The organism is Microcoleus sp. B3-D2, from assembly GCF_036705345.1.
Lineage (GTDB): Bacteria > Cyanobacteriota > Cyanobacteriia > Cyanobacteriales > Microcoleaceae > Microcoleus.
Genome location: NZ_JAUBUG010000051.1, coordinates 1 through 41,007, shown reverse-complemented (window position 1 = coordinate 41,007; position 41,007 = coordinate 1). Strand labels below are relative to the sequence as shown.

The 41,007-nt window shown below is 46.3% G+C and carries 40 protein-coding genes, 1 tRNA gene and 1 pseudogene; 21 read left to right on the top strand and 21 right to left on the bottom strand.

Annotated features, from left to right (window positions below; genetic code table 11):
• A pseudogene (locus QUB14_RS19365) lies at positions 1 to 386 on the bottom strand (hypothetical protein); the annotation flags it as partial.
• A gap of 864 nt (positions 387 to 1,250) precedes the next feature.
• Here QUB14_RS19365 and QUB14_RS19360 point away from each other — a divergent pair.
• Both QUB14_RS19360 and QUB14_RS19355 read left to right on the top strand, forming a co-directional pair.
• Entirely contained in the window at positions 1,251 to 1,475 is a 225-nt protein-coding gene (locus tag QUB14_RS19360; RefSeq protein ID WP_333217972.1) for a hypothetical protein, read from the top strand.
• A gap of 64 nt (positions 1,476 to 1,539) precedes the next feature.
• On the top strand, positions 1,540 to 1,782 hold the full coding sequence (locus tag QUB14_RS19355; RefSeq protein ID WP_190662935.1) for a ChaB family protein: 243 nt from the start codon (positions 1,540 to 1,542) through the stop codon (positions 1,780 to 1,782).
• 223 nt (positions 1,783 to 2,005) lie between these two features.
• On the opposite strand, the gene QUB14_RS19350 is transcribed toward QUB14_RS19355, so the two are convergent.
• A complete protein-coding gene (locus QUB14_RS19350) occupies positions 2,006 to 2,638 on the bottom strand; it encodes a hypothetical protein (protein WP_333217973.1) in 633 nt (210 codons plus the stop codon).
• 251 nt (positions 2,639 to 2,889) lie between these two features.
• On the opposite strand from QUB14_RS19350, the gene QUB14_RS19345 reads away from it, so the two are divergent.
• Positions 2,890 to 3,609, top strand: coding sequence for an SAM-dependent methyltransferase (locus QUB14_RS19345; protein WP_333217974.1), 720 nt, complete (start codon positions 2,890 to 2,892; stop codon positions 3,607 to 3,609).
• Positions 3,610 to 3,790: 181 nt separating this feature from the next.
• Here the strand turns inward: QUB14_RS19345 and QUB14_RS19340 are convergent, their stop codons facing one another.
• The 3 genes from QUB14_RS19340 to QUB14_RS19330 all read right to left on the bottom strand — a co-directional run bounded on the left by QUB14_RS19340 (position 3,791) and on the right by QUB14_RS19330 (position 8,209).
• On the bottom strand, positions 3,791 to 4,891 hold the full coding sequence (locus QUB14_RS19340; protein ID WP_333217975.1) for an iron-containing redox enzyme family protein: 1,101 nt from the start codon (positions 4,889 to 4,891) through the stop codon (positions 3,791 to 3,793).
• 505 nt (positions 4,892 to 5,396) lie between these two features.
• Positions 5,397 to 5,960 (bottom strand): hypothetical protein, encoded by a 564-nt coding sequence (locus QUB14_RS19335; protein WP_333297282.1) that lies wholly within the window; start codon positions 5,958 to 5,960, stop codon positions 5,397 to 5,399.
• 434 nt (positions 5,961 to 6,394) lie between these two features.
• Positions 6,395 to 8,209 carry an AAA-like domain-containing protein gene (locus QUB14_RS19330; RefSeq protein ID WP_333217980.1) on the bottom strand — a complete coding sequence of 605 codons (1,815 nt, stop codon included), beginning with the start codon at positions 8,207 to 8,209 and terminating at the stop codon, positions 6,395 to 6,397.
• A 175-nt stretch (positions 8,210 to 8,384) separates the two neighbouring features.
• On the opposite strand from QUB14_RS19330, the gene QUB14_RS19325 reads away from it, so the two are divergent.
• The 3 genes from QUB14_RS19325 (at position 8,385) to QUB14_RS19315 (ending at position 10,260) form a co-directional block, all read left to right on the top strand.
• Positions 8,385 to 8,930 (top strand): NfeD family protein, encoded by a 546-nt coding sequence (locus tag QUB14_RS19325; RefSeq protein ID WP_333217981.1) that lies wholly within the window; start codon positions 8,385 to 8,387, stop codon positions 8,928 to 8,930.
• A gap of 134 nt (positions 8,931 to 9,064) precedes the next feature.
• Positions 9,065 to 9,625, top strand: a complete 561-nt coding sequence (locus QUB14_RS19320) for an SPFH domain-containing protein (protein ID WP_333217982.1) — start codon at positions 9,065 to 9,067, stop codon at positions 9,623 to 9,625.
• A 116-nt stretch (positions 9,626 to 9,741) separates the two neighbouring features.
• Positions 9,742 to 10,260, top strand: a complete 519-nt coding sequence (locus QUB14_RS19315) for a type IV pilin-like G/H family protein (protein ID WP_333217983.1) — start codon at positions 9,742 to 9,744, stop codon at positions 10,258 to 10,260.
• 1 nt (position 10,261) lies between these two features.
• On the opposite strand, the gene QUB14_RS19310 is transcribed toward QUB14_RS19315, so the two are convergent.
• Positions 10,262 to 10,456, bottom strand: coding sequence for a hypothetical protein (locus QUB14_RS19310; protein WP_333217984.1), 195 nt, complete (start codon positions 10,454 to 10,456; stop codon positions 10,262 to 10,264).
• Between the two features lie 111 nt (positions 10,457 to 10,567).
• Here QUB14_RS19310 and QUB14_RS19305 point away from each other — a divergent pair, with 111 nt between their 5' ends.
• The 5 genes from QUB14_RS19305 to QUB14_RS19285 all read left to right on the top strand — a co-directional run bounded on the left by QUB14_RS19305 (position 10,568) and on the right by QUB14_RS19285 (position 16,805).
• On the top strand, positions 10,568 to 11,092 hold the full coding sequence (locus tag QUB14_RS19305) for a type IV pilin-like G/H family protein (protein WP_333217986.1): 525 nt from the start codon (positions 10,568 to 10,570) through the stop codon (positions 11,090 to 11,092).
• A gap of 106 nt (positions 11,093 to 11,198) precedes the next feature.
• The gene (locus tag QUB14_RS19300) at positions 11,199 to 11,714 is read left to right on the top strand and encodes a type IV pilin-like G/H family protein (protein WP_333217988.1); all 516 of its coding nucleotides are present in this window, start codon (positions 11,199 to 11,201) and stop codon (positions 11,712 to 11,714) included.
• Between the two features lie 19 nt (positions 11,715 to 11,733).
• Entirely contained in the window at positions 11,734 to 14,547 is a 2,814-nt protein-coding gene (locus tag QUB14_RS19295; RefSeq protein WP_333217989.1) for an LpqB family beta-propeller domain-containing protein, read from the top strand.
• Between the two features lie 266 nt (positions 14,548 to 14,813).
• Positions 14,814 to 15,872 carry a potassium channel protein gene (locus QUB14_RS19290; protein WP_333217990.1) on the top strand — a complete coding sequence of 353 codons (1,059 nt, stop codon included), beginning with the start codon at positions 14,814 to 14,816 and terminating at the stop codon, positions 15,870 to 15,872.
• Between the two features lie 585 nt (positions 15,873 to 16,457).
• Positions 16,458 to 16,805 (top strand): hypothetical protein, encoded by a 348-nt coding sequence (locus tag QUB14_RS19285; protein WP_333217991.1) that lies wholly within the window; start codon positions 16,458 to 16,460, stop codon positions 16,803 to 16,805.
• A gap of 150 nt (positions 16,806 to 16,955) precedes the next feature.
• On the opposite strand, the gene QUB14_RS19280 is transcribed toward QUB14_RS19285, so the two are convergent.
• Entirely contained in the window at positions 16,956 to 17,513 is a 558-nt protein-coding gene (locus QUB14_RS19280) for a single-stranded DNA-binding protein (RefSeq protein WP_190662952.1), read from the bottom strand.
• Positions 17,514 to 17,522: 9 nt separating this feature from the next.
• Here QUB14_RS19280 and QUB14_RS19275 point away from each other — a divergent pair, with 9 nt between their 5' ends.
• Positions 17,523 to 17,678, top strand: coding sequence for a hypothetical protein (locus QUB14_RS19275; RefSeq protein ID WP_190736389.1), 156 nt, complete (start codon positions 17,523 to 17,525; stop codon positions 17,676 to 17,678).
• A 42-nt stretch (positions 17,679 to 17,720) separates the two neighbouring features.
• On the opposite strand, the gene QUB14_RS19270 is transcribed toward QUB14_RS19275, so the two are convergent.
• Positions 17,721 to 20,267, bottom strand: coding sequence for a mannose-1-phosphate guanyltransferase (locus QUB14_RS19270; RefSeq protein WP_333217993.1), 2,547 nt, complete (start codon positions 20,265 to 20,267; stop codon positions 17,721 to 17,723).
• 570 nt (positions 20,268 to 20,837) lie between these two features.
• Between QUB14_RS19270 and QUB14_RS19265 the strand changes: the two genes are divergently transcribed.
• Together QUB14_RS19265 and QUB14_RS19260 are read left to right on the top strand one after the other, a co-directional pair.
• Entirely contained in the window at positions 20,838 to 21,035 is a 198-nt protein-coding gene (locus tag QUB14_RS19265; protein WP_333143062.1) for a hypothetical protein, read from the top strand.
• 7 nt (positions 21,036 to 21,042) lie between these two features.
• Positions 21,043 to 21,780, top strand: coding sequence for a class I SAM-dependent methyltransferase (locus tag QUB14_RS19260; protein WP_333217995.1), 738 nt, complete (start codon positions 21,043 to 21,045; stop codon positions 21,778 to 21,780).
• A 382-nt stretch (positions 21,781 to 22,162) separates the two neighbouring features.
• Here the strand turns inward: QUB14_RS19260 and QUB14_RS19255 are convergent, their stop codons facing one another.
• Positions 22,163 to 23,929 carry a hypothetical protein gene (locus QUB14_RS19255; protein ID WP_333217996.1) on the bottom strand — a complete coding sequence of 589 codons (1,767 nt, stop codon included), beginning with the start codon at positions 23,927 to 23,929 and terminating at the stop codon, positions 22,163 to 22,165.
• Between the two features lie 632 nt (positions 23,930 to 24,561).
• Positions 24,562 to 25,041 (bottom strand): NUDIX domain-containing protein, encoded by a 480-nt coding sequence (locus QUB14_RS19250; protein ID WP_190662957.1) that lies wholly within the window; start codon positions 25,039 to 25,041, stop codon positions 24,562 to 24,564.
• Between the two features lie 152 nt (positions 25,042 to 25,193).
• On the opposite strand from QUB14_RS19250, the gene QUB14_RS19245 reads away from it, so the two are divergent.
• From QUB14_RS19245 to QUB14_RS19235, 3 genes are all read left to right on the top strand, one after another.
• The gene (locus tag QUB14_RS19245; RefSeq protein WP_333217998.1) at positions 25,194 to 25,895 is read left to right on the top strand and encodes an alpha/beta fold hydrolase; all 702 of its coding nucleotides are present in this window, start codon (positions 25,194 to 25,196) and stop codon (positions 25,893 to 25,895) included.
• Positions 25,896 to 26,066: 171 nt separating this feature from the next.
• A complete protein-coding gene (locus tag QUB14_RS19240) occupies positions 26,067 to 26,369 on the top strand; it encodes a hypothetical protein (RefSeq protein WP_333218000.1) in 303 nt (100 codons plus the stop codon).
• A 19-nt stretch (positions 26,370 to 26,388) separates the two neighbouring features.
• Positions 26,389 to 26,598, top strand: coding sequence for a type II toxin-antitoxin system Phd/YefM family antitoxin (locus QUB14_RS19235; protein WP_333218002.1), 210 nt, complete (start codon positions 26,389 to 26,391; stop codon positions 26,596 to 26,598).
• Between the two features lie 59 nt (positions 26,599 to 26,657).
• Here the strand turns inward: QUB14_RS19235 and QUB14_RS19230 are convergent, their stop codons facing one another.
• From QUB14_RS19230 to QUB14_RS19215, 4 genes are all read right to left on the bottom strand, one after another.
• On the bottom strand, positions 26,658 to 26,918 hold the full coding sequence (locus QUB14_RS19230) for a hypothetical protein (RefSeq protein WP_333218003.1): 261 nt from the start codon (positions 26,916 to 26,918) through the stop codon (positions 26,658 to 26,660).
• Positions 26,919 to 26,931: 13 nt separating this feature from the next.
• The gene (locus tag QUB14_RS19225) at positions 26,932 to 27,261 is read right to left on the bottom strand and encodes a flavoredoxin (protein WP_333218004.1); all 330 of its coding nucleotides are present in this window, start codon (positions 27,259 to 27,261) and stop codon (positions 26,932 to 26,934) included.
• A gap of 231 nt (positions 27,262 to 27,492) precedes the next feature.
• Positions 27,493 to 27,831, bottom strand: a complete 339-nt coding sequence (locus QUB14_RS19220) for a hypothetical protein (protein WP_333218005.1) — start codon at positions 27,829 to 27,831, stop codon at positions 27,493 to 27,495.
• A gap of 2 nt (positions 27,832 to 27,833) precedes the next feature.
• Positions 27,834 to 28,820, bottom strand: a complete 987-nt coding sequence (locus tag QUB14_RS19215; RefSeq protein WP_333218007.1) for a hypothetical protein — start codon at positions 28,818 to 28,820, stop codon at positions 27,834 to 27,836.
• 244 nt (positions 28,821 to 29,064) lie between these two features.
• Here QUB14_RS19215 and QUB14_RS19210 point away from each other — a divergent pair, with 244 nt between their 5' ends.
• The 3 genes from QUB14_RS19210 (at position 29,065) to QUB14_RS19200 (ending at position 31,105) form a co-directional block, all read left to right on the top strand.
• A complete protein-coding gene (locus tag QUB14_RS19210; RefSeq protein WP_333218009.1) occupies positions 29,065 to 30,417 on the top strand; it encodes an NB-ARC domain-containing protein in 1,353 nt (450 codons plus the stop codon).
• A 124-nt stretch (positions 30,418 to 30,541) separates the two neighbouring features.
• Entirely contained in the window at positions 30,542 to 30,883 is a 342-nt protein-coding gene (locus QUB14_RS19205) for a DUF433 domain-containing protein (protein ID WP_333218011.1), read from the top strand.
• A gap of 3 nt (positions 30,884 to 30,886) precedes the next feature.
• Positions 30,887 to 31,105, top strand: a complete 219-nt coding sequence (locus QUB14_RS19200; protein ID WP_333218012.1) for a DUF5615 family PIN-like protein — start codon at positions 30,887 to 30,889, stop codon at positions 31,103 to 31,105.
• A 1-nt stretch (position 31,106) separates the two neighbouring features.
• On the opposite strand, the gene QUB14_RS19195 is transcribed toward QUB14_RS19200, so the two are convergent.
• From QUB14_RS19195 to QUB14_RS19170, 6 genes are all read right to left on the bottom strand, one after another.
• Positions 31,107 to 31,745, bottom strand: coding sequence for a type I restriction enzyme HsdR N-terminal domain-containing protein (locus QUB14_RS19195; RefSeq protein WP_333218014.1), 639 nt, complete (start codon positions 31,743 to 31,745; stop codon positions 31,107 to 31,109).
• Positions 31,746 to 31,951: 206 nt separating this feature from the next.
• On the bottom strand, positions 31,952 to 33,031 hold the full coding sequence (gene fba, locus QUB14_RS19190; protein ID WP_006633469.1) for a class II fructose-bisphosphate aldolase: 1,080 nt from the start codon (positions 33,029 to 33,031) through the stop codon (positions 31,952 to 31,954).
• Positions 33,032 to 33,224: 193 nt separating this feature from the next.
• Positions 33,225 to 33,296, bottom strand: a tRNA-Lys gene (locus QUB14_RS19185).
• Between the two features lie 67 nt (positions 33,297 to 33,363).
• Positions 33,364 to 34,233, bottom strand: coding sequence for an aldose epimerase family protein (locus tag QUB14_RS19180; RefSeq protein WP_445251849.1), 870 nt, complete (start codon positions 34,231 to 34,233; stop codon positions 33,364 to 33,366).
• Between the two features lie 137 nt (positions 34,234 to 34,370).
• Complete coding sequence (locus QUB14_RS19175) at positions 34,371 to 36,446, bottom strand: CapA family protein (protein WP_333218017.1); 2,076 nt, start codon at positions 36,444 to 36,446, stop codon at positions 34,371 to 34,373.
• 12 nt (positions 36,447 to 36,458) lie between these two features.
• Positions 36,459 to 36,614, bottom strand: coding sequence for a hypothetical protein (locus QUB14_RS19170; protein WP_190663334.1), 156 nt, complete (start codon positions 36,612 to 36,614; stop codon positions 36,459 to 36,461).
• Between the two features lie 601 nt (positions 36,615 to 37,215).
• Between QUB14_RS19170 and QUB14_RS19165 the strand changes: the two genes are divergently transcribed.
• Positions 37,216 to 37,527 carry a DUF6679 family protein gene (locus QUB14_RS19165; protein ID WP_015177146.1) on the top strand — a complete coding sequence of 104 codons (312 nt, stop codon included), beginning with the start codon at positions 37,216 to 37,218 and terminating at the stop codon, positions 37,525 to 37,527.
• Between the two features lie 322 nt (positions 37,528 to 37,849).
• Here QUB14_RS19165 and QUB14_RS19160 read toward each other — a convergent pair whose 3' ends face one another.
• Positions 37,850 to 39,487, bottom strand: coding sequence for an MBL fold metallo-hydrolase (locus QUB14_RS19160; protein WP_333218036.1), 1,638 nt, complete (start codon positions 39,485 to 39,487; stop codon positions 37,850 to 37,852).
• Positions 39,488 to 41,007: the final 1,520 nt, after the last annotated feature.

The window sequence follows — 41,007 nt, the reverse complement described above, 5'->3', positions numbered from 1 at the left end:
CCGCTTGTACCGCTTGTACCAGTGTCACTCGTACCGCTTGTACCGCTTGTGCCAGTGCCAGTCGTACCGCTTGTACCGCTTGTACCAGTGCCAGTCGTACCGCTTGTACCGCTTGTACCGCTTGTGCCGGTACCAGTCGTACCGCTTGTACCGGTGCCTGTGGTATCAGTCGTACCGCTTGTGCCAGTCGTACCGCCCGTGCCAGTCGTACCGCTTGTGCCAGTCGTACCGCTTGTGCCACTGCCGACGCTACCGCCTGCACCGCCGCCTGCACCGCCACCTGCACCGCCCGACTGGGCAGAAGCAGGCACTGCGAAGGAAACCGTTGCTAAACCTAAAGTACAAGCGCTTGCTAAAACAGCTTTCAACAATTTAGAAGATTTCATGGTAATGCTTGCTTTTACGTAGAGTCTTGCGATCGCTTGTGATGCCAAAACCGCAGGGTCAAATTGACAGCGTAACGTGTAAATTTTCTAACCTTCGCTACGGAATAATGAAGGTAAGGGAGCAAATTTAGTCCCGTTCCCTCTATAATTTTTCCCTGATTAATTACACCGTCGCGTTAACAGTTTATAAGCTATTACGTATGCTTCAAGTTCGCCATTCATCTTTAGGAATATTTGAGAAAATGGCTTTTTATTTCAGGTGGTGGATGAAATTTGATTGAGCGGCCGACTAGCTCAATCAAAATTTGTGTACGGGGGATAGAAACCGGGCTGATATGAAAAATTTTGGTTGAGTAACGAGACATATACGAATCAACCGGGTTTCTGAGACAAGCGCGTGGCTCTTCCTATAAATTTTCCCCGGCAGCAGGTGCTTTGAGCCAGAAATTATTGATTTTATCACCGTCAATCTTGGGTTAGTCCTATGCCAGAGGAGTTAGTTTTAAATTTTATTGAGCGCTATTTTTCCTTAACTTGCTGCTGGCAATTTTGCCCCTCGTAGCCTACCGCTCAAACTTTCTCAGGAAACTAAATTATCTCAAAACGCCCGATGGCTCGCTCTGAGTCGCCAGAACACCTGCACTCCCCCAACAGCAAGGCTTTTGACTGGGATTTGAGTTGCCTCAAACACGAAGGCCTACTGAGGGCTATCCGAGTCGTGCCCGCGCGACATGAAATTAACCAACGGCGGCGCAGTCGTCAGAATTGCTTGTGAGTGCGATCGGCTAAACTCTGATATAGTAAACCCAAAACTATGCCAGATAGCGCTTATTCTCTAACACATTTCACAAGCAGACATCAAGTATGCTGTATCGAATTATTGCCAGAATTGGCTATTTAATGTTCATCGCTTTTTCTAAATTCGCAAGTGAAAAAGCCGAAATCAGATTAATGACTGTTTCAGAAAAGAAATTACCCAAATCCGGGGCAACCAGCAACGGCAAGTCAATTCCCTTCGCCATTCAGAAAAAATATAATATTACATCTGTCTTGGGAATGAGAAAAATGCGGTTTAAAACTTGCTTTTAGAGAGATGAAAGTAGTTGCTTCTTGTATATAAGATGAAAATTATGTTTAATAATTAGAGGTCATTATGCCAGAACAACAATTTGACACCTTACCTTCGGAAGCACAAGAACTCCCCCAAGGGGCCAAACAAATTTTTCAGGCGGCTTTTAAGAGCGCTAGTGAAGATGGAATGAGCGCCGATGGTGCTACTAGCGTTGCTTGGAACAGCGTAAAATCTGAATACGTTCAAGGCGAAGGTGGCACGTGGCATCACAAGGGCGACGATACTAACCAAACCCGCAAATCTGTACAGTCTGGTGGCAATTAGTTATCAGCCATCAGTAATATCGTGTCCGCTAACATAACCCCTATCCGTTGTTTAGTGAGGGCTTCATTCCTCAAATTTTGAGGAGAACGAAGAATCCTCACTACCAACCCATTGCAGCGACGTTATTCTAGCGGGCATGAGCTCATCAGTCATTAGCACTGTACTCATTACTTGTGGTTAATGCTTTACGTTGATACCTGTTGGAATCGCGGTGGTACAGAAGTTAATGCAGCCTGTTAATCGGCTGGCCCATATCCCATTGCAATTCGGCTAAAACGAGCAAGCTAAATACCATTACGGTTCCCGTAAATAGGAAAGACCAACCGCCCGTGTAAGGCAAAATTAAAATCCCGAACAGGTGAAATAAACTTGCTGCTAAAAGCGCGCGCGATCGCACTGCAAATCCAGTCCCCAAATACCCTATTCCGCTCATTCCCAACCACAGGGGACAGAGATTCGCCAACACTTTTCCCCAACGGAGAAAAATTGCTAAATCGGTCAGCAGCAATCCTAATAACATTAGTATTACCCAACCGTAAAGCACCCAAGCCAGGCGTTCTATTTTGACCCAAGAGTATGTCATGCTTACCATTGCTGCTGTACCTACGAGGCTGAGCGCTGACCACAAACCTGCTTGCAGCATCCAACTCACAGAAAAAAATTGTGGTGTGCCGAAGATGGGTATTAACAGCAAACTCCACAGCAAGCAAGTTCGATCGAGACAAGTATAAAATTGTGAATAAAATCGATCTTTGCCAAGGGGAAACTGAACCTGCCAAAGCCCTTCTAAATCTTGAACCTCGATGTTAAGCTGTTTCCGGCGCAGAGGCGGAACTGAATAATTAAAAAAGGTCATATCTGACAATATTAAAATTTACCATCATTTGCTTAGGTACTATCTCACCAGCAATCGCTATATAATTGCAATCTGTCAATCGGATTAATCTAGTTAATTTCGATAATCTGTCGGCAGTAATAGTTATTCGATCGCACCCGATAAAACAGGAAGAGAGAGATTGCACAAGTTGATAAAATAGCTCTTGCGACAGATGGCTGGGATATTAGTTATTCGATACTTTTAAAATAGTCAACTTTGTTACAGAATTTATGCTCACTTCATCCCATCCTCTGAAACAGGTATTCCACTGCCCGGAAGAATCTGATTTTTACGCGCACTGCTTGGAAAGTTTAGTGTTAAATGCTAGTGACAATTCTCGACTTATCGTAGAGTTTGGTTCAGGAGAGGGAAGTCCAGTTATTAAGTCTTTGCTGAGAAGTGATTTTGAGGGGACAATACAGGGATTTGAGCTAAATAATGTAGCTTGGAAAATTGCTCAGTCTCAAATTAACGAATATCAACTGAGCGAAAAATACACTGTCAACAATTGCTCTTTTTTTGATTCGCCTTTATACGAGTCGGCGGATTGTGTCATCTCAAATCCGCCTTACTTGCCGGCGGTGGATGATAAGATTTACCAGCCGCTGTTGCACGGCGGGAGTGATGGTTCGACAATTGCTAAGAAACTTTTATCTTTGGGCTGCGATGAAGTTTTGCTGATGGTTTCTAGCTATTCTAATCCTGTGGGTTTGATAGATTATGCCTTGGATCGAGGCTACTCGGTTGCGAATTTTGAAATTGCACCTTTAAATTTTGGCTATTATAGCTCGGAACCCAAAGTGAAAAGCGCGATCGCCACTCTCAGAGAACAGGGAATGGCTTTTTATTCGGAAAATATCTATCTGCTGGCTGGAGTTTTGTTTAAGAAGCACCAAAAGTCGCAAAGAGATTTGTCGATCGAGCTAATTCAGTTAATGACAGCATTTTAAAATACAGTGCTGGTTGGGTGCCTCTGAGATGTTGCACCCTTGTCAGCAACAGGCAAGATGCCTGTTCCACAAGAAATACACTCTTTGTGGAACAGGCATCTTGCCTGTTCCTCAAAAGCTTATTGAGAACGGTGCAAGATCTAGGGTGCATCAATCTCTAACGCACCCTACTATCTAGCCGTTAATTCCGTTCTGTGGCTTGGATCGATCGCACTACAGCAGCCGCAGCCCGATCGCCGATCGACTTCTCCTGATCGTAGCCCAACACCAGCTCCCAAGCCTCCTGCGGATATCTATCAACCAGCGGAATCGCCACTTCATCCAACATCCAGCGACCGTGACGCTCGTCTTCTTTGATGTGGAGTTCCCAATAACCCATAGCAGCCTGCGAGAGGCCCAGACGCTGGGCGGCGGCTAGATAATTGCGGTAAGCGACGGGCCCCGCCACCTCAAAATAAGTGAGTCCGCCGTTATAGCGCAGAAAATGGCGCTTGCGTTCCGTCAGCAGAAAGTTGTGATTAATGCTTGCGAGCACTTGCCAAGGCACTAAATCGAAGTACGCTTCCGGTTCCGTACTCATATCGAATTCGGCCAGCATTTGAGCAAAAAAGGTCGAGTGCTTGCGGGGGAGGCGACCGCCGCCGTATTCTTCCATCAGCACTCGGGTAAGGGTGCACTGAATTTCGTTGCCGGCACCGCCGAGGATGCGAGAAAGGCGGCTGGCTTCCACTAAACCGTCAAAAGAGGCGATCGCCAGTAGGTGTTTGTATCCCTCTTCAGTCATCTGTTCCCGCTGGTAGCGATCGCTCTCGTTCAAAGGAGGATCGACATCGGCGGCCGCGCGATCGCGCAGGGCTTGCTTGACATCCGGCAATTTTTGCAGCGCTGCAACGTCGATTTGCGCCAGTTCCCACTGCTGCCAAGGTTCCTCAATGCGATCGCGCACAGAACGCAAATAGTGCGATCGCTCGTTGTTGTAGCGGCGCAAATCGTCGTACCAAAACAAGTTGAGGCGGTTGATGCGGTAAAGTACGCGCTGCAAGAAGCGGTGAGCGGCCTCATCGCCCGGTTCCTGTTGGTAAGCTGCTTGAATTGCATAGGCGATCGCGCTTTCAAAATCGCTGACAAGTAACGGTTTTGCCGCCACCGTCTTGTCTAAATCCTCGACTTCTAGCAAATTGACAAATTGCCGATCGGCTGCTTCATAATTTGGGGGTGGGGGTTGCTTTTTGGGAAGACTCGGCGAGTCGGAAGAAGGAAGTATCTCTAGGGTGTTTTGCATGGAATAAAGTTATGCTAACTCTAATTATTGTGCTGCCTGCCCAAACAGCCAACCGTTGCAGATTGCTGAGGATAATGGCTACTTTTCTTGAAGATAGCTAATCTGTCAGCACGATACACCTTTCTATTGATAGAGATTTGACAGAAATCAATTTGGTCACAACTGCCCCGATTCATTCCGAAAGCAGGGTGACTGAGGGAGACTTTATCAAACTCCGCAAAGTAATTGGGGCTAATATCTCGGCATCTTTTGGAGCCGGCACTCCTTGCCACCACGCTTTGATACCGCCTGAAAGCACAACAAAATTCAGGCTAATATCCTTAATTTTATTTGATAATTTCAGGTAACATGAGATTCTCATTAATGTCGATATTTATACTATATCCGGGTTTACAACCCCCGTTATTGTCATTGTTCACTGCGTGAAGCAATCGCAAACATTCTGCTTCTAGACAGAATGTTTTACATGAGCGGTTTTCAGACGAGTAAGCGTATTAATTTTTTGTCAGTAGGAGAGCGCCAAATAAAACCATCGATTTTTTAATTTTTTGAGGTTCACGAAAGGAGGTTTTTGTTTACGTATAAAAAAGGAAATTTTCCGTTCATCGCTGTCTGAGCGATAGATGAAATAGCGAGTTCCGTCTCCGAATCCCATAGTGCTATGAATAAAGATAACTTCCAGCACTCCGCCGTTTGCGATCGCCCTGACTTCTCCTCCCCGCGACAGCCCTTTAAATTTTTCAGGTAAACTAATTTTTATTCCCCGATTATAATCGTCTGTTGAACTTTGTTTCTCTCCTTTTAATTGCCCTGAATGAAGTAGAGCGACGATTTCTTCTCGGTGTTTGACATAAGCATTAAAGTTATTCACTGGATTCTCGTGGTAGAAAGCCTGGTTGAATCCAATCATCAGAAGCAATAAACTAGAAAAAAGGATCGATGTCTGACATAAAGCTAGTCTGCTGTAATTTCGCCACAGGTTTTTAATATCTCGTACCAACTTCCTAGTAGCGATCGCTGCTAGGAAAGTAGCAGGTAAAATTAAAAATCCCAAATCTAGGAACGTCATTGGCAAATGAATTTTTGGCAAAACTGGCAAATAAGAAATTGTAAAAAATATAGTGAACCCAGAAATAAGTAGGCTTACTATCACAGAGGAAATATTGGGTGTGTTGGCTTTGCGAGCTTTTCTGTCAGCGGTGAATTCAAGACGGTGTAAGTTTCTCATAGTCTCATCTTTTTCGCTCGATGTCTCTATTAAATCAGGTGGCTATTTGAGAACTTGAGTGAGTTCTCATCGACTTCTCATCGACTTTTCCAGGAGTTACGCAACGCAGACCTGTGACAGAAACCGGGTTTCTGGCCAAGACTTTGCAATCAACCTGAGATTTTTGCTCAGAAACCCGGTTTCTCTGGAATTATCGCAGGGTTAGAAACCGGGTTTCTGGCCAAGACTTTGCAATAAACCCGATGTTTTTTGTCAGAAACCCGGTTTCTCTGGGCTTATAGCCGATCGCCAAAATACTTCTGATACAACCGACATCTCGGAATGCAATGATTTCCATCCAATTTCACCAACCCCATACTATTTAACTTAAACCCCAATTCTGACCTCAATCTAACTGGCTGGGAAACACTCACAACCTCTCTCATCGCCTCCATTAATTCCGAATATTTCTCTAAATTCCATAAATGCCGCCGCAAATGATCGCTATAAATTCCCGCTTCAGTTGCCGATTCTTTCACTAACCGATCTAAAGTCACATCTTGACGCGAAATATGATACATTCCTAGTCGCAATAAATAAGGATTTCCGCCCACTAACCCCATCAATTCTGGAACTTCATTCCCGCTCCAATTCAATCCGTGTCGCGCTGCTAAGTCTTGCACTTGCTGCAAATTAAACTCCGGCAATTCGATCGGCAATCCCACATTAAACGGGGATTTATTCACATCCAGTGGGATATATACTTCCGTAGAATGCACCACAATCAAGCGAAACTTTTTCCAAATATCGCGCCGTTTTGCTTCTTCATGCAAAGCTCGCAATAACCCAAAAAAATCATCGGCAATTTCCGGCGATTCAAACAGGCGATCGCTCTCATCCAAGCCTAACGTCAGAGGTTTTGAGGATTCTGAAAGCAAATACTGTTCAAAATAAGCCTTGCAGCACTGATTGCTGCCAATCAAATCGGCTAATTCCCAACACTTGGGCAACTGCTCCAGCATTCCTAACTCTTGACCGATGCTAGCACAAAACCACTGCAAAAATGTATCTGAATTAGCGAATATTTTCCTATTGGCTAGCTGAAAACTCAGCGCTACCGTGCGAGAACCTTGCTGTTCTGCATGATGCAAAATCCTCGCCATCAAGGAAGTTTTGCCCATTTGTCTGGGTGCTTTTATGCGGATCAGCGCTCCCGGTTGGGCGATCGTCTCGTAACAGCGGGATTCGATCGGAGGGCGATCGATATAAAAACGAGAAGCTATTTCAACTTGTCCTCCCGGCAATTCTGGCGGCGCTGCTGGCAGGGGTTGAATTATTGACTGTTTGGTGCTAGTAATTACTTTCCATTCTACAGCCAATTCATGGTCGGTCGTTAACGATCTGCGACCTTCTTTGATAATGGTTAAAATTTGTGATAATAACTTAAATGAGTCGCCAACACCGCGCCACAGCCAGGGCTGAATTCCTGCTAAATAGCTCAGTAAATCAAAAGAAAGCGGTGTATTTAATTCAAGTAAAATCGGTAAAATTGCGGGTTTATGAGCAGTTAAATTGTGCAATTCTTTGGCTAGCTGCACTTGTTCCAATATCATTTCGCTAGCGGCCGATTCTTGGGAAATCAGCAACAGCAAATAATCGCAACGTTTTAAATATGAGGCTGAGTCGCTGCTGTTGTTAATAAAAAAGACTTCGTGCCCTCCCGCACTCAAAGCTTGGTGTAACTGCTGAGAAAGGGTAGTGTTTGAGGTCGATCCTCTTCGAGGGCTTCGCCAACGGGCGTTGGCGAAAGCGTTGCGATCCGAAGGAAAGCCCTCGAAGACGATCGCCACTTTTGCCCTCACCAGCACTACCTCCTCTGGCTCTGAATTCGCCTCAAAATCGGCTATATCGCGCCATTCCTGCCCCAATCCGCGACAAATTTCGATGAAATTGGCATAATCCACAGGTTTGCCATTCAGAAAATGGCTGACTGTAGATTGGGCCATCCCTAAATCCTCAGCCAGGATTTTCTGACTGGGGAAGCCATTTCTCAGGAGGCAGGATTTAACTGCGCGAATGCACTCTTCGCGCACCCTTAGCGATCGTGGCATTGCTTATCACAATCAAAACACTGAAACCATCATAAATGCCAACCGCCCCTAAAGTCGATGAAAAGTCGATGAAAAGTCGATGAATTTTAAAATAACTCAGTCGCCAACTCAAATAGCCACCTGATTAGATTAGAAATAACAAGGTTGAATCCCATCAAAACGAGGTAAAAGCATTGTGTATTCTATCCTAATTTTGTCGCTGGCGTCAGCCACTAATCAACCAGGCTTCGCCTTCACCCCGCCCCTATTCTGGTTGCTGATCGGAGTTGTGCTTAGTGCGATGGAGCTATTAATCATCAAAACTCAGCCCCAAAAATACAGATTTTACCTGCTAATGATGGGAGCTTCGGCTGTAATTGAATCATTTATTTTGTGGAGAGGGTCTGTAGCATTTCAGTTTAGTTGGGCGAACATAATGTATGAAGATTTTGACTGGCAAATTTTCTACTGGATGGGGATAGCCCTCGCGCTGAGCATCTGGATTCGACCGATTTTCATTGTTCGCAAAAAGTTTGTCATTCCCGAAGCAACCGAAGCGACAACAATCTCCGAAATTTTCCCCGGAGAAACCGGAATGGTGATTTATGAAGGGGCTTCGTGGAAAGCTCGCAATGAAGATTCCCAAGGGGCGATCGCACCCAGACAAAAAGTTTACGTTTTGCGCCGCGAAGGAAACACGCTGATTGTTGTACCTGACAGATTAATTCACATCAACGGCTAAATCTGAGTTCTTTTATGACTAGGCGATTAAAATCGCTTCTTGCAAAACAAAGTCCCTCTCTAAGAGACTAAGAAATCACTATCAACTATCAACTGTCAACTGTCAACTGTCAACTATTTACCAGGAGATTCACTATGTATCACTATTTTTTGACGGTATTGTTTGCCATCACCGGAGTATCCTTAGCCAGCAGTGTAAAAATCGTCCGTCAAGGAGATGAGGCGTTAGTTGAAATTTTCGGAAAGTACGATCGAAAAAAGCTAGAACCGGGTATAACCTTTTTGATTCCCTTTGTCGAGCAAGTCGCCTATAAACAAACTCTGCGCGAGCAAATTTTAAACTTGCCACCGCAAGAATGCACAACGCGCGATCGGGTGGCCATCACCGTTGATTTTATTGTGTACTGGCGAATCATTGACTTAGAAAAAGCTTCCTACAAAGTACAGAATCTCAAGGAAGCGATGTTAAATATGCTGATTCTTTCAATTCGGACTCACCTTGCTAAATTATCTGTTGAGGAACTCTACACGGCTCGCCATGAGATTAATAATGCTTTAGTGGAAGAGTTGGATACAACCACCGATCCTTGGGGTGTGAAGTTTACGAGGGTGGAATTGCGCGATTTTGCGATCGGCAGTAAAGTGGTTCAGCCGACATCCATTGACCGGAAAGAAGTACAAAAGCTGCGAGCTTAGAGATTAGTATTTCCTCCTTTTCCTCGTTACCAGGCTCTTCCTGGTAACGCAGATCCAGAGGCTCTGCATTGCCGACTATAATTCGCCTTTTATATACCCTTTAAGGAGACAAAATCATGACTAAATCTCAAGAATCAAGTATTAGCAATGCAGCTTATGGCGGTTGCGGATGCTTATTGCTTTTAATGGGCATTGGAGTCGTTAGCGCGATGGTTCTGCCATTATTCCTAAATATTGGCCATCTACCCAAGCAATCCGAAAACAAACAGTATGTTAGTTCAATGAACAAAGGTCAGCAAGCCTATTTGGCAGAAAACAATGCTTTTTCCAGTTCTGTTGCTGCTTTAGGACTTGGAATTAAAACAGAGACAACAAATTTTAAGTATTCAATTCGTGCCACTAAGAAAGCAGCATTTAATTATGGAGTATCGAAGAAAAAAGACTTAAAAAGTTATGTCGGCGGTGTCTTTATAGTTTCTGCTAAAAAATTTGAGCCAAATGCTGCTAAAGAGGAAATAACGACAACATCCATATTGTGCGGAGCTGATTCTCCCGGTACAATTAAACCAGCAGAACCAATTTATCAAAATGGTAAAATTGCTTGCGGTAAAGACACAACACAAGTGACCAGATAATCTAACTAGAAGCAAGATAATGACAGTCGATTACCAATATCAAATCGACATTCAATTGCAGGGCTGTTTCATTCTCTTGTAGGGGCAATCCCCCCGTGGTTGCCCCGATATCTGAAACCCCTGTAGGGGCAATGCCCCCACGCGCGGCGAAGCTATCCCGTAGGGAATCGCCCTCGTCTATGGGCTGGGCGGGCACGGGGGCACCGCCCCTACAAAACCCTGGTTTTTCTGAGAATGAAACAGCCCTGCATTCAATTGAGATGTCTAGAACTCAAATTATTACTACAAATACTCAGGAGATAATACCATGAAAACACAAAATTATAAATCAAAGAAGCCCGGATTAAGTGGTTGTAAAAACCTTCTAGTTTTCATGTTGATTGCACCGACTATTTCGATGTCTTTAATCTGGATTTCTAATTTTATGGATATGAAGTATGGCGAGTTCAGTCGGAAGGCTCACCAGGCAAAGAATTCTGAAGCGAAACAGTATGTTAGCTCAATTAACAAAGGTCAGCAAGCCTATTTTGCCAAAAAAAGCACTTTTACCACTTCTATTGATGCTTTAGAACTTGGTTTAAGAGCCGAGACATCCAACTTTAAATATTCAGCCCACACGACTAAAAAAGCAGTGTTTAATTATGCAGTATGTAAGGATAAATCTCTTAAAAGTTATGTTGGCGGTGTCTTTGTAGTTCTTGCTAAAAAGAAAACAAACACAATATCCATATTGTGCGGAGCTGATTCTCCGGGTACAATTAAACCAGCGGAACCAACTTATCAAAATGGTAAAACTGCTTGTGGCAAAGGCACGACAGTAGTGACAGAATAATCTAACTTTAGGGCGGATAATGACAGCCGCTTACGAGTTCAAATCGGCATTTAATTCAATTTTTAAGAACTAAAGTGCTTACTACAAACAGAGAGCAAACAATACCATGAATCAAGAAAGTTTTCCCTCAAATAGTATTGCATATAAAGGTTGCGGATGCTTATTGCTTTTGATGTTATTTGGAATGATTGTTGCGAGCGTGATGCCATCATTTATGCGTCAGGCTGGGAAGGCAAAGCAAGTGGAACCAAAACAGTATGTAAGGTCAATGAACAGAGTTCAGCACGCTCGCTTTGCCGAAAAAGGTGCTTTTGCCACTTCTGTTAATGCTTTAGAAATGGGCATCAAAACAGAAACATCCAACGGCAAATATTCAGTTATTGCTACTAAAACAACAGCATTTAATTATGGGTTATCCAAGAAAAAAGATTTTAAAAGCTGTGTTGGCGGTGTCTTTGTAGTTCATGCGAAAGAAGTTATTCCAAATGCTGTTAAAGATGAAATAATAACAATATCCATATTGTGCCAATCAGATTCTCCCGGTACAATTGAACCAGCGGAACCAACTTATCAAAATGGCAAGCTTATTTGCGGTCAAGGCACAACTGAAGTGACAAAATAATTTAATTATAGGCTAGATTATGACAGTCGATTACCAATATCAAATCGGCGGCAGTCTCCCGCAAAATGCACCTACTTATGTAGTGCGACAAGCTGACTCAGAACTTTATCAAGCCCTCAAAGCCGGAGAGTTTTGTTACGTGCTCAATTCCCGACAAATGGGCAAATCCAGTTTGCTGGTGCGAACTGTACAAAAGCTCTCCGCTGATGGCATTGCCTGTGCTACGATCGACCTTTCGGACATTGGCAACCAGCAAGTCTCTCTAGATAAGTGGTACGGCGGCGTCGCTTACAAGCTATTGTGCAGCTTCAACCTGTTTAACCCAGTCGAGTTTATGGCTTGGTGGCGGGAGAGAGAGTTGATGTCGCCGGTGCAGCGCTTAGGAGAGTTAATTGAAGAGTTGCTGCTGGTCAAAATTTCTCAAAACCTGGTCATTTTTATTGATGAAATTGATAGCGTTCTGAGTTTCCAAGAACCGCTAGACGATTTTTTTGCATTAATTAGATGTTGCTACAATAAACGCGCTCACAATTCAGAATACCAGCGCATTACATTTGCTTTGCTGGGAGTAGCTACGCCATCGGATTTAATTAGCGATGCAACTCGCACGCCCTTTAATATCGGCTTACCTATTGAATTGCACGGTTTTAACTTACAGGAAGCTCTGCCTTTAGCAAAGGGATTTGAGGGAAAAGTAGACAATCCTCAAGAGGTTTTAAAAGAGATTTTGGACTGGACTGGAGGACAGCCATTTCTGACTCAAAAGCTTTGCAAGCTGATTTTGCACCATGTAAAAAGCTTAGCGTCCGCTTCTATTATATCAGACTCAACGGATGAAAGCAAAACTGAAATTTTTACTACAAATCAATTATTAATTAGCGAGATAGTGCAATCTCATATTATTGATAATTGGGAATCAGCCGATGAACCGGTACACATCAAAACAATTCGCGATCGCCTTCTCAGAAGTCAGCACCGCGCCAGTAGGTTATTAGGACTATATCAAAAAATATTGCCACTTTCAGAGCCCCCCGATTGTAGGGACGGTGCCCCCGCGCCCGCCGTGGTAGGGGGAATTTGGGCGGATGATACTCCCGAACAAAAAGAATTGCGGCTGAGCGGATTAGTAGTAAAACGAGCCGGGAAATTAACCGTATCCAACCGCATTTACGCAGCTATATTCAGCCATAGCTGGGTAGAAAAAGCGCTCGGCGACTTGCGCCCCTATGCTGAATCCCTAACAGCATGGATAGCTACAAATTGTCAAGACGAATCTCGCTTGTTGCGCGGTCAAGCACTCGAAGATGCCCGACAGTGGGCGGCACATAAAAGCTTGAGCACCCAAGATTATCAATTTTTAGGTGCGAGTCAAGAAGCGGAATTTACGAAATTGCGCGATCGCGAAAAACAAACTCAAACTGAAATTGAACAACTGCGCCGCGAAAAAAAGTTACTAGAGGAACTAAGCGAAGCACAAAAGCAGAAAAAAGCGATTGCAATTAAACTTTGGCGCGAGCAACAACTGAGAGTGCAAACAGTTACAGGAGCCGCAGTCATATTAATATCAATCCTGATAGTAGCTTTTTGGGTAAAACCGTCAATCGAAGAAAGAAACAACAAAATTCTCACTCTCAGTTTGCTCTCAGAAACGCTATTTGCCGCAGATAAAAAAGAAGAAGCTTTGCTAGAAAGCATCAGAGCTGTTACAGAAATGAAACGATCGCTCGGAGTCAGCTCAGATATTCAGATGCGAGTGGCGATCGCCCTCGAACAGGCCGTTTACAACTTTCGGGAACGCCGCCGCTTGCAGACTCAAGCCAGTACCCTTGCTTTCGCGAGTTTCAGTCCCGACAGTCAAACGATTGTGACTGCTACCGATGATAATTATATCAAGCTTTGGCAAAATAATGGAACTTTGCAAGCAACATTGACAGGGCATACTGATAAAATTATAAGGGCTATTTTCAGTCCTAGCGGTCAGATGATTGTCTCTGCAAGCAACGACCAAACTCTCAAAATTTGGCAAAAAGATGGCGAATTGCTTCATAATTTAAAAGGACACAGCGGTCAAATAACAAGCGTCTCTTTTAGTCCAGATGGTAAACTTATTGCTTCAGCAAGTACCAATGGAACAGTTAAACTATGGAAAATAAACGGGGAAGAATTGTCAAGTTTAAAAGTGGAGCGAGGTTGGATAACCAGCGCCAGTTTTAGCCCAGACGGTCAGATAATTGCTGCGGCTGCCACTGATGGCACTGTTAAACTTTGGAGTTTTAGAAAGATTGTGGAAAAGTTGCAAAAAAAGCAGTCAATCGAAGCAAGCACCGATATCAAATTGCTCCGCAGTTTACAGATGGAAAGTGATAAAATTATGAGTGTTACTTTCAGTCCAGACGGAGCAAAGCTGGCGGCTGCAAGTGCTGGGGGAACTGCGAGAATTTGGAGCAAAGACGGCACACCGCTAAGTATTTTAAAGCATACAAGTGGAGTGACAAATATCAGCTTTAGTCCCGACAGTCAAATGTTGCTATCTGCAAGCACAGACAAAATGGTGAGGCTGTGGAATATTGACGGTACATTGCTCAAAACTTTAAAAGGTAACAAGGATGCTGTTTGGAGTGCAAGTTTTAGTCCAGACGGCAAAGCGATCGCAAGTGCTAGTGCTGACGGTACGGTGATGCTGTGGAATTTTAATCTGGACGATTTGTTGCTGCAGGGTTGCGATGGAGCCCGCAATTATTTTCAGACAAATCCGATCGCAAATCAAAACAATCGCCACCTCTGCGATGGGATTGGAACTCAGTCGGAACTCACGCAAAAAAAACCGGGTTAAGATTCAAAATGTTGGGTTGGGTAGCAAAGTATCTAGCCAGAAACTGGCTTTTTGACGACGAATTTCAAAGGTGGTACTCGCCACGTGATTTATCCGTGGAATCAATCCCAAATCTAAAATCGAAAATCCTCAAGCCCCCGCATTTATCCGTGGGCTCGCCTCTAAAATCTAAAATCTAAAATCTAAAATCGATTGACCGCCTCTGCGTCTAGGACTGATATGGTTAAACTTAGTAGCAGCTAATAGGTAATAGGTAAGCCCGATCGGTGTATTCAACTCTAGAGCAAAAGTACCAGCGCCTGCAAAAAGACTTAAGAAACGGAGTCCTCGCCCTTGGCGGCATTTTTTGCACGGGTACTCTCTGGTATTGGCTGGTGGAAAAATGGTCTTTCCTCGATGCCGCTTACATGACAGTAATTACCCTAGCAACTGTCGGCTACGGTGAACTTCAGCCCCTCGGCCAACGCGGGCGAATGTTTACCATATGGCTGATTTTGATGGGCGTGATTGTGATTGGTTTCATCGTCAACCGCTTTACAGAAGCGCTGATTCAAGGATATTTTCAAGAAGGAGCAAGAATTAGGCAGCAGCGACGATTGGTAGATTCTTTAATCGGGCATTACATTCTCTGCGGTTTTGGGCGCACTGGTCGCCAAATTGCCTTGGAATTTCAGGCAGAATTTATCTCTTTTGTGGTGATAGATTCGGCGATACAGTCGGTTGAGGCAGCTTTGGCGTTGGGGTACACGGCTGTCCAAGGAGACGCGACTCTGGACGAAATTTTGCTGAGTGTGGGGATCGATCGCGCAATTTGCATAGTAGCAGCTTTGCCTTCGGATGCCGAGAATTTATACACTGTCATGTCAGCGAAAACTCTGAATCCGAAGGTACGGGCGATCGCCCGCGCCACCACAGAAGAAGCCGTAAAGAAGTTGCAGCGGGGCGGCGCCGATGCCGTCGTATCCCCCTACATTACCGGGGGAAAACGCATGGCGGCGGCGGCTTTGCGGCCTCAAGTTATGGATTTTTTAGACGGTGTTTTGACGGGTACCGAGAGTTCTTTTTACATGGAAGAATTTTTGGTTGATCCCAATAGTTGTGTCTACGTCGGGGAAACTTTGAGAAATGCCAAGTTGCGATCGCAATCAGGGGCCTTGGTTTTAGCAGTGCGGCGCGCTGGCGGGACTTTGATTGTCGGGCCTACCGGAGAAACTGCGATCGAAGGAGGAGATATGCTGATTTGTTTGGGTACTGCGGAACAACTGCGAACTCTCAATCAAATCCTCAGTCCCCTGAGTTTTCGCCTCCCCCGGCCCCCGAACTAATACGATGTCAAGTTTCTAGTCAGGAATGCAAGCCCTCTCTCGATCAATGCTTCCCATAACAATTGACACTTGATGGCGTAAACGCACGGGGATTCTTTAACCTGGACTTCCCCCCTACAAATGTACTAACAGTCCTCAAACTTTTACTCCACAAAAAATACAACTGTTGAGCTAAAAATTTGTACCCATTTACTAAGCAATAGCTGACGCAGGCGATGGCGCTCCTCTGTTGTAGATTCAATATAATTGCCGATCACAAACAGATATCCATCATCTACATGGGTAAACAATTTTTTACTCAACAGTTGAAACCTTTGTGATCAGAGGCTTAAGGATGCTAAATATCGAATCGAATTAACGCGGCGGTGTTTGCGAGACTTGGGGGTATTATAGAGATAATTTTAACGGTCTGTACTTACTGACTCAAGAATTGAGAGAATTGGTGGTGTAATGCGCGGTTTTGCTTCTCTAACCTTAGAGAGAAGCAAGACGGATGCAGAAATACGTCCTAAGAGTTTTGCGCTCGCCCCTAGCCTGAAGTAAGATTCTGGTTAATTATTACGCTCCGCTCACGAGAAAAAATTTATGGCAGATATGTCCGGTCAAGACCCCTCGGAAATTAAAATGGCGACGGTTGATGAAGAAGAAAAAGGCGCAACGTTTAGCGGTACGGTCATCCTTGGTATCGATGTCGAGGGTGCTGGGGAAGTCCTTTTCTTCAGAGACTTTTTGATTGAAGATTATAAAGGCGAACTTACCGCTTATCTGGCAACAGATGGCAATATAACGAAAAGCATTGATTTAGGCGAAGTTAAGCATAAGAGCAGCAGCTTTAAGCTGCCAATTCCGCTGGGGACGGATACATCACCCTACAATACCGTCGTGCTGCGCGACGAAAAAAGCAAGAAAAAAGTTGTGACGATCAAGCTGTAAAATTGGCAATTTAGCTCGTAGTTCAGCCAAATTAGTTAGCGCAGCCCTCGAAGAGGATCGCCCTTTTTTTCCTGAAGTGCGATCGCTCTTAAATTAAGGTGCGTCACTTTTGATCGAACAGTCCAGTTGTAAAGTGATGCACCCTAATTTTTAAAATGGAATCGGATCGTAATCGGGATTTTCCGGTTCGTTAGAGGAACCCGACTGGCGATCGGACTCAGAATTTGAAGACTGATGCGAGTTCCAATCCGAACTAGACGTGCGGTTAGCGCCACCTGGAGCGCTGTTAGAACTGCGGCCTCGCGAACTCATGGGAACCACATTGCTCGGCACATTAGCCGGCGCGCTGTCGCGAATTTGAGCCGGTTCCGGGGCGGTTCTAGTAGGGGGAGCCGAACTCATTGCATCAGCCCCGACACTGTAAATCCTTTGAGCTGTCAGCTCAGCGCGCTTTTCTTTAATACCATCTCTTTCGATCGTATTCATGCTCAGCCGTCCCTCAATAATCACGCGATCGCCCTCGTGATATTTCTCGTGAATTTCTTGAGCAAAATTTCCCCATCCTATCACTTTCAAATGTTCGGGCGGATCTTCGGGTTTTGGGCCGGGAAACTGCACCAACATCTCAGCGATTTGAAGTTGATTGTCAGGAGTATAACGTAGTTGCGGTTGTTGAATTATTTCCGCCATCAAAATGCAGCTATTCATCTGTTATCTGTGCGTAATTGGGAATTGGATGTTGAAGGAAGAAGGAAGAAGGAAGAAGGAAGAAGGAAGAAGGAAGAAATAGCTATCCGTGTACCGATGACTTGTTCGTCTTGCTTTGGGGAATTGCCAATTGCCAATTGCCAATTGGTAATTGGTAATTACTGATTTTTATGCGCCCGATCGCTATTATTTGTCGCCGATGACGGATTACACGTTGTTACCAAATTTATCTTGGAGAACCGCCGCCTCGGCTTGACTGACAAAATCGTGAACGAGGGTGCGGTACTCCTTCAACGTTTCAGATACCCAATCTCGATCCTCACTGTTGGCGAAGATATGAACGGTCGGTTCACTAGCATCGGGTAAAACTAATACCCAATTGTCGTCGCTGTAGTTAAAAATCTTCACTCCATCTAATAATTCTAAACGATCGGGCGAATGAGTTTCTACTAAATGTCGCATCAGCGAACCCTTGATAGTCCAAGGACAGCGGACGCTGTAACTGCGGTGGGTGATGCGGGGAAGTTCCGCCTTGATCTGTCCGAGCGATCGCTCCTGAATCGTCATCATTTCTATCACTTTAGCAATGCAGAACATTCCGTCAAATCCGGGATGCAACTGCGGGAAAATAAAACCCATAAGGCCGCTGCCGCCCAAAACTACATTCGGGTTCCTGTTAGCGGCTTCCATCAAAGCAGTTGGGTTCGCCTTCGTGCGGATTACCTTGCTTTGATAGCGTCGGGCGATCGCCTCCACCGCAGAAGACGCATGCACCGGCACTACTACTGTACCTTTGGGATGAGAAGTCAGCATCAAATTTACCATCAGCGCCGTCAGCATTTCCCCGCGAATCGCTATCCCAGACTCATCTACCAAAATGAGCTGTTCGCCGTTAGCCGATACCTGCACTCCAAAATTAGCGCTGAGTGCTTTCACCACCCGGCCGAGTTGGTCGAGCAAATATTCCCGTTCCCCGTTGCTTAGAGAAGTTTGCTTGAGACTGGCGTTGAGAACCACCGCATCGCAGCCGAACTTGGCAAGCATTTGGGGCAAAATTGCTCCAGAAACTGCGTAAACGTAATCGATTACCACCTTAGTATTGCTGTAGCGTATTGCCTCAACATTCATCTGGCGCTCAAAAATGCGGTTGTAAACATCGAGAGCTTGGTTAAAGTACGTCATCTCTCCAATTTCGGGAATTAGAGCTCGCCGCAAATCTTCCTTAAAATAAGCCCCCTCAATTTTTTTCTCAGCTCCTTTAGTAATATTGATGCCTTTGATATCCAAGAATTCAATTAAAATGTGGTCGGAGCGATCGGGCGAAATGCGAACATGAATGCCGCCGGCAATGGATATCGTAGACGAAACCGTGCGCGCGATCGGAATTGCCGTCGATTCCAAATTGATCACATTAATTCCCACCGACATCAAACCCGCAATCAAAGACCTCGAAACCATCCGCGAAATGCTCCGCTGGTCGCGAGAAACCGATACCGAAGTCCCGGGTTTCAAAGTCGAGCCATAAGCCGCGCCCAATTTCACTGCAAATTCCGGAGTAACATCCACATTTGCCAGTCCTTGAACGCCACGCTGACCGAACAAATTCCGCTTAGCTTGTTCTCCCCAAATTAAATTTTGATTTAACAGAGCGCCGGATTCAATATTTTTGCTCGGCCAGACGCGCACGCTTGGCCCCACTTGTGCTTCTTCTCCCACGATGGACATTGAACCGACGACAGCACCTTCGAGGACGTGAGCGCGCCTGTCTACGCGGGTGCTCCGGCAAATCACGCAGGCCCTAAGATGAGCGTCTTCACCGACAATTGCTCCGTTCCAGACGATGGGACGTTTGAGGTTGGCGTCGGCCCCGACAGTCACGTTATCTCCGATCACTGTACCCGCATCGATTTTAACTCGGGCTCCTATTCGGCAATTGTTGCCGATCATGGCCGGTACTTCGACGATCGCGCTATCGTCAATAAAAGTATTTTGACCTACCCAAAGTCCCGATCGAACTTCATTGTAGTAGGTCAAATCCAGTTTGACCTTTCCCCGCAGCGCGTCGTACTGAGCTTCCCGGTAAACATCTAGCTGGCCGACATCGCACCAGTAACCCTCGGCGATGTAGCCGTACATCGGCTCGTTTTTTTCCAGCAGGAGGGGAAACAAGTCTTTCGAGAAGTCGCACTCCTGATGTGCCGGCAGGTAATCCAAGACCTCGGGTTCTAAGATGTAGGTACCGGTATTGACGGTATCGGAGAAAATTTCGCTGCTAGAAGGCTTTTCCAGAAAGCGACTGATGCGGTAATTTTCCTCGGTAATCACGACCCCGAATTCCATTGGGTTGGGAACGCGAGTTAAAATTAACGTGGCTTTGGATTGCTTGCTGCGGTGAAATTCGATCGCTGCCGTTAAGTCGAAGTCTGTGATGCTGTCGCCGCTGATGACCAGAAAAGTTCGATCGAGCAGTTCAGCAATATTTTTGACGCAACCAGCGGTACCCAGCGGTTGGTCTTCCTCCACAGCATAAGTTATTTGAACGCCAAACTCTGCCCCGTCAGTAAAATATTCGCGCATGACATCGGGAAGGTAGTGCAGCGTCGCAATAATTTCCGTGATCTGATGCCTTTTTAGCAAATTAATAATGTGTTCTGCGATCGGGCGATTGAGAATCGGCACCATCGGTTTGGGCAAATCGCACGTCAGGGGTCTGAGCCTCGTTCCCGACCCACCAGCCATTAGCACTGCACGCATAAAATCCTCCTTGCTTAGAAAGCTCTCTACCGCCATTGTCCGCTAGAAAAAGTTTGCCTGCTGTAATTCGTGGGCCACCAGCAATCAGTTCTTACTTAAATATCTTCGAGTAGTGACACGTCTGGGAAATCCCGTTCGGCCTGGCCGTCCCCCAACAGCAACCGATTTCAACCGAATTAGAACTGGCGGCATCGCACCCATCCCCCGGTCGAGCTCGGATTTGTAGGGGATGTTGGGTAATACCAGTTAAAAAAAAGAATGCAACTGTAGGCCCGTGCTCGAAACCCTTCTGTCATGAGTCATTCCGAATTCTTTAATTCTTCAATTCTTCAATCGTATAAGTCCTCAGAATCCTCGACTTTTGGCAGAAGTCCCTTCTTGCTTGCTCGGTGAAAGCTATTTTGGGGGTGTTATTTTTAAGTTTGTCGCCAGCGGGGATTTTGAAGTCTCTTTCTAAAGGTGGAATTACTACCCCTATCGGTGCGCCTTGGCGTCTGATAAATGATAGATTAATGGTAGCGCTTTGACTAGCTGACCCAAAATCCTATCCATTGCTTAGGGGTTTTTTAAATGAGTACGTTAATTAGCTTGGCATTGCTGATCGCTTACGGTGGCGGTATTTGGAAATTTTGGAATGGTTTCAATCGCACTAACTTCGACAGAAGTTTTACAAATCGCCTGAAGCTGTCCCTGCTCTGGCCCGCGTTAATTTTTAATAAGCCTTACCGCCAAAACTTTACAAAAGCTCTCAAAGCCTCTAAAAGGTAATTCAAGAATGTCTAAAAAGTCAGAGCGCCCAGTAGCGGGTCAGGAGCAGACTTGGTTTGCTAAAGGAAAATCAGATAGCTGGCAAGTTTTACTGTCGCAAGTCGCTTCTCGATTCGATCGCGAATACCGGGGAGAAGCTTTCGCTTTACCCGAAGAAGTCGAAGCAATGCCGATTTTCCTAGAATCAGTTGCAGGAACTCTCCAAGCAAAAACAGTTTCTCCCTTCTGGAAAATTGCCAAACCTCAAAAAAATCAGCGCTGTTTAGACATTGGCTGCGGAGTCAGCTTTCTCATCTACCCTTGGCGGGATTGGGAGGCATATTTTTACGGTCAAGAAATCAGCAGCGCAGCGCGAGACGCCTTAAACGCTCGCGGCCCTCAGCTCAATTCTAAGCTGTTCAAAGGCGTAGAATGGGCTCCCGCTCACCAGTTAAATTACGAGGAGGCTCAGTTCGATTTATGCCTCGCTACAGGCTTTAGCTGTTACTATCCCATAGACTATTGGAGTATTGTCATGGGAGAAGTAAAGCGGGTACTAAAACCGGGCGGTCATTTTGTTTTTGATGTCCTCAACCCCGATGCTCCTCTAGCAGAAGATTGGGCAATTTTGGAAACTTATCGAGCCGGCGAAGTATTTTTAGAGACAATTGAAGATTGGGAAAAAATGATTAAAGCTGCGGGCGCTAAGGTAGTAAAAAAGCAAAGCGGCGACTTATTTCAAATGTATAAAGTTCAATACACTTGAGAGGTTATATCAAATCCGTTAGCATCGGAATAGTAAATTCGAGTTCACGGTTGACGGTTCACTGTTGACTGTTCACGGCGTCAACAGTCAACCGTCAACAGTCAACCGTCAACATCATTCCGGTGTAACCGGAAATGATATTAAGGGGAATAGGTAGTTAGCTTTGCAGTCAAAACTTCAATCGTCCAAAGCCGGGTCGGGGGGACGAAAAACAACTTCATTCTTAGTGGATAAAGTAGGGTGCGTCAGCAAGTAGAAATTAGTTTGAGAAGCAACAAATATTCAAGCTGACGCACCCTACTAACTACTAACTCACAAGAGTCAAGCAAGCAGATTGGATATTACCCATTCCCCTACCGGATTGCCAATTACCGATGCCCAATTAATTTTCGGTAGCCGCAGGAGATGGCGCAGCTTCCGGCGACGGCGACACTTCCGGGGCAGGAGATGGCGACACTTCCGGGGCAGGAGATGGCGACACTTCGGCGGCAGGAGATGGCGCAGCTTCCGGCGAGGGCGACACTTCCGGGGCAGGAGATGGTGCAGCTTCCGGCTGCGGGGACTCTTCGGCGGCAGGAGATGGCGCTGCTTCCGGCTGCGGAGACTCTTCGGCGGCAGGAGATGGCGCAGCTTCCGGCTGCGGGGACTCTTCGGCGCGTTGCCGTTGAGGAGAAGGCGACTGTTCCGCTGCTGGTTTAGGTTCAGGCGAGGGTGACGGTTGAGCCGCAGGCTTGGGTGCGGGCGACGACGGTTTTGCCCCTGGCTGCGGTTTGGTTGCCGGGGCCGGCGGCTTCTCAAACTGCGGTTTCACTTCAATAGGCGCTGGGGAGGGCGGCTGGCCTGTTGGTCTGCTGGGCACTGTCGGGGTGGGCGCTGGCTGCTGGCCTGGTGGGTTGGGCCTGGTTGGGGTGAGAGGAATGCCACTACAAACTTTTTCGTCGTACTTAAACTCGACAGCCAGTTGGTAAAGCTTGTGCGTGCTGGCTGCTTCAAATGTTAGAGAAGGGCTAATAATCGCAATTTTAGCCGCATTGTCGAGAATACCGTAACCCGTGGGGACGATCGGCTGAGGCTCGGCCTTGAGCAAGCCTTGAGGGCTGACAACTGCTCCAAAAACAGCTCTTCCTTGGAGTTTTTCCGAGCAAGCTGTTACGGGATAAGGGACAGGCACAGGAGTCGGGCCCGTCATTTCCAAGTCAGGATAAGCCTTTTTGAATTTCTCAAACAAAGCAACATAGGTATTTGCAGCCGCCAGCAGTGTCTCTCTGTCGGTGGGTAAGTTTGAACCCGGTTCGCCGGACTGTCCTAGCTGTCGCTGTCCCTCTTCAAATTGTTGTCTCCTGATTCTTTCTTCGGGAGTTTCTGCGATGAGATTCCTTTTATTGGGATCTTTTTGAGTCAATTTTGGTACTCCATCGGGTCCCACATTCCTGCCAATTGGGAATTCCGGGGTAAAGACTGGAGCTCCGTCTGGAAATAGTGGGAGTCCGCCTCTACTGGCTATAATCCTTTTGAGCGTCTCTGCTTCGTCTTCCGAGGGGTCGGCGGGAAGCTGGGGCCCTTCACTCAGCGATGGTGGCGGCGGGATATTGCGATCGAAATTACTAGGTAAGGGTGGGAAAATCAAACCGCTGGGAGGTACGGGTGGGATGATAGTGGGTGTTGTTGGCTGGGAGGGGGTTCTGACTGTTGGGGATGATGGAGTTTGGGGAGGTGGCGGGGCTGTTGCGGCCGTTAACGGCGGGAGAGAGGGATAAGGCAGAGGGGAAAAGAACCCAGGAGGGGGCATTCCCGGCGGCATGGCGGGCAAGTTGATGGTATCAGGTGGGGGGGGCAAGGGCGGGGCTAACTTTGGCGCGGGTCGAAGGGGAACTGGTGCGATCGAAAACGGCTTAATCGAAAACGGCGTATTAGACGGTCTCGGTGGTATGGTTTGTGGCAGGCGACCGGCTTCTGCGGGAGTTAGTTCTACTAAGCCGACAGAACCGGGGATATTTTTTGAGGAATTTCCACCATAAAGTATGTTTGAGAGCGTCGGGGCACTTACTCCGAGCACTCCGTGAAGGCTGACAGAAGCTAGGGCTGCCCACCAATAAGGCTGGCGCAGCGGTTCCGAAAGGGTGTTGGCTAGGGAGGAAGAGTCAGTCATTTAAATTTTAGATTTTAGATTTTAGATTTTAGATTTTAGATTGGGGGATTGGGAGATTGTTAGATTTTAGATTTTAGATTGGGGGATTGGGGGATTGAGTGATTGGGGGATAGGTAATTTATATTGTTGTGGTTGTGATGGAGTGTGAATTCGTTTTAATGAGGAGAGGTTGGGAATTCAAAGGTATAATTTTAGCACGATCGCCCTCGAAGTTGCCCGATCAACTTTTATTAAAATTTCGCGACCCTCACATCAAGCACTCAAGCGTAGAAACCCGGTTTTTTGCCTGCTTCCACGCTTGTATAGCCACCGCAAATAGGGTGAGGACGTTGTTAATTGCTCAAACCATTGTTTTTCTTGCCGAATGCCTTTGGCCGAATCCTATACACGGTTTCTCAGGTATTGTTGAGAATCGTCAGCGGGCGTCAGGCGGGCAGGACTGGGGCGAGCAAAAAACAGACTGCACCGCTGCTATACCGTCTTTTTCCGGGATCTGGAGGGCCACTAATTCATTAAACACGATCGATCCGTTCGATCGACCCCTGTTTCCAATTCGGTTACACAACCGGATTCATCCGTGGAAGTAATTATTCAATCGAAAATCCCAAATCCCAAATCCAAAATCGATGGATTCACCAGCGATAGCGGTAATTTTTAAAAGGAGCTCCCTCGATGGTGAGCAAGTCGATGGGATAAATTGGAGCGCCGCTTGCCATATATTGAAACATTTCTCGAACTTCCTCTCCCCGCAACGACAACTGGTCTAATTCCTTGAGAGAATACCAGCCCGCGCACAAAGTATGCTCATCCGGCTTACTCTTGGGTGGCGTCTTATCTTGTGGACGAGCCACAAAAATGACTCGGAGGCGCACATTACCCTTAGGCATCACTGTGTGCTCTACCCGGAGAATTCCCTCAATGATGATGGAAATGCCCGCTTCCTCAAGGGTATTACGCATAGCAGCTTCGAGCAAAGTCTCCCCTTTTTCCACTCGCCCTGCTGGGAGATACCACTGCTGCTCGTACTTGCGCTCTTGTACCAGTAGAAAACGGTCTTCTAAGTGAACGACAACTAGGGTAAAATACCATGTTTGAATCGGCTCGCGAGCCATAGAAGTAGATATTCCCTAAGCAAAAGGTTTAACGAGCGGCAGATGTTAGCAATCCAAAGGATGCTTCGGCAAGCGTCTTTGAACTTGAAAAACAGATCGTAGCACTCCGACCGCAAAATCTAAAATCTAAAATCTAAAATCTAAAATTGACAATGCCATTACCAACCGTGATTTTACCCGGATATTTTGCTGCTGCTTCCGACTATCGCCAATTAGAAAAGTCTCTGGTCGATCGAGGTTTCCCAACAGTAACAGTGCCTCTGGGCAAGGGAGATTGGTTGCCAACTTTTGGCGGGCGGTCGATGGTGCCAATTTTGCGACAGCTCGATCGCACAGTCAAACAAATGTTACAGCAATACGGCGTTCCCCAGATCAATCTCGTCGGTCATTCCGCCGGCGGCTGGATTTCTCGCATCTATTTGGGCGAAAAGCCTTACACGATTCACGGCGACGTGCTTGAGGACGCGGGTTTGTGGGAAGCTCACCCTTATGTGAATACTTTAATCACTTTAGGCACGCCGCACGTCTCTCAAGAGCGCTGGACGCGCAAAAATCTAGATTTTGTCAAAATTCACTATCCGGGGGCTTTTCACCCGCAGGTGCGCTACGTGTGCGCTGCTGGGAAGGCTGTTTTTGGCAAGCGCGGTTTTGGAACTTGGCTGGCTTATAAAAGTTACGAGTTGACTGTGGGGAAGGGCGAAACTTGGGGAGATGGAATTACGCCGGTGGAAGCTGCTGTTTTGGACGGGGCCGAAAATCTGGTGTTGGAGGGGGTTTGGCATTCGCCTCGTTCTCCGGGGAAGTGGTACGGTTCGCCGGAGGTTGTGCCGACTTGGATTGAATATTTGCGTTAGAAACGAACCGCGAAGACGCGAAGGACGCGAAGGAAGAAGCAGAAGGTTTAAGGGAAGGATTTAGTTAAATATTTATATTAGGAGCGAGTTTAGTGCGGCAAAACTCGCCCCCGCGATGCTATGTTTGCTTGAATTTTTATGGCTAACTGAATAGATTGAAAAATATTTTATGTGGCATTATCGGTAAGATTCCGAAGTCACGGCGAACCACACAATCAAATTAGAGGTTGGCTGGGGTGGAATTGGGCGACAATGCTACTTTGCGCTTGGACGCTGATAATGAATTTCAGCCGGATGCTTTGTGGAGAATTGGTGCTGGAGGTCGATCGCAAATTAGGGATGATGATTATGTGCGATCGCACTCTGTACAATCATCGCAGTGTTTGGTATTTGGTGCGAGGGGCGATCGCTCTTTTTTCACTCAAGCATCGCTTTCCGTCTAATCCTCGCATTATCATAGTAGAAATAGAATAAGATTGTGAAAGGTCAACAAATGACACAAATTACCACTACTGAATTACCCCAAACCCTTCAGACTCTATTTATAGAGGTCGAACGTACCAAAACCCCCCTCACCATCATCCATGAAGGGAAACCATTAGTGATTATCTATCCTGCCACTACCCAAACCCCACGCCCCGTGTTTGGCACAATGAAAGGAAGCGGTGAAATATTAGGAGATTTAATTGCTCCTGTCGTCTAACTGTGCGAAGTTTTGGAATGAAACTTTTACTTGATACCCGCATTTAGCCAGCGATCGCACTAGACTGTTGCTTGAACAAGCATATCCTCTACTTGCCTAATTTGCTTCCAATCAATTACTGCAACCCAAAGACTTTCCTCTTCTGAATATTGCACTACGCCATCGACTTCTAACTCTTCGTCATACAATGCTAGCAATTGACCATCTTCCAACTTAATATTTTGGCGACTCAAATCTTCAATCGTACCAACGCAATTTAGGCGAAGGCGACCCTGCTCATCCGCATTATGAAAATCTGCAAAGATTCTGGGATATTTCATATTTTTAGTTTACTCAGGATGATTGTTGTGATGGATTAGGAATCGTTGGTGTCAGCAGCAGACTTGCTTGTTCTGGTGTTAAGCCAGTTAATGTTGCATGATTTGGGCTTCGGCCAGAAGTACGGATGACATCTCCATCGGACGATGGAACCTCACCCACTGTCGTCACACCAACTTGTCCATGAGGGATTGTCACTGCTAACTCTGCTACAGACAATCCTACTGCACATTCTACAGAAATTCCCGTGATGCCGCTGGGGTGAGTTGCCGTGCTCCGTTTAATATCTTCTGGGCGATTACGACCGCCACGAACTACTAAGGCCTCGTTTGGAATTCTTTCCACAAGTGTAGGCTGTTTGATTTAAGTACGCGCTATACTTTAGCAGAAATCTTTGTCCATAGGGCGATCTATCTTTTTTTAACTCAAGCATCGCTATCCGTACAATCATCGGATTGTGTGGTATTTCGTGTGAGGGGCGATCGCTCTTTCATTTTAGGCGATCGCTCATCAGAAACAAGAAAGGGCGATCGCCCTTTCTTTGTTATGCTACGATCGCTCTTTGTAGAATCATCACTAAGGCTGAGATTCTGCGTTATTTTTCTGAGATTCTCCTTTGCTTTTCGGATATTCTCCTTTGTTTTCCTTTGTTTCTAAGTTAGTTACCTTTGTTTCTAAGTTAGTTACCTTTGTTTCTAAGTTAGTTACCTTTGTTTCTAAGTTAATTACCTTTGTTTCTAAATCACTAACTTGTCCTCCGTCACATCTTGTCATTAAAAATATGACTATAACAAAAGCTAAGGCATAAATTAAGGATTTGCGTATAGGGGTTGTAGTTGCACGTCCATAAGACTTGATAATTCGATAGTCTATGCCATCTTCAAAATCGAGAGATTTCGGTTTCTCTTCAGACATATTTAACTCCTTGGTTTTAATAGACGGACGATTAACGGGCGCAACTCATCACTACTTCTTGCACTGACTGTAAAAACCCAAGAATCATTGTTGGAGAAATCTTCTATCCCTAATTGAGTGCAAGCCTCATTAATGTTTTGAATCATCCGAGAGAAAAGATGTTTAGCATACTCTCTGAAATCACTAAAATTGGTTGTTAAATATCCGTCATTAATCAGTTTCTCAATTAAGTCTTTTTTGTTAATCACAAAGATAACACTTTTCAAGTTCGGGCTGTGTAAGCTGCTAAAGAGTAATTGTAAGGATGCTTGATTGATGTATTGATCGTGTTCGTAAACCCTTTCTTTGATTTTATCTAACATATTTGCGTTCTTAAGCCATTCAAGTAGAGATTCATCATTAAGGGGGTTGCCATGTTCGTCACTTATTCTAGGGACAAGATCTACAATGAATATAATGGCATTAAGTACGCGATTGCCTTGAGGGCCAAAAAAGTCTACCGAATTGTTAATTATGTCTGCCGGATTGTGAATTATTACCTGGCTCGGTTGTTGCCCTTTGTAATCCGCTACTTCCACGTCAGTATATTGACCCAACTGTAACTCTTTTCTATATAGCTGAGCTCGGAAACGACAATATTCAAAGTATGGAGTTGATCTTCTCTGTGGATCTGCTGGATCTATAAATGTAAAAGCGGTTTCTAGAAAAGTAGTTTTACCACTTCCATGACGACCAAAAATTAAAATCCTATAAATTGATTTGTCGATGAATGCGCTGGTGAATAAGTCATCAATCGAAACCGCCAATTTTTTTCTGATAGGCTCAAATAACAACGCTCCAATTGGACTCAATATGAAAACTGTCACAGTTACAGCAGCTTCCTGATTTAAAGGTTTAGAAAAAAGTATTCCCAGGAGGTGAACTGCAAAAAATAAGTAAATACTGAAAAGAGTAAACCAAAAACCGACAACAAAATCTTTATAATTCATGTTTTTTTCAACCTTTATTACGCGGGGTTTCCTGTATCTAAGATAGAAAACTGCAAGCGTTTAATCCCTAAATTAACTATTTACTACTTCTCCTATAGTTCTTAGAAATCCGAATTATTTTAATCAAAAAAAGTTCAATTTTGCCGACACTTTTATTCTCCTGAATCTATTTTTGTCCAAAAATGTACTAAAAAGCCGGAAAGGTGAGCTATAATACACAAAATTCTGGTGTCTACCTAAACCGATGAACCTAAAGGAAGCGTTAAAACTCGCCGATCGCATAGTCTTCGAGAAAACGGGTCAACACCTTGATGATTTACAAGAGGCGGTACTGCGGGGAACTCTAGAACGCGAGACATACAAGCACATAGCCAAAGATTTTGACTGTTCTGAAAGTAGTGCTAGGAATGCGGGTTCGGAATTATGGCGGATTCTGTCAGAAGAATTAGGGGAAGATGTCAGTAAAAAGAATTTTTGCTCGGCAATGGAGAGGTTGCAAAACTCCAATGTTTTAAACTTTGCACAAAACGTGACAGGTAGTTTCAACATCTGTGGAGAAGCTAGACACCCGCCAAACACACCAAATTCACACCCACCAAATCAAAAAACATCCCATCAAGATTTAAGCGAGATGCCAGAATTAGGTGCTTTCTACGATCGCCCCCTCGAACTCCACACCCTCACCACATGGATTTTACAACAACGCTGTCGCCTCATCACCCTCACCGGCATCAGCGGTATCGGCAAAACCACCTTAGCAGTGCAACTCGTACAACAAATTAAAGACGAGTTTGAGTACGCAGTTTGGTACACACTAGACGAATTCCCCACCATAGAAAAATTTCAATCTAACCTAATACAGCTTTTTTGCCATTCCGAAAAAGAAGATTCATCCCCAACAAACCCAAAACGCTTACCGCTGATTAAGTATTTACAAAACCATCGCTGTTTAATCGTCTTAGATGACGTTCACAACCTTTTATGTAGCAGCCAATTGGCAGGAAAATATAAACCAGAATCCGAAGAATATCGCTCTTTATTCAAACAAATAGAAAAATTATCCCATCAAAGCTGCTTTCTCTTAATCGGTTGGGAACAACCGAGAGAAGTGACTCAAGTTAAAAGCCAAAATACTTCTATTCGTACCTTACAACTCAAAGGTTTAGACATCGCAGCCGGACGGGAAATACTCAGAGATTATGGGTTAGAAGAAATCGACAACAGTGAAACTCTCATTCATCGCTACCAAGGCAACCCCCTATGGTTAAAAAGCGTGGCGACTCTGATTCAAGACTTGGGAGGAGGTGTGACCGAGTTATTACCAAATGATACCATATTGTTGCCAGAAGATTTGAAAGATGTTTTACAGCAGCAGTTCGATCGCCTATCCGAACTAGAAAAACAAGTAATCTCCTTGTTAGCGAAAGAAAGCCAGCCAATCAACCGGGCAAAATTGCTAGAAAATGACAGAATTCCGGCTTCAGAGTTGCTAAATGCGCTGCAATCTCTATCGCGACGTTGCTTGATAGAACAACAAGCAAATTCTTACACGATTTCACCTGTACTGAGGCAATATGCGATCGCCCATACAGTGTAATTTATACAACCATTGCTTACATTGTCGCGCTTCACCCAAATTACTAGGAGTGGCAATGGGCGATCGGGTAAATAGGGCGATCGGTTCGATAGAATGATCGGTAGTCGCAATTCTATTGTTTGTCATGACGCTGAAAGAATTAGAGCCTCAACTCCTGGCACTCTCTGACGACGAAAAAGCTCAAGTCGTTCAACTCCTCACTCAAGGCAAAATCACTCCTTGGCGTGGTATTGAAAAAACGCCTGATGTCTGTGGCGGGAGTGCTTGCATTGCTGGAACTCGCATCACCGTTTGGGGACTTGTAGAAGCTCGTCGTATGGGCTATAGCGAAGCAGACTTACTCACAAGCTATCGATTACTCTCTGCTACTGATATTGCTAACGCTTGGGCCTATGCTGAAGCTTTCTCCGATGAAATTGAAACAGAAATTCGGGAAAACGATGAAGTGATGGACGAGAATTTGTAGCCGATGGCACGTCTTTATGCCGATGAGCAATACCCTTATCCTGTTGTAGAATTACTGAGAGCTTTAGGACACGATGTTTTGACTGTTCAAGAAGCAGGTAGAGCGAATCAGAAAATTCCTGACCCGGATGTTTTAGCTTTTGCTAACCGAATCAACGCGGCTATTACAGCAGAAGAATCTTTGCAAGGTAAACTGATTCCTGTTGTGCGTCCTTCACCGTAACTTAGACGCCAGTAATACCTTGCCCTAAATGCTTCAAGACTTGAAAAGCCGATCGCAATTCACTTCGCACAGTATAAATCGAAAATGCCCGCGATAACCCGTATTCGGGTGTAGGTTGAGCCCTGAGTTTCACAAACAACACATCATCGCCATTCGTCAACATACCAAATCTCGGTTTATCCAAATCAGGATTTGCCATCATGTATGCTAATGCTTGGGGTAATGCCGATCGCGTCGATATCGTAGTCTTCTTACACTCCAAAACCATTACCCAAAGCTGATTCTGCAAAATCAAGATATCAATTCGTCCCCGCAGGGTTTCTTCCCCATCATCGATCGTAATTTCGATCGCAGCTTCAGCCTTCATCCTAAACGGTGGATCGTAGAATCCCGCCAATTCTAACAAAGGTGATGCCACCAGCAATGTCACTGCCCCTTCTAACCACTCTCCATCGGCTCTATGATACAGCAATCTACGTCGTAGCGTATCCAAAGCAGTCTGTTCAGAATCGCTGGGACTTGGCAATTGGGCTTGCCACTCTGTAAAAAAAGCCTCATCCTCAGTTCGGCTCAAATTCAACCTTGATTCAGCCTCAGCAAGGCTTTTAATAGCTTCTGTAACTGCAATAACCTTTGCCATTCGTTCACCTTTGATTCAAACGGTTGAATTTCCCAGGAAAATTAGCTTCATTGTAATCAAAAATAGAGAAACTGCTATAGCGCTCGCAGTTTTCAATATCACTTCTATTGGTTTGTGTCCAGAAACAAAAACCGGGCAACTCCACAGTTACCCGGCAATCCTAACTTTAGACTTCAGACAAATCTAAAATCTAAAACCTAAAATTCTTAAACAGCCACAGTCTTCTTAGCAGAAGAGCTCAATTCGCCCTTAGCATACTTAGCTGCAAAATCGTCCAAAGACACTTGCTTAATCTTTGTACCGTGACCGGCGCAACCAAAAGAGTTGTAGCGATCGCTACAAACCTTCTGCATATACTTGATCGACGGCTTCAAGAAGTGGCGGGGGTCAAACTCATCCGGCTTGGCAAACAAAGCTTCGCGCACCGCAGCGGTAATCGCCAAACGGTTGTCAGTATCAATGTTGATCTTGCGAACGCCGCACTTGATGCCCTTTTGGATTTCTTCCACAGGTACGCCGTAGGTTTCGCGGATTTTACCGCCGTTGCTGTTGATAATTTCCAGCAATTCTTGGGGCACAGAAGAAGAACCGTGCATCACTAAGTGAGTATTCGGCAAGCGGCGGTGAATTTCTTCAATGCGGCTGATTGCCAAAATTTCGCCAGTCGGCTTGCGAGTGAACTTGTAAGCGCCGTGAGAAGTGCCGATCGCAACTGCTAGAGCATCAACGCCGGTTTGCTCGACGAAATCCACAGCTTGTTCAGGATCTGTCAGCAACTGATCGTGAGAAAGCGCACCTTCAAAGCCGTGGCCGTCTTCTGCTTCGCCCATCCCTGTTTCCAGAGAACCCAAACAACCCAGTTCGCCTTCAACGCTAACGCCGATCGAATGAGCAACATTCACCACATCGCGAGTAACTTGAACGTTGTACTCGTAGCTGGCGGGAGTCTTAGCATCTGCTTCCAGAGAACCGTCCATCATCACGCTGGTGAAACCTTGGCGCATGGCAGAATAGCAAGTGCCGGGGGCATTGCCGTGGTCTTGGTGCATGGAAATGGGAATGTGAGGATAGGTTTCAACTGCTGCCAAAATCAAGTGGCGCAGGAAATTTTCGCCAGCGTAGGAGCGAGCGCCGCGAGAAGCTTGCAAAATCACGGGGCTGTTGGTTTCGTCAGCAGCGCGCATGATCGCTTGGATTTGCTCCATGTTGTTGACGTTGTAAGCCGGTAGGCCGTAACCATTTTCAGCCGCGTGGTCGAGCAGCAATCGCATAGGTACAAGCGCCATAGATATTCCTCCTAATTATTTGTGATTTTTGGGCAGTGAATTTTGGACAAGCTCAATTCTTACGATAATATTAAGACAATTTGCCACCGATCGCGCACTATCTTTCCATATTTACTTAAAAGTTCAAAAAACAAAATTTTGAGTTCCGAGCATTCAACTCAAAACTCAAAATTCTCAACTTACAAATTTTTTATGGGTCGCCCGGGATTTGAACCCGAGACCAATCGGTTAAAAGCCGAATGCTCTACCGCTGAGCTAGCGACCCGCGAAAACATTGTTACCGCACACAATTTCTAATAGTAGCACCCCTCATTTGAAATAGCAAGTCTTTTTTAAATAAAATTTGCAGTCATGCGAACCAGCATCTGGCAAGTCGCTCCCGGCTGCAAATAAATCATGTGTTCGCCAGTGTTGAGGGCATTTCGAGGAGCAGTCCAAGGTTCCAAACAGTAAAAATCCTTGCCCTTCAACATCCAGAAAACCAACTTCCCATAGCTGGAGTTGTAACTGAGGGTGAGCCGCAAGCCTTGGGCCGCGTCAGTGACAGTAGCAGCAAGACCAGTGAGTTCGTCAAAGGAAACATCAATTTCATCCAACGTCGGGTCAAAAACCCCAGTGAAGTAACCCTTTTGATTGGTGTTCTGATCTCTGTACTGCATCCCCGGAATCTCAAAGCGCAGCTTTGATTTGTCCGTCGCCAAAAAGTAGGGGTGCAAACCACTAGAAAACGGCATGGGTTCAGCAGACAGATTGGTGTATCGCTGAAAAATTTCCAAAGAATTGCCTTTAATCTGATAAGTGAAGGCTAGTTGGAAATCAAAGGGATAAACAGCCAGCGTCTTGTCGCAGCTATCGAGAATTAGCGTAAGAGCGGCGCAACCCTCCGTAACTTGTTCGCCTATTGTCCAAGGCAAGTCTCGAGCAAAGCCGTGCTGTTTGAGCTGACGCTGCACTCCCTTGTGCGTGTAAGTACTGTCGGGGAGATTGCTGCAGATGGGAAACAGGATGGGAATCCCGCCACGTACAGTCAGATCGGGATTGGCGAACCGTTCCGCGTCCAAGTACAAGATTTCTTTGCCTTCAACCAGCCAGCTAGTGGCAATACCGCCCCGTTCCGGCACAACTTCTAGAGTAGAGTTAGCGGTTTCGTCGGAGAGGATATAGGTTTTGTACTGCTTTTGCTTGAGCGCGATCGCAAACACATTTGTCATCGGTAGTAGGTCATTGATCATTGGTTGTCAGTAAATCGGTCGTTAATAATTGGTCGCTAGTATCTTGATGTTCACCCATTACCGCCCCTATCCTCCCCCGGGCTCCTCGTTGTTCCGACCCCCATCGGCTAACCAATGCTCCCAGCTATAGGAGGCAGGGCGATCCGGTGCTTGGAGCGTTTGCTGCTGGTACCTGGAACGATCGCTGAGGTGGGCTGCTGTTTGAGTGCGACTTCAAAAGATACAGCCCTGGGGGGAAGATAGCTTTGGGGACTCGGCACTGCTTCTTGACTGGGAGATGCGGGCGAAATAAACGGTTCTTTGATGAATGGCTCTTTTGTAAATGGCTCTGGTTCCCGGCTGGGATTTTGAGGTTGAGTGGGGTAGATGCGCGGCGGCAAATTTTGATTCGGAGGCGGGTTTGACTCAATTGCAGGCCCTGTCCCGTTCGGGAAAAATGAGGAGTTGTCGGGCTGTTGGGGCGCAGCCGGCAAAGTCGGCAAAATCAAAGTAGGTTTGGGTTGTCCGGGGCTTTGGAGATTGCTTTCACCCGAGGTTCCCCCGGAACTTCGCCCTGGCTGGTATGTACCGCTCTTTGCCGATCCTGGCAATGGAGAATTTGGAGTTTTTAGTGTGGCTCCTGGCTGGACTAGGGCATCGAGAACTACAGAAGATCCCATCGGTCGATCGAAAATACTAGAAATTTGCTCGACGCGTTTGAGGATGCGATCGGCAGCAGCTCCCTTAACCACCTTCGGCTGAAACTTTTTCACCTCCACAGGCAGAAACTCTACCTTCATATTCCGGTCTTTGAGCGATACTTTCAGGACTGCGGTATCGTAATCCCTGCGAGCATTCCCGCCGAATATAAAATTACCCAGCGAGTAAACTATCGGGCGGCCCTTGTAAAGTTCTGCACCTTGCAATACCTGGGGGTGGTGTCCCACTACCAAATCAGCTCCTTGGTCGATCGTGAACCGAGCCAAATCAATCTGCCAGTCCCCCGGATAATCGGCCAATTCGACTCCCCAGTGGTAATTAACAATAATCCAGTCTACCTGACCCCTAAGAGCTCGAATATCCTCGGCCACGCGATTGTTGCGGCGGGGGTTAGTGCCCGCTTTCCCTTGGTCGGCGACGTGAAGCTCGGCATCGTAATAACCGAGGTAGGCAATCCGCTGACCCTTAACTTCAATAATATCTGGACGCCTCGCTTCTTTAATATCTCTGCCGGCTCCCAGGTGTTGAATCCCACTATTATCTAGAGTATTCATCGTCTCCACCAGCCCCGGTTCCTCGTAATCCATAGCGCGGCTATTTGCCAGATTGACAATATCCACTCCTCCGGCTGTTAATACTTTGACCGATTCTGGAGCGGCTTTAAAATTTAATTGTTTTTTGCCAGACCCCAATGTAGAGCGAGTCAGGGAGTTTTCTAGGTTAACCATCGCCACATCTGCTTGCCGGTACTCGTCCATATTGGCGAAAGCCCATTGGTGATCGTTGGCAGCAGATGCTCCGAGCGCATCCGATAGATTCACATTTCCTCCGAACATCAGCGTTACTGTTGGGTCGTAAGGATTAGCAACTTGCTTTTGCTGTACTACTGGTACCACTTCTAAGGCCGCTTGCACCGTATCCGCACGTTTTGGAGGCGGCCCCGACATTACCCCAGTTTGCTGGTAGCCGGATACTGGGGATACTAACCGCAGGGTCAGAGCTTCGTGGTAGCTGACCCAACACCCTAAAATAAATGAGGCAAGTGCCGATCCCACTAGCAGCAGAGAACGATACGTTTTAAATTTAACCCAATCGACGGCCGGTAGGGAACGGTAACGCCGCCGCTGGCGGTTGGCGGGAGTGACAATTCGCACTGACTGTTTCCAGAGAATGTCTGCATCCCCAGCCAAGCGCGCGTGAATTCGCACTCCTTCTACTGCTGGCGAGTTGAGTCTCCAGAGTTGGTGGCAAATAAATTTGACTAAGCCTTCCCGGAGAGTGCTCCCGAGTAATGTAGTATCTGGCGCAAATTCGCGCTGGAATTCTACGAGGATTTGGACGCAGCCTGCCTGAGCCTGTTCGACGCGGGCATAAATCCCTTCGGGTCGCAGCAAGCTGTCAATCCAATAATTTAGGGCTTGAAAGTTGCCCGATCGCGCTAGCTCCAAAATAGACGGCTGCGACCAATTTTCTGCGTACACCATCAATTAGCCTCCTTAATACGCACGAGCGATGACTCCAATTTGTTTTGAACGGAACCGCAATTCTTTTAGCTTAACCGCCACAGGTTCCGCTGCCCGTTTTGAAGCTTGTTGTTGGCCGCCACCATTTTCTACATTTAGGGGCTGCCTGCTGTCAGTGATTTTTATCACACTTCGGTCAATCGATTTTAGATTTTAGATTTTAGATTTTAGATTGAGTTCACAGAGGGTACTCGGGGCCAGAACAAAAGTCGAAACAAAAGGTTTCTGGGGGAGTTGAGGTAGAAAAGAGGGAGGTTTATGAGGCAGAGTCTGTTTTTATTGTCGCTGTTTGAGAGTCGCTTTAAAGCTTCAGCTTTGAAATTTGAGATTTAAGATTGAGCCAAGAGGCGTTAGCGGGCGATCGCACAAACGTCGAAACAATAGGTTTCTGGGGGACTTGAGGCAAAAGAGAGCGAGATTTTTGAGGCAGAGTCTGTTGTTATTGTCGCTGTTAATCGCGTGCCGTCGTCAAGTCCTAATGCTGCGATCTATGCTGGCAAATGCCTCTCACGAGGGATGCCACTGGCTGCACAACCTGTAATTGGATAAATGGCGTACTAGATAGATTTGGTGGTAAAATCAAATTTGGTAACTCCCATCGGTACCAAAGTTGCGGAAAACGTGAAACTGGCCAGTCCACACGGCTGTGCCTTCCGATGTAAAACCCAAAGTACGTTACGGTAAACAGACCATATTTTAAGCAAGTTACACTGCGCAGGAGAACTGACAAATGCTACAGCGCAAAATCTATCAACTCTGTTGTGATGGTCGTGAGGTTTCTATTTTTCTTCGAGATCAGCAACGTTGGATAGAGCGCGCTCGTATCCTAGATATTGAAGGGGATCTAGTCACGCTGCGCTACGAAACCGACGAAGAAGACGAAATCAGCTCCTGGGAAGAAATGGTGCGTCTCGAAAGTATTGGCTCTGTGTCCCAGAAGTTGGCTTCGGTATCCCGAACTAACTGCGAACCCCTAGTTTCTGACGATTGTCCCGAAGCCGAACAAATTCGCAATCACTACCCGGACTCGAATTTGGAATAGTTTTGAGCTCGCGCTTGAGGCACAAGGAAAACTTGGGGGAAAAGAAAACGACTTTTCTCCCTTTTTTGTGGAGAAATTATGGAAAAAACCCGGTTTAGGCCAAACATATTCTGGGTTGTGACCGCATAAGCTATTTTGCCTTTAAATTTAAGCTTGATTGCGGAATCTCCTGCCCACGTCACAAGAGCGTAAGTACACAGTAGTTGAAAAATTCAATACGCGACAGCTTACCCCTGCTTAAACCGGGTTTTTTGTCTGGGTGCGTCCAGGACTGTTCTTTTGTTTTCTTTGCCTGCGGGCTGGTTTCGAGGTGCCAGACAGCTTATTCGCCGTCTGTTTCGCCATCTTCTAGGAAAAGTTCGGACTCCGGTATCGCTTTAAAGACGGGACAGAAACCGTCGGGGGTAACTTTAAAACCAAACAAAGCACTGGACTGGTTCCAACAGCGCTGGCTGCGGTAGTGCTGGCAATTGCCGCAGCATTCGAGGTTGGCCTGAACGGCGCTGCCTTGAAAAAGGAGTTCCCGCTGGGAGATGCCGCGCAGTACCAGCTCTTCGCCTTGCCAGCGCGCTTCTACCAAGCCGGTATCGGCAAAATTGGCCCACCGAGGATCGGCTGTAATCGGACTCGGCAAGCTAATTGCTACCTCTGTCCCCAATTCGCTGAGTTCTCCCTCATAGTTAGTTTCTGGGATAGCGGGCTGCAAAAACATTTCCCCGATCGGCAATTCGACCAGGGTTCCGGCCGCCGGAGTGTGCAACTGGTAGCGGTTTCGCAGCTCGTCCAAGTTAGCCAAGTCAGCCAAATATGCAGGGGAACCGTGGAGTAAAATTACGTGCTGGGGACGCAAATTGTGAATGAGTTGGGTCGTCCCCGGCCCGTCGCAGTGTTCGGCTAGCAGATAAGTTTCGACACTTCTGACTCCTGATTCGGGCCTGTTGCCCAGCCAGTCGCTGACGGGATATCCTGGTTTTTGAGGCGCGAGCAAAATCCAAGGATTTTTGCCATCGGCAACATACAAAGGCAAATCAGCTAACTTGTCTGTAATTACAATACAGGGCGTGGCTCCCAATCCTGGGCGTTGTTCGGGAGACAGCCGGCGGACGCGGGGTTTCACCCTTTCGTCCCAAAACAAAGGTTGGTGCAGAGCAAAATTTTGGACGGCGGTGGGAAATTGGGGTAATAGTTCCAGATAAGCGTCGCACCCGTCGGCGACAGTGCCGTCCACCCATATATCTAAGTCACGGCCCGTAAAGTAGTGGTGACTGCGAAGTAGCATCAGCATTTCTTGGCCCAAACCAAGGGCCGGCGCGGGCAGCAGTACCGAGTACCCGTCGGCGATCGCGCGGTGGATGCGATCGGCTAACTGATTTTCTAGTTGTCGGCGGTGAGGGTGGCGCGCCGTGCCATAACTGCCTTCCAAAATTAACACATCCGGCTTCATGCCCCTGAGTTCTCCCAGGGGCAAACCTTCCACCAAACGAGAATTGGACAGGAAAAAGTCGCCGGTGTAAACCACGGTGTAGGTGCGGTGCGGTGCGGCATAAGTCAGCAGCACAGTCGCCGCTCCGGGCAAATGACCCGATGGGAACAACTGCACGCTCAGTCCTGGGCGCACTTCGAGCGGCGACTGCCAGGGCAGCCCCTGACAGAACCTGGACTCGGGCTGCTGAGCCAGTTCTGGCCAGTTGAGCGGTAGCAGTCGCGCTGTCACTTCGCTGGCGTAAATTGGCAAGTGGGGGAAAGATTGATGGAGTGCTAGCAAACCTCTGGCATGGTCAGAGTGGGCGTGGGTACACACCACAAAATCCGCTGGCAGCGATCGATTTAGTGTCGCTGATAGCGGTGCAATATCCTCTACACCGCAGTCGAGTAAAATGCGGTGCGGCCCCATTCGCACTAGGAGACAGACACCTTCTTGGGCGTGGCCTGCGCCGTAAGGTAAACAATCGAGATCCATCACTGCGGTTAGCTCCCTGCTTTGCACGCAACTTGCAGTATCGCGACATTTAAAGATTGGTTGCGACTGCATTCATTCGATCAAGTTCAGTCTCGGACGCTGAAACCGGGTTTGATGAACGAAAACACTTTGTTGCCGCCCTCGCTCCCGGTTAAAAAACCCGGTTTATCAAAGTTCTGGTGCGTAAGCCCTGGGGCTAAATGTTTGCTCGAAGGCTCCGCTTCCCGTCAAAGGGAAGTAATTGCACTTAAGATTTGATGCAGCGCCAAGAAGGCGATTTTCCGAAGGCATTTGCCTGACGGGCATTCGGCCTTCCACAAAGTTCATGCTACTGGTTCTGGCATCAAAAGTTACATTTTATTGCATCATGTAAGAGTAGCGAACTCGATCTCATATTCTGAGTTTTAAACTTTTTTCCACAATTTGCGCCTGCTAAAAGCTAGTCTTTTTTATGAGAAGATTTTAATTCAGATGTCCAAATATCTTGATAAAACTTTACAATTCTTCATTTTTAGGATGTTGAAGGCCCTGTATTGTCCAATCTGAAAAACGGAGAACCAGCATGGGGCTAGCTAACTGCTTTTGTCCGGGCAGACAGATGCTTTATGAGTTTGCTCGGTTTCTTTGTAAAAGTTTGATACATTCTTCTAAGCAAACCTTGTGGCTATACAGGAGAGAGTTTAAATGGCTTTTTGACCCTGCCCAAAAACGGATATAAGTTTCCGACAGGAATCGCCAGCAGCCCAAAGTTTTAGACTCCTGTTCAAGCTCCAGATTCATCTGTGAAGTAAATCTCAAATCGTTCGACTGAGCGCGGCTCGACTGAGCGGGACTCGACGGCTCGCCCAACGTCTCGCCGAAGTCTCAAAACTCAAATCTAAAATCGGCTGACTGCCCCATAATAGGTTTGTTTACTCCGCTCTTTGACTAGGGGACAAAACGATGTGTTTTTTTGTTTGACCCCAAACATAGCCAGCTCAATCCCCCGACAATGGAGGATATTTATCCTGTACAAATCCCACTAACTTGCCAGAAATAATCTCAGGTTTCTGAGTCTCCAACCAGTCTATAATCTTCGGTTTTTTATCATTTGGGTATTCTTTGCGGTGGGGTTTTTGAGTTGTTTGTCAGCTAATTTGTGGCGGCTTAAATAGAGTGTAATAGCTTGGTTTTAAGTCAAACCTCACATCGTAGTTCTCGAATAGTATCGTTGGAGTTGTGCTAGATTCCAGTTTTTTGACTGCCGTCAGCAAATGACTGCTGCGCTTTGCACAGATTCTAGATAACTGACTGAGCCTCGTCGTTCTGCCAATTTTAACCTAGAGATACGAGTAGTTTATACAGTTTAGTTTATTAACCAATGAAGCCGGAACTGACTTATTTAACCTGCTGATACCAATTTAATATGAAGCTGCATAGAATAAAGCTTCCAGAATGAAAGTGTAAGAAGATAGTGAACTGATTTCTTCAGGTGTGATTTGTTGCAGAACCTCATTAAGTCGTTCGCGCAATTCCCCAAG

Coding starts and splice junctions, on each gene's coding strand:
- QUB14_RS19360 (WP_333217972.1), top strand. CDS start 1,251: ATGCTGTATCGAATTATTGCCAGAATTGGCTATTTAATGTTCATCGCT.
- QUB14_RS19355 (WP_190662935.1), top strand. CDS start 1,540: ATGCCAGAACAACAATTTGACACCTTACCTTCGGAAGCACAAGAACTC.
- QUB14_RS19350 (WP_333217973.1), bottom strand. CDS start 2,638: ATGACCTTTTTTAATTATTCAGTTCCGCCTCTGCGCCGGAAACAGCTT.
- QUB14_RS19345 (WP_333217974.1), top strand. CDS start 2,890: ATGCTCACTTCATCCCATCCTCTGAAACAGGTATTCCACTGCCCGGAA.
- QUB14_RS19340 (WP_333217975.1), bottom strand. CDS start 4,891: ATGCAAAACACCCTAGAGATACTTCCTTCTTCCGACTCGCCGAGTCTT.
- QUB14_RS19335 (WP_333297282.1), bottom strand. CDS start 5,960: ATGACGTTCCTAGATTTGGGATTTTTAATTTTACCTGCTACTTTCCTA.
- QUB14_RS19330 (WP_333217980.1), bottom strand. CDS start 8,209: ATGCCACGATCGCTAAGGGTGCGCGAAGAGTGCATTCGCGCAGTTAAA.
- QUB14_RS19320 (WP_333217982.1), top strand. CDS start 9,065: ATGTATCACTATTTTTTGACGGTATTGTTTGCCATCACCGGAGTATCC.
- QUB14_RS19315 (WP_333217983.1), top strand. CDS start 9,742: ATGACTAAATCTCAAGAATCAAGTATTAGCAATGCAGCTTATGGCGGT.
- QUB14_RS19305 (WP_333217986.1), top strand. CDS start 10,568: ATGAAAACACAAAATTATAAATCAAAGAAGCCCGGATTAAGTGGTTGT.
- QUB14_RS19300 (WP_333217988.1), top strand. CDS start 11,199: ATGAATCAAGAAAGTTTTCCCTCAAATAGTATTGCATATAAAGGTTGC.
- QUB14_RS19295 (WP_333217989.1), top strand. CDS start 11,734: ATGACAGTCGATTACCAATATCAAATCGGCGGCAGTCTCCCGCAAAAT.
- QUB14_RS19285 (WP_333217991.1), top strand. CDS start 16,458: ATGGCAGATATGTCCGGTCAAGACCCCTCGGAAATTAAAATGGCGACG.
- QUB14_RS19280 (WP_190662952.1), bottom strand. CDS start 17,513: ATGAATAGCTGCATTTTGATGGCGGAAATAATTCAACAACCGCAACTA.
- QUB14_RS19270 (WP_333217993.1), bottom strand. CDS start 20,267: ATGCGTGCAGTGCTAATGGCTGGTGGGTCGGGAACGAGGCTCAGACCC.
- QUB14_RS19265 (WP_333143062.1), top strand. CDS start 20,838: ATGAGTACGTTAATTAGCTTGGCATTGCTGATCGCTTACGGTGGCGGT.
- QUB14_RS19260 (WP_333217995.1), top strand. CDS start 21,043: ATGTCTAAAAAGTCAGAGCGCCCAGTAGCGGGTCAGGAGCAGACTTGG.
- QUB14_RS19255 (WP_333217996.1), bottom strand. CDS start 23,929: ATGACTGACTCTTCCTCCCTAGCCAACACCCTTTCGGAACCGCTGCGC.
- QUB14_RS19250 (WP_190662957.1), bottom strand. CDS start 25,041: ATGGCTCGCGAGCCGATTCAAACATGGTATTTTACCCTAGTTGTCGTT.
- QUB14_RS19245 (WP_333217998.1), top strand. CDS start 25,194: ATGCCATTACCAACCGTGATTTTACCCGGATATTTTGCTGCTGCTTCC.
- QUB14_RS19235 (WP_333218002.1), top strand. CDS start 26,389: ATGACACAAATTACCACTACTGAATTACCCCAAACCCTTCAGACTCTA.
- QUB14_RS19230 (WP_333218003.1), bottom strand. CDS start 26,918: ATGAAATATCCCAGAATCTTTGCAGATTTTCATAATGCGGATGAGCAG.
- QUB14_RS19220 (WP_333218005.1), bottom strand. CDS start 27,831: ATGTCTGAAGAGAAACCGAAATCTCTCGATTTTGAAGATGGCATAGAC.
- QUB14_RS19215 (WP_333218007.1), bottom strand. CDS start 28,820: ATGAATTATAAAGATTTTGTTGTCGGTTTTTGGTTTACTCTTTTCAGT.
- QUB14_RS19210 (WP_333218009.1), top strand. CDS start 29,065: ATGAACCTAAAGGAAGCGTTAAAACTCGCCGATCGCATAGTCTTCGAG.
- QUB14_RS19205 (WP_333218011.1), top strand. CDS start 30,542: ATGACGCTGAAAGAATTAGAGCCTCAACTCCTGGCACTCTCTGACGAC.
- QUB14_RS19200 (WP_333218012.1), top strand. CDS start 30,887: ATGGCACGTCTTTATGCCGATGAGCAATACCCTTATCCTGTTGTAGAA.
- QUB14_RS19195 (WP_333218014.1), bottom strand. CDS start 31,745: ATGGCAAAGGTTATTGCAGTTACAGAAGCTATTAAAAGCCTTGCTGAG.
- fba (WP_006633469.1), bottom strand. CDS start 33,031: ATGGCGCTTGTACCTATGCGATTGCTGCTCGACCACGCGGCTGAAAAT.
- QUB14_RS19175 (WP_333218017.1), bottom strand. CDS start 36,446: ATGGTGTACGCAGAAAATTGGTCGCAGCCGTCTATTTTGGAGCTAGCG.
- QUB14_RS19165 (WP_015177146.1), top strand. CDS start 37,216: ATGCTACAGCGCAAAATCTATCAACTCTGTTGTGATGGTCGTGAGGTT.
- QUB14_RS19160 (WP_333218036.1), bottom strand. CDS start 39,487: ATGGATCTCGATTGTTTACCTTACGGCGCAGGCCACGCCCAAGAAGGT.